This is a genomic window from Delftia sp. WSY_7 (assembly GCF_043104845.1).
GTDB classification, from domain to species: Bacteria; Pseudomonadota; Gammaproteobacteria; order Burkholderiales; family Burkholderiaceae_C; genus Comamonas; species Comamonas tsuruhatensis.
Map to the genome: position 1 here is coordinate 164,477 of NZ_JBICLB010000055.1, position 55,965 is coordinate 220,441.

The 55,965-nt window shown below is 67.6% G+C and carries 52 protein-coding genes (2 of these 52 only partly in view); 28 read left to right on the forward strand and 24 right to left on the reverse strand.

The window, feature by feature from the left end:
• From xseB to ACF8ME_RS27545, 5 genes are all read left to right on the forward strand, one after another.
• Nucleotides 1-214, forward strand: partial view of an exodeoxyribonuclease VII small subunit gene (gene xseB / locus ACF8ME_RS27525; protein WP_016448932.1) — the 3' portion only. 23 nt of this gene lie to the left of the window's left edge; the window shows 214 of its 237 coding nt (coding positions 24-237); the start codon falls outside the window, past its left edge; it ends in the stop codon at nt 212-214.
• An 8-nt stretch (nt 215-222) separates the two neighbouring features.
• Nucleotides 223-1,173: a polyprenyl synthetase family protein gene (locus ACF8ME_RS27530; protein WP_016452491.1), complete on the forward strand. Its 951-nt coding sequence runs from the start codon at nt 223-225 to the stop codon at nt 1,171-1,173.
• A 203-nt stretch (nt 1,174-1,376) separates the two neighbouring features.
• Nucleotides 1,377-3,257 (forward strand): 1-deoxy-D-xylulose-5-phosphate synthase, encoded by a 1,881-nt coding sequence (gene dxs, locus ACF8ME_RS27535; protein WP_160853172.1) that lies wholly within the window; start codon nt 1,377-1,379, stop codon nt 3,255-3,257.
• 264 nt (nt 3,258-3,521) lie between these two features.
• On the forward strand, nt 3,522-4,604 hold the full coding sequence (locus tag ACF8ME_RS27540; RefSeq protein ID WP_016452489.1) for a TRAP transporter substrate-binding protein: 1,083 nt from the start codon (nt 3,522-3,524) through the stop codon (nt 4,602-4,604).
• A gap of 196 nt (nt 4,605-4,800) precedes the next feature.
• Nucleotides 4,801-5,880 (forward strand): TRAP transporter substrate-binding protein, encoded by a 1,080-nt coding sequence (locus ACF8ME_RS27545; protein ID WP_016448928.1) that lies wholly within the window; start codon nt 4,801-4,803, stop codon nt 5,878-5,880.
• A gap of 150 nt (nt 5,881-6,030) precedes the next feature.
• On the opposite strand, the gene ACF8ME_RS27550 is transcribed toward ACF8ME_RS27545, so the two are convergent.
• From ACF8ME_RS27550 to ACF8ME_RS27560, 3 genes are all read right to left on the reverse strand, one after another.
• Nucleotides 6,031-7,863, reverse strand: coding sequence for a TRAP transporter large permease subunit (locus tag ACF8ME_RS27550; protein WP_392419074.1), 1,833 nt, complete (start codon nt 7,861-7,863; stop codon nt 6,031-6,033).
• A 17-nt stretch (nt 7,864-7,880) separates the two neighbouring features.
• Complete coding sequence (locus tag ACF8ME_RS27555) at nt 7,881-8,489, reverse strand: TRAP transporter small permease subunit (RefSeq protein ID WP_016448926.1); 609 nt, start codon at nt 8,487-8,489, stop codon at nt 7,881-7,883.
• Between the two features lie 176 nt (nt 8,490-8,665).
• Complete coding sequence (locus ACF8ME_RS27560; protein ID WP_016448925.1) at nt 8,666-9,856, reverse strand: helix-turn-helix domain-containing protein; 1,191 nt, start codon at nt 9,854-9,856, stop codon at nt 8,666-8,668.
• Nucleotides 9,857-10,123: 267 nt separating this feature from the next.
• Here ACF8ME_RS27560 and ACF8ME_RS27565 point away from each other — a divergent pair, with 267 nt between their 5' ends.
• The 9 genes from ACF8ME_RS27565 (at nt 10,124) to ACF8ME_RS27605 (ending at nt 19,492) form a co-directional block, all read left to right on the forward strand.
• Complete coding sequence (locus tag ACF8ME_RS27565; RefSeq protein WP_013803615.1) at nt 10,124-10,600, forward strand: (2Fe-2S)-binding protein; 477 nt, start codon at nt 10,124-10,126, stop codon at nt 10,598-10,600.
• 29 nt (nt 10,601-10,629) lie between these two features.
• On the forward strand, nt 10,630-13,020 hold the full coding sequence (locus ACF8ME_RS27570) for a xanthine dehydrogenase family protein molybdopterin-binding subunit (RefSeq protein WP_046988109.1): 2,391 nt from the start codon (nt 10,630-10,632) through the stop codon (nt 13,018-13,020).
• Nucleotides 13,021-13,030: 10 nt separating this feature from the next.
• Nucleotides 13,031-13,822, forward strand: coding sequence for a xanthine dehydrogenase family protein subunit M (locus tag ACF8ME_RS27575; RefSeq protein ID WP_046241966.1), 792 nt, complete (start codon nt 13,031-13,033; stop codon nt 13,820-13,822).
• Nucleotides 13,823-13,979: 157 nt separating this feature from the next.
• On the forward strand, nt 13,980-14,921 hold the full coding sequence (locus ACF8ME_RS27580; RefSeq protein WP_277849583.1) for a MoxR family ATPase: 942 nt from the start codon (nt 13,980-13,982) through the stop codon (nt 14,919-14,921).
• Nucleotides 14,918-16,174, forward strand: a complete 1,257-nt coding sequence (locus tag ACF8ME_RS27585) for a VWA domain-containing protein (protein ID WP_238002719.1) — start codon at nt 14,918-14,920, stop codon at nt 16,172-16,174. The genes ACF8ME_RS27580 and ACF8ME_RS27585 overlap by 4 nt, the downstream gene beginning before the upstream one ends.
• A 38-nt stretch (nt 16,175-16,212) precedes the next feature.
• Nucleotides 16,213-16,944, forward strand: a complete 732-nt coding sequence (locus ACF8ME_RS27590; protein WP_392419077.1) for a CoxG family protein — start codon at nt 16,213-16,215, stop codon at nt 16,942-16,944.
• A gap of 270 nt (nt 16,945-17,214) precedes the next feature.
• On the forward strand, nt 17,215-18,285 hold the full coding sequence (locus ACF8ME_RS27595; protein WP_392419078.1) for an XdhC family protein: 1,071 nt from the start codon (nt 17,215-17,217) through the stop codon (nt 18,283-18,285).
• A gap of 170 nt (nt 18,286-18,455) precedes the next feature.
• Nucleotides 18,456-19,148: an AzlC family ABC transporter permease gene (locus ACF8ME_RS27600; protein WP_392419080.1), complete on the forward strand. Its 693-nt coding sequence runs from the start codon at nt 18,456-18,458 to the stop codon at nt 19,146-19,148.
• A gap of 5 nt (nt 19,149-19,153) precedes the next feature.
• A complete protein-coding gene (locus tag ACF8ME_RS27605) occupies nt 19,154-19,492 on the forward strand; it encodes an AzlD domain-containing protein (RefSeq protein ID WP_034365400.1) in 339 nt (112 codons plus the stop codon).
• Nucleotides 19,493-19,494: 2 nt separating this feature from the next.
• Here ACF8ME_RS27605 and ACF8ME_RS27610 read toward each other — a convergent pair whose 3' ends face one another.
• On the reverse strand, nt 19,495-19,884 hold the full coding sequence (locus tag ACF8ME_RS27610; RefSeq protein WP_013803605.1) for a nuclear transport factor 2 family protein: 390 nt from the start codon (nt 19,882-19,884) through the stop codon (nt 19,495-19,497).
• A gap of 422 nt (nt 19,885-20,306) precedes the next feature.
• Here ACF8ME_RS27610 and ACF8ME_RS27615 point away from each other — a divergent pair, with 422 nt between their 5' ends.
• From ACF8ME_RS27615 to ACF8ME_RS27630, 4 genes are all read left to right on the forward strand, one after another.
• Nucleotides 20,307-21,914 (forward strand): efflux RND transporter periplasmic adaptor subunit, encoded by a 1,608-nt coding sequence (locus ACF8ME_RS27615; protein ID WP_392419082.1) that lies wholly within the window; start codon nt 20,307-20,309, stop codon nt 21,912-21,914.
• Nucleotides 21,915-21,959: 45 nt separating this feature from the next.
• Nucleotides 21,960-25,091 carry an MdtB/MuxB family multidrug efflux RND transporter permease subunit gene (locus ACF8ME_RS27620; protein WP_392419084.1) on the forward strand — a complete coding sequence of 1,044 codons (3,132 nt, stop codon included), beginning with the start codon at nt 21,960-21,962 and terminating at the stop codon, nt 25,089-25,091.
• Nucleotides 25,092-25,439: 348 nt separating this feature from the next.
• Nucleotides 25,440-28,601: a multidrug efflux RND transporter permease subunit gene (locus ACF8ME_RS27625; RefSeq protein ID WP_392419085.1), complete on the forward strand. Its 3,162-nt coding sequence runs from the start codon at nt 25,440-25,442 to the stop codon at nt 28,599-28,601.
• Between the two features lie 23 nt (nt 28,602-28,624).
• Nucleotides 28,625-30,124 (forward strand): efflux transporter outer membrane subunit, encoded by a 1,500-nt coding sequence (locus ACF8ME_RS27630; protein ID WP_392419087.1) that lies wholly within the window; start codon nt 28,625-28,627, stop codon nt 30,122-30,124.
• A gap of 3 nt (nt 30,125-30,127) precedes the next feature.
• Here ACF8ME_RS27630 and ACF8ME_RS27635 read toward each other — a convergent pair whose 3' ends face one another.
• Nucleotides 30,128-30,493, reverse strand: coding sequence for a hypothetical protein (locus ACF8ME_RS27635; RefSeq protein WP_016454686.1), 366 nt, complete (start codon nt 30,491-30,493; stop codon nt 30,128-30,130).
• A 13-nt stretch (nt 30,494-30,506) separates the two neighbouring features.
• Between ACF8ME_RS27635 and ACF8ME_RS27640 the strand changes: the two genes are divergently transcribed.
• Nucleotides 30,507-31,280 carry an ATP-binding cassette domain-containing protein gene (locus ACF8ME_RS27640; protein ID WP_392419089.1) on the forward strand — a complete coding sequence of 258 codons (774 nt, stop codon included), beginning with the start codon at nt 30,507-30,509 and terminating at the stop codon, nt 31,278-31,280.
• 36 nt (nt 31,281-31,316) lie between these two features.
• Here the strand turns inward: ACF8ME_RS27640 and ACF8ME_RS27645 are convergent, their stop codons facing one another.
• From ACF8ME_RS27645 to ACF8ME_RS27660, 4 genes are all read right to left on the reverse strand, one after another.
• Nucleotides 31,317-32,129 (reverse strand): LytR/AlgR family response regulator transcription factor, encoded by an 813-nt coding sequence (locus ACF8ME_RS27645; protein ID WP_392419091.1) that lies wholly within the window; start codon nt 32,127-32,129, stop codon nt 31,317-31,319.
• Nucleotides 32,130-32,288: 159 nt separating this feature from the next.
• On the reverse strand, nt 32,289-33,377 hold the full coding sequence (locus tag ACF8ME_RS27650) for a sensor histidine kinase (RefSeq protein ID WP_392419093.1): 1,089 nt from the start codon (nt 33,375-33,377) through the stop codon (nt 32,289-32,291).
• 29 nt (nt 33,378-33,406) lie between these two features.
• Entirely contained in the window at nt 33,407-33,742 is a 336-nt protein-coding gene (locus ACF8ME_RS27655; protein WP_244386634.1) for a 2TM domain-containing protein, read from the reverse strand.
• A 34-nt stretch (nt 33,743-33,776) separates the two neighbouring features.
• A complete protein-coding gene (locus tag ACF8ME_RS27660) occupies nt 33,777-34,187 on the reverse strand; it encodes a DUF2306 domain-containing protein (RefSeq protein ID WP_016454691.1) in 411 nt (136 codons plus the stop codon).
• 336 nt (nt 34,188-34,523) lie between these two features.
• Here ACF8ME_RS27660 and ACF8ME_RS27665 point away from each other — a divergent pair, with 336 nt between their 5' ends.
• Both ACF8ME_RS27665 and ACF8ME_RS27670 read left to right on the forward strand, forming a co-directional pair.
• Nucleotides 34,524-36,689: a TonB-dependent receptor gene (locus tag ACF8ME_RS27665; protein WP_392419095.1), complete on the forward strand. Its 2,166-nt coding sequence runs from the start codon at nt 34,524-34,526 to the stop codon at nt 36,687-36,689.
• An 18-nt stretch (nt 36,690-36,707) separates the two neighbouring features.
• Nucleotides 36,708-37,937, forward strand: coding sequence for a PepSY-associated TM helix domain-containing protein (locus ACF8ME_RS27670; protein WP_392419097.1), 1,230 nt, complete (start codon nt 36,708-36,710; stop codon nt 37,935-37,937).
• A gap of 350 nt (nt 37,938-38,287) precedes the next feature.
• Here the strand turns inward: ACF8ME_RS27670 and ACF8ME_RS27675 are convergent, their stop codons facing one another.
• Entirely contained in the window at nt 38,288-38,566 is a 279-nt protein-coding gene (locus tag ACF8ME_RS27675) for a PsiF family protein (protein WP_047473388.1), read from the reverse strand.
• Nucleotides 38,567-38,759: 193 nt separating this feature from the next.
• On the opposite strand from ACF8ME_RS27675, the gene ACF8ME_RS27680 reads away from it, so the two are divergent.
• Nucleotides 38,760-39,587, forward strand: coding sequence for an undecaprenyl-diphosphate phosphatase (locus ACF8ME_RS27680; protein WP_034391335.1), 828 nt, complete (start codon nt 38,760-38,762; stop codon nt 39,585-39,587).
• 149 nt (nt 39,588-39,736) lie between these two features.
• On the opposite strand, the gene ACF8ME_RS27685 is transcribed toward ACF8ME_RS27680, so the two are convergent.
• From ACF8ME_RS27685 to mutS, 3 genes are read right to left on the reverse strand one after another with little or no spacing between them, the layout of a single operon-like run.
• Entirely contained in the window at nt 39,737-40,633 is an 897-nt protein-coding gene (locus tag ACF8ME_RS27685) for an alpha/beta hydrolase (protein WP_392419099.1), read from the reverse strand.
• A complete protein-coding gene (locus ACF8ME_RS27690) occupies nt 40,630-41,706 on the reverse strand; it encodes a proteasome-type protease (RefSeq protein WP_392419101.1) in 1,077 nt (358 codons plus the stop codon). Before ACF8ME_RS27690 ends, ACF8ME_RS27685 begins: the two co-directional genes overlap by 4 nt.
• A gap of 55 nt (nt 41,707-41,761) precedes the next feature.
• Nucleotides 41,762-44,350 (reverse strand): DNA mismatch repair protein MutS, encoded by a 2,589-nt coding sequence (gene mutS, locus ACF8ME_RS27695; protein ID WP_392419103.1) that lies wholly within the window; start codon nt 44,348-44,350, stop codon nt 41,762-41,764.
• A 240-nt stretch (nt 44,351-44,590) separates the two neighbouring features.
• Here mutS and ACF8ME_RS27700 point away from each other — a divergent pair, with 240 nt between their 5' ends.
• On the forward strand, nt 44,591-45,880 hold the full coding sequence (locus tag ACF8ME_RS27700; RefSeq protein ID WP_392419104.1) for a tyrosine-type recombinase/integrase: 1,290 nt from the start codon (nt 44,591-44,593) through the stop codon (nt 45,878-45,880).
• Here ACF8ME_RS27700 and ACF8ME_RS27705 read toward each other — a convergent pair.
• From ACF8ME_RS27705 to ACF8ME_RS27750, 10 genes are all read right to left on the reverse strand, one after another.
• Nucleotides 45,837-46,154, reverse strand: coding sequence for an AlpA family transcriptional regulator (locus ACF8ME_RS27705; protein ID WP_013803587.1), 318 nt, complete (start codon nt 46,152-46,154; stop codon nt 45,837-45,839). The two genes, ACF8ME_RS27700 and ACF8ME_RS27705, sit on opposite strands and share 44 nt — an antisense overlap.
• Nucleotides 46,151-46,387, reverse strand: a complete 237-nt coding sequence (locus ACF8ME_RS27710) for a hypothetical protein (protein ID WP_392419106.1) — start codon at nt 46,385-46,387, stop codon at nt 46,151-46,153. Before ACF8ME_RS27710 ends, ACF8ME_RS27705 begins: the two co-directional genes overlap by 4 nt.
• Before the next feature lie 3 nt (nt 46,388-46,390).
• On the reverse strand, nt 46,391-46,597 hold the full coding sequence (locus tag ACF8ME_RS27715; RefSeq protein ID WP_013803585.1) for a hypothetical protein: 207 nt from the start codon (nt 46,595-46,597) through the stop codon (nt 46,391-46,393).
• Nucleotides 46,598-46,627: 30 nt separating this feature from the next.
• Nucleotides 46,628-46,858 (reverse strand): hypothetical protein, encoded by a 231-nt coding sequence (locus tag ACF8ME_RS27720; protein WP_392419108.1) that lies wholly within the window; start codon nt 46,856-46,858, stop codon nt 46,628-46,630.
• 15 nt (nt 46,859-46,873) lie between these two features.
• The gene (locus ACF8ME_RS27725) at nt 46,874-48,916 is read right to left on the reverse strand and encodes a replication endonuclease (RefSeq protein WP_392419110.1); all 2,043 of its coding nucleotides are present in this window, start codon (nt 48,914-48,916) and stop codon (nt 46,874-46,876) included.
• Between the two features lie 6 nt (nt 48,917-48,922).
• Nucleotides 48,923-49,432, reverse strand: a complete 510-nt coding sequence (locus tag ACF8ME_RS27730; protein ID WP_392419112.1) for a hypothetical protein — start codon at nt 49,430-49,432, stop codon at nt 48,923-48,925.
• Between the two features lie 7 nt (nt 49,433-49,439).
• Entirely contained in the window at nt 49,440-49,583 is a 144-nt protein-coding gene (locus tag ACF8ME_RS27735) for a hypothetical protein (protein WP_013803581.1), read from the reverse strand.
• A gap of 102 nt (nt 49,584-49,685) precedes the next feature.
• Entirely contained in the window at nt 49,686-50,096 is a 411-nt protein-coding gene (locus ACF8ME_RS27740) for an ogr/Delta-like zinc finger family protein (RefSeq protein ID WP_013803580.1), read from the reverse strand.
• 14 nt (nt 50,097-50,110) lie between these two features.
• Nucleotides 50,111-50,413 (reverse strand): hypothetical protein, encoded by a 303-nt coding sequence (locus tag ACF8ME_RS27745; protein ID WP_013803579.1) that lies wholly within the window; start codon nt 50,411-50,413, stop codon nt 50,111-50,113.
• A gap of 110 nt (nt 50,414-50,523) precedes the next feature.
• Complete coding sequence (locus ACF8ME_RS27750; protein WP_013803578.1) at nt 50,524-50,730, reverse strand: hypothetical protein; 207 nt, start codon at nt 50,728-50,730, stop codon at nt 50,524-50,526.
• A 36-nt stretch (nt 50,731-50,766) separates the two neighbouring features.
• On the opposite strand from ACF8ME_RS27750, the gene ACF8ME_RS27755 reads away from it, so the two are divergent.
• The 5 genes from ACF8ME_RS27755 (at nt 50,767) to ACF8ME_RS27775 (ending at nt 54,823) form a co-directional block, all read left to right on the forward strand.
• Entirely contained in the window at nt 50,767-50,979 is a 213-nt protein-coding gene (locus tag ACF8ME_RS27755) for a hypothetical protein (protein WP_392419115.1), read from the forward strand.
• Between the two features lie 73 nt (nt 50,980-51,052).
• Nucleotides 51,053-51,259, forward strand: coding sequence for a hypothetical protein (locus tag ACF8ME_RS27760; RefSeq protein WP_392419117.1), 207 nt, complete (start codon nt 51,053-51,055; stop codon nt 51,257-51,259).
• Nucleotides 51,260-51,343: 84 nt separating this feature from the next.
• Nucleotides 51,344-52,069, forward strand: a complete 726-nt coding sequence (locus ACF8ME_RS27765; protein ID WP_392419119.1) for an XRE family transcriptional regulator — start codon at nt 51,344-51,346, stop codon at nt 52,067-52,069.
• A 102-nt stretch (nt 52,070-52,171) separates the two neighbouring features.
• Nucleotides 52,172-53,920: an SIR2 family protein gene (locus tag ACF8ME_RS27770; RefSeq protein WP_392419120.1), complete on the forward strand. Its 1,749-nt coding sequence runs from the start codon at nt 52,172-52,174 to the stop codon at nt 53,918-53,920.
• 684 nt (nt 53,921-54,604) lie between these two features.
• The gene (locus ACF8ME_RS27775) at nt 54,605-54,823 is read left to right on the forward strand and encodes a hypothetical protein (RefSeq protein WP_392419121.1); all 219 of its coding nucleotides are present in this window, start codon (nt 54,605-54,607) and stop codon (nt 54,821-54,823) included.
• A 464-nt stretch (nt 54,824-55,287) separates the two neighbouring features.
• Here ACF8ME_RS27775 and ACF8ME_RS27780 read toward each other — a convergent pair whose 3' ends face one another.
• A protein-coding gene (locus ACF8ME_RS27780; protein ID WP_133073187.1) for a contractile injection system protein, VgrG/Pvc8 family crosses the window boundary here: on the reverse strand, nt 55,288-55,965 show its 3' portion. Its footprint extends 375 nt past the window's final position; only the last 678 of its 1,053 coding nucleotides appear in the window; its start codon lies beyond the right edge, outside the window; its stop codon occupies nt 55,288-55,290.

The window sequence follows — 55,965 nt, forward strand, 5'->3', positions numbered from 1 at the left end:
TCCCGCCGAGCCCACCAGTTACGAATCCGCGCTGCAGGAGCTGGAGCAGCTCATCGCGCAGATCGAGTCGGGCCAGCTGCCTCTGGAGCAGATGCTGGCCGGCTACCAGCGCGCGGCGCAGCTGCTCGGCTACTGCCGTGGCCAGCTCGACGCGGTGCAGGAGCAGGTCAAGGTGCTTGACGAGGGGACCCTGGCCCCTTGGAGCCAGGATTGAAGATTGCCATGAGTGCCCTGATGACTTCCGCTTCCGATGTTTCCCAGGCGCCGGGCCTTGGCGCGCTGGATTTTCCCTGCTGGATGAACGACCGCCTGGCGCGCACCGAAAGCGCGCTGTCCCAATGGGTGGGCGTGGATGCGCCGGCCGGCCTGGGCGAAGCCATGCGATACGCCGTGCTCGATGGCGGCAAGCGCCTGCGCCCGCTGCTGGTCTGGGCTGCGGCCGAGGCCGTGGCCGGCCTGCCGTCGGCCGCCGTGCGTGCCGGCTGCGCCGTGGAACTGATCCATGCCTATTCGCTGGTGCACGACGACATGCCCTGCATGGACAACGACGTGCTGCGCCGTGGCAAGCCCACGGTCCATGTGCAGTTCGGCGAGGCCTCGGCCCTGCTGGCCGGCGATGCGCTGCAGGCACTGGCCTTCGAGCTGCTCGTGCCCGCGCCCGACGAGGCTGACGGCATGCCCGATGCGCTGCAGGCACGGCTGTGCCGGCTGCTGGGCCGTGCCGCAGGCGCGCAGGGCATGGCCGGTGGCCAGGCCATTGACCTGGCCAGCGTGGGCCTGCAGCTGAGCGAGGCCCAACTGCGCGAGATGCACCGCCTCAAGACCGGCGCCCTGCTGCATGCCAGCGTGCTCATGGGCGCAGCCTGCAAGGAGGGCGTGGATGCCCAGGCCTGGCAGGCGCTGTCCGACTACGGGCAGGCGCTGGGCGTGGCCTTCCAGGTGGTGGATGACATCCTCGACGTGGTGGCCGACTCGGCCACCCTGGGCAAGACGGCCGGCAAGGACGCGGCCAACGACAAGCCGACCTATGTCTCGCTGCTGGGCCTGGACCAGGCCCGCGCCCATGCCGACGAGCTGTGCGCCCTGGCGCACGCGGCGCTGGCGCGCAGCGGCCTGCCGGACACGCGGGCCCTGGCGGCACTGGCCGACATGGTCGTGAGCCGCACTCACTGACAATGAAGCACCCCCTGAGTCGCTTCGCGCCTTCCCCCTCTCTACCCGCTTCGCGGGGGAGGGGGACGACACCCTCGCTGCGGGGCGGCCCTTGCTCGGTGTCCCTTGGTGGGGGCGCGCTACTTGCAAGGGTGGCGTTCGATGCCACAGGCAACTGATACGAAAATATGGGCGATGGTCTTGCGGCCATCAAGATATCTAGCATGACCACGAACACCTACTCCCTGCTGCAGACCATCGACGATCCCGCGGATCTGAGGCGTCTGTCGCGTGCCGAACTCAAGACCCTGGCCCAGCAGCTGCGTGCCTATGTGCTCGACAGCGTCTCCAAGACCGGCGGGCATCTGAGTTCCAACCTGGGCACGGTGGAGCTGACGGTGGCGCTGCATGCGGTGTTCGACACGCCCTACGACCGCGTGGTCTGGGACGTGGGCCACCAGACCTATCCGCACAAGATCCTCACGGGCCGGCGCGAGCGCATGGCATCGCTGCGCCAGTTCGGCGGCCTGTCGGGCTTTCCGCAGCGCGCCGAGAGCGAGTACGACACCTTCGGCACGGCCCACTCCTCCACCAGCATCTCGGCCGCCCTGGGCATGGCCCTGGCCGCAAAGCAAAAGGGCGAGGACCGCCGCGCCATCGCCGTCATCGGCGACGGCGCCATGACGGCCGGCATGGCCTTCGAGGCGCTGAACAACGCCGGCGTGACCGATGCCAACCTGCTGGTCATCCTCAACGACAACGACATGAGCATCAGCCCGCCCGTGGGCGCGCTCAACCGCTACCTGGCCCAGCTCATGAGCGGGCAGTTCTATGCCAAGGCGCGCGACATGGGCAAGAGCGTGCTCAAGCAGGTGCCTCCGCTGCTGGAGCTGGCCAAGCGGCTGGAGCAGCAGGCCAAGGGCATGGTCGTGCCGGCCACGCTGTTCGAGAACTTCGGCTTCAACTACATCGGCCCCATCGACGGGCATGACCTCGATTCGCTGATCCCCACGCTGGAGAACATCAAGAGCCTCAAGGGCCCGCAGTTCCTGCATGTGGTCACGAAGAAGGGCCAGGGCTACAAGCTGGCCGAGGCCGATCCCGTGGCCTACCACGGCCCCGGCAAGTTCGATCCCAGCGTGGGCCTGGTCAAGCCGGCCACGCCCCCGAAGCAGACCTTCACCCAGGTCTTCGGCCAGTGGCTGTGCGACATGGCGGACAAGGACCAGCGCCTGGTGGGCATCACCCCCGCCATGCGCGAGGGCTCGGGCATGGTGGAGTTCCACAAGCGCTTTCCGGGCCGCTACTACGACGTGGGCATCGCCGAGCAGCATGCGGTCACCTTTGCCGCAGGCATGGCCTGCGAAGGCCTCAAGCCCGTGGTTGCCATCTACTCCACCTTCCTGCAGCGCGGCTACGACCAGTTGATCCATGACGTGGCGCTGCAAAAGCTGCCCGTGGTCTTTGCGCTGGACCGCGCGGGCCTGGTCGGCGCCGATGGCGCCACGCACGCAGGTGCGTATGACATCGCCTTCGTGCGCTGCATTCCGCACATGAGCATGGCCTGCCCGGCCGACGAGCGCGAATGCCGCCAGCTGCTCACCACCGCCTACGAGCAGGACCATCCCGTGGCCGTGCGCTACCCGCGTGGCGCGGGCGTGGGTGTGGCGCCGCTGGAGAGCCTGGAGGGCCTACCCTTCGGCAAGGGAGAGGTGCGCCGCGAATCGGCGGCGAAGAAGGTCGCCATCCTGGCCTTCGGCACCCTGCTGTATCCCGCGCTGACCGCAGCCGAGGCGCTGGACGCCACCGTGGTCAACATGCGCTGGGCCAAGCCGCTGGACGAGGAACTGCTGCGCCAGGTGGCCTCCACGCACGAGCTCATCGTCACCGTGGAAGAGGGCTGCATCATGGGTGGCGCAGGCAGCGCTGTGGCCGAGTCGCTGCAGGCTGCCGGCATTACGCGACAGCTGCTGCAGCTGGGCCTGCCCGACGAGTTCATCGAGCACGGCGATCCCGCCAGGCTGCTGGCCCTGCAGGGGCTGGACGCGGCCGGCATCGAGGCGTCGGTGCGCGCCCACCTGGCGCCCGAGCGCGCCGTGGCCTGAAGATGGGACGGGCCTGTGCCCCGCGATGGGGCGCATCGCGCATGCCGAGCAGGACTACGCGGGGGAAAACCCCGTCCGTGCTTGCTTTGCGGCGTTTTTAGAATCGATACCACCTGATACAGTGTGAATGCACGTGCGAACGTGCGTTTTTTTTGCCGCCGGGCCCCCAAGGCAGAAGCGGCCCCTCGGAGGGGCAGCGGACCTTGCGCAGCAAGGGGTGGTGGTGGCTTTTTCTGACTGACAACACATCGCGGAGAGACATTCATGGACCGTCGTTCGATCATCAAACATGCGGGAATCGCCGGCGTGCTGGCTGTGGGAGCCGCACCCGCAGTCCACGCCCAGGAGGCGGTCCGCTGGCGTCTGGCCGCGAGCTTTCCCAAGTCGCTGGACACCATCTTCGGCTCGGCCGAAATGTTCTCCAAGACGCTCAAGGCGATGTCGGGCGGCAAGTTCGAAGTCTCGGTGCATGCGGCCGGTGAGCTGATGCCCGCCTTCGGCGTGGTCGACGGCATCCAGAACGGCACCATCGAGATGGCGCTGACGGCGCCCTACTACTTCACCGGCAAGGACTACATCTTCGCCTTCGGCTGCGCCGTGCCCTTCGGCCTGACGGCGCGCCAGATGGATGCATGGATGGAGCACGGCGGCGGCCGCAAGCTCATGGACGAGTTCTATGCCCAGTACAACATCAAGAGCCAGAGCGCAGGCAACACGGGCACCCAGATGGGCGGCTGGTTCCGCAAGGAGATCAAGTCGGTGGCCGATCTCAAGGGCCTGAAGATGCGCCTGGGCGGCGGCCTGTTCGGCGACGCCATGCTCAAGCTCGGCGTGGTCGCGCAGAACATGCCCGTGGGCGAGGTCTACCAGGCGCTTGAAAAGGGCACGCTGGATGCCGTGGAATTCGTGGGTCCGTACGACGACCAGAAGCTGGGCTTCAACAAGGTCGCTCCCTACTACTACTACCCCGGCTGGTGGGAAGGCGGCGCCGAGCTGGAGTTCTTCATCAACACCAAGGCGTATGCGGCCCTGTCGCCCGAGTACAAGGCCATGGTCGATGCGGCCTGCAACGTGGCAGCGCGCGACATGACGGCCAAGTACGACGCCAACAACCCCGTGGCGCTCAAGAAGCTGGTGGCCGACAAGACCCAGCTCAAGGCCTTCCCCAAGGACTTCATGGATGCCGGCTACAAGGCCGTCATGGAGATCATGGCCGAGCATGACGCCAAGTCGCCCATGTTCAAGAAGATCAACCAGAGCCTGCGCACCTTCCAGCGCGACCAGCTGCTGTGGGAGCGCTTCTCGGAGTTCCGCTACAACAGCTACATGACCACGGCCAAGCTGTAAGCAGGTCTGCAGCCAGCAGCACGCACAAGGACGGTCCATGCCTTCCACGCCTGCAGGCCAAGCCCGCGTCCCCTCTGCGAAATGCAGCGGGGACGGCGGGCTTTTTTGTTCCGATGATGTATGTGGGCCGAGCTGCCAAGAGCAGTCCGGCCTTTTTTGAATGCTCTCAAGCAGAGCGAACCAGGAGGAGACAGAGATGGACAGAAGAAAAGCACTCAAGCACGCCGGTCTGGCCGGCGTATTGACTGCCGCAGCGGCGCCAGCCGTTCATGCGCAGGCGGCGGTGCGCTGGCGCCTGGCGTCCAGCTTTCCGCGTTCGCTGGACACCATCTACGGCTCTGCCGAGGTGTTTTCCAAGGCGATCAAGGAAATGTCGGGCGGCAAGTTCGAGGTGTCGGTGCATGCGGCCGGCGAGCTGATGCCCGCCTTCGGCGTGGTCGATGGCGTGCAAAACGGCACGGTGGAGATCGCGCACACGGCGCCCTACTACTTCTTCGGCAAGAACGAGGCCTTTGCCATCGGCGGCGCCATTCCGTTCGGCATGAACTCGCGCCAGCTCACGGCCTGGAACGTGGACGGCAACGGCGGCAAGCTGATGCGCGAGTTCTATGCCGAATACGGCATCGTCAACTTCCTGGGCGGCAACACCGGCGCCCAGATGGGGGGCTGGTTCCGCAAGGAGGTCAAGACGACCGAGGACATCAAGGGCCTGAAGTTCCGCATCGGCGGCTTCGCGGGCCGGATCATCGAGCGCATGGGCGGCGTGCCCCAGAACATCCCGGGTGGCGAAATCTACCAGGCGCTGGAAAAGGGCACCATCGATGCGGCCGAATGGATCGGCCCCTATGACGACCTCAAGCTGGGCTTCAACAAGGTCGCGCCGTTCTACTACTACCCCGGCTGGTGGGAAGGCAGCCTGAACCTCGAGTTCTACGTGAACCAGAAGGCGCTGGCCGCGCTGACGCCCGAGCAGCGCGCCATGGTGCAGGCCGCCTCGCACGAGGCCCATGTGGTCACCCAGGCCCGCTACGACGCGCGCAATCCCGGCGCGCTCAAGCAACTGGTGGCCAGCAAGGCCAAGGTGCTGGCCTTCCCGCAGACCGTGCTCGATGCCTCCTACAAGACCACCATGGCGGTCTATGCGGAGCTGGCCGAGAAAAACCCTGCCTGGAAGAAGATCTACAGCGACTACCGCAACTTCCAGCGCGACGAGGTGCTGTGGTTCCGCTTCGCCGAGGCGCGCTACGACGCCTTCATGTCGGCGCAGAAGCTGTGAAGTCGCGGCGCCCTCGGGCGTCATGCGCGAAAGAAAGCCGGGCACTGCCCGGCTTTTTTCATGCGCGCAGGGGACCGGCGCACGCCGGGGTCCGAACGAAAAAAGGCCCCGCGGTTGCGGGGCCTTTGCTGTCCTTGAGGGAGCCTGCGATCAGCTGCCGGACTTGCTCTCGCCCGGCGTGGCCGGCTGCTCGCGCTGCAGCTGGTCCTGCAGCGCCTTGAGCGCATCGTCCTCACCGCCCGCCGGGGCCGAGGGCTCGCCAGGGGTGCCCTCGGGTGCGGGGGGCTGGTTCGCGCCGTCGCCGTTGAACATGGGGTCGTTGAAGTCGATGGCCTCGGGCATGGATGCCTCCATCTCCTGGCGCACCTTGTCCAGGTCGTACTCCACCTTCTTGTCCAGCCCGCTGGAGACGATGCCGGGGAAGATGATGATCAGGGCCACCATGACCAGCTGGATCAGCAGGAAGGGGATGGCGCCCGCATAGATCTGCATGGTGGTCACGGGCTCGGTCATCTTCTTGGTGACCTTGTCCACGTAGGCCTTGGCCGGGGCCACGCTGCGCAGGAAGAACAGCGCGAAGCCGAAGGGCGGGTGCATGAACGAGGTCTGCATGTTCACGGCCAGCAGCACGCCGAACCAGACCAGGTCGATGCCCAGCTTGTCGGCCACGGGGGCCAGCAGCGGCACGACGATGAAGGACAGCTCGAAGAAGTCCAGGAAGAAGGCCAGCACGAAGATCATGATGTTGACCACGATCAGGAAGCCGATCTCGCCGCCGGGCAGGGACACCAGCAGCTCCTCCACCCACTTGGGGCCGTCCACGCCCTGGAAGGTCAGGCCGAACATGGTCGCGCCGATCAGGATGAACATCACGAAGCACGACAGCTTGGTGGTGGACATCAGCGCCTGCTTGAGCAGGTCCATGCTCAGGCGGCCGCGCACGAAGGCCATGACGGCCGCGCCCAGCGCGCCCATGGCGCCGCCTTCGGTGGGAGTTGCCACGCCCAGGAAGATGGTGCCCAGCACCAGGAAGATCAGCAGCAGCGGCGGGATCAGCACGAAGGTCACGCGCTCGGCCATGCGGCTGAGCAGGTGCAGGCCCGTGAGCTTGTTGAACATGGCGGCGATGAAGGCCAGCGCCACGCCGAAGCACATGGACACCACGATGGTCTCGTCCAGAGCGACCTTCTCCACCACATCGCCGGACCACCAGGTGTGCAGCTGGGGCATGTACTGAGCGACCACCATCGAGGCCGCCACGCACAGCACGGTCAGCACCAGGGTGGAGGGCAGGCCGGAGTTGCCATTGGGCTCGCGCAGCGTGCGCGCCTCGGGCGGCAGGGCGGGCACCATGGCGGGCTTGAATATGGCCAGCACGACGATGAACAGCGCATAGAAGCCCATCAGCATCAGGCCAGGCAGGAAGGCGCCCTTGTACATGTCGCCCACGCTGCGGCCCAGCTGGTCGGCCAGCACGATCAGCACCAGGGACGGCGGAATGATCTGCGCCAGCGTGCCCGAGGCCGCGATCACGCCCGAGGCCACCCGGCGGTCATAGCCGTAGCGCATCATGATGGGCAGGGAGATCAGGCCCATGGAGATCACCGATGCCGCGACCACGCCCGTGGTCGCCGCCAGCAGCGCGCCCACGAAGATCACCGCAAAGGCCACGCCGCCGCGCACGGGGCCGAAGAGCTGGCCCACGGTCTCCAGCAGGTCCTCGGCCATGCCGCTTCGCTCCAGTATCAGCCCCATGAGGGTGAAGAACGGTATGGCCAGCATCGTCTCGTTCTGCATGATGCCGAAGATGCGCAGCGGAAGGGCCTGCAGCAGGGCTTCGGGCAGCACGCCCAGTTCGATGCCGACAAAGGCGAAGAACAGTCCGCAGGCGCCCAGGCTGAATGCCACGGGAAATCCCACGAGCAGGAAAAGTATCAGCCCCGCGAACATGATCGGGGCCAGGTTGTGGATCACGAATTCCATGATGTCTGTTTCCCCGATCAGGCGCCTTGCCCGCTTTTGTCCTTGGCTCCTGCCAGCCCGCGCAGGGCTTCGGCCAGGTCTTGCTCTGCGGTCTTCTCGCCCTTCTTGGCCGTGGGATCGTCGATCAGGCCCTTCAGGAAGGCGATGCGCTTGATCAGCTCCGACATGCCCTGCAGCAGCAGCAGCCCGAAGCCCAGGGGAATCATCAGGTAGACGGGCCAGCGCACCAGGCCGCCTGCATTGCCCGACATCTCGCCGGTCTGGATGGCCTGGATCACGAACGGCGTGCCGAACCACAGGATGGCCAGCGCCATGGGGGTCAGGAAAAAGACGAAGCCGAAGATGTCGATCCAGATCTGCGTGCGCTTGGACAGGCGGCTGGCGATCACATCCACCTTCACGTGCTCGCCCTGCAGCAGCGTGTAGCCGGCGGCCAGCAGGAAGGAGGCGGCGAACAGGTACCACTGCACTTCGAGGTAGGCGTTCGAGCTGGTGTGCAACACCTTGCGCACGATGGCATTGATGCCGCTGATGACCGTCGAGGCCAGGATCAGCCAGATAAGGCATCGCCCGACCAGGCTGTTGAGCCAGTCGACCCCTCTTGAGAATTTGAGCAAAGCCTGCATGGTGTCTCCAAAAAGTAGGCTGTATTGGGTCCGTCGCCGTACGCCGGCCTGTAGGCCGGCGCGCAGCGCTCTTGTCGGCGCATGGACCAAAGCCGTCGATTCTACGGAGACCCGAACGCCGCAGGCGGCCTGCTCCCCCTAAAAGAAATCCGTGTGAACCCGAGGAAACGTCCCGTTCAGGTTGTCGCGCGGGGCCTGCGGGCGCCCAGTTTTCGGTACATCGTGGCCCGGCTGATGCCCAGCGCGCGGGCGGCCCGGGTCACATTGCCCTGGGCATCCTGCAGGGCCTGCTCGATCAGCACGCCCTCGCTGGCGCGCAGCGGGCTGGCCTGGGCGGCGGCAGCGAGTGCCGCCGTGCCCAGCGCAGGCAGCAGCTGGCGCAGCTGGGGCCCGGGCTGCACCAGTGCCTGCAGCCGCAGGCCCGACCACAGCGGCAGGCGCAGCGGTTCGTTGGGGCGCTGGCGCGCATGCTCCACCAGCGCCGTCCAGGGCATGGCCAGCAGTTCGCTGCAGTGCAGCGGCTGGCCCGGCTGCGCCAGCGGCTGGGGCACCAGCTGGCGCGCCAGGGTATTGCTGCCCGCCACATGCCCTTCGGCGTCCACGGCCAGCAGGCCTTCGCCCTCCTGACCCAGAGGCCCGCCGGGCCAGTTCAGGTGCAGCAGCAGCGCGTGGGGCAGGGCGCGCAGCAGCCGGTCCTCGATGGCGCGGGCGCAGCGCAGCGCCAGGTGCATCAGCTCGGGCCGCTCGGGCACGTCCACGCCCGTGATGTCCAGCATGCCCAGGCAGCGGCCGTCCGGGGCGTACAGCGGTGCGCCCGCGCAGCTGTAGTGGCGGTTGGCCTCGAAGAAATGCTCGGCCCGGTGCAGCCAGACGGGGCCGTGCTCGGCCAGGGCCGCACCGATGGCGGTGGTGCCCACGCCCTGCTCGGACAGGTCCACGCCCACACGGGCGATGGCCTGCACGCGGATGTCGCTGCGGTCCAGCGGCCCCTGCACGTCCAGCACGGTGCCGTGCGCATCGGTCAGCAGGCTGAAGTAGCGCATGGCGCCCACGGCGCCCACCAGCTGGGTCATCACGGGGTGCGCCGCCTGCAGCAGCGCCTCGTGGCCGTCACGTGCCTGGCGCAGCGCATGCGGCCCCAGTGCTTCGTAGACCACGCGCTCGCCCGGGCGGCGGCCTGCCGCCAGGCAGCGCTGCCAGGAGCGCCACAGCCAGGGCGCGATGCCGGCAGGGGGGGCGGGCAGAGTGGCAGGCGGCATGCCGGCCAGCGCCTGCTCGCCGAAGGCCAGGCTGCGGGCCCGGGCGATCTGCGCGTGGCGCGGATCGGCGGGGCAGGGCTGCGCGGCGTCGGGGCTCAGGGCGAACATGGGGCGGGGACTCCTGTGGCTGGCTGGCAAGGGATTGCGAACGGGCTGGCAGGCGGGCACGGTCGAAGCCGGGGGCGCAGGCGCAAGCGGTGCGGGCTGCGGCTGCGGTGACGACTGTGTCATTTTGAGAATATCCGCGCCGCCCGGCCCGGGCTTGCGGGTCAACCCTAGAACGGGCGCCTGCGGGCAGGGCGACCATGGCAGGCGAGGTTTCCGGCGTTCCCCCACGTTCCAGATCACCGCCGAACACAGGCAGGAGACAGCACGATGAATGTCCAGCTCACCGTCAACGGGCGCGCGCAGCGCATCGACGTTCCACCCAACACCTTGCTCGTGCATGCGCTGCGCGAGCACCTGCGCCTGACCGGCACGCATGTGGGCTGCGACACCAGCCAGTGCGGGGCCTGCACCGTCATCGTCGACGGCCACGCCGTCAAGTCCTGCGCCATGCTGGCCGTGCAGGCCGAGGGCTGCGAGGTGCGCACCATCGAAGGGCTGGCGGATATCGACGGCGGCCTGCACCCCATGCAGGCGGCCTTCAAGGAGTGCCACGGCCTGCAATGCGGCTTTTGCACGCCGGGCATGGTCATGAGCGCCGTGGACCTTTGCCAGCGCCAGCCGTGCGCGGGCGATCGCGAGATCCGCGAGGCGCTGGAGGGCAACCTGTGCCGCTGCACGGGCTACCAGAACATCGTGGCCGCCGTGAAAAAGGGCAGCCAGGCCATGGCAGGGCCTGCGGCCTGAGCGCCGCAGGTCACCACAAGGAGACAGCCATGGGTGCATCCGACTTTTCCAAGCTCCCCCACATCGGCGAGCCCGTCAAGCGCAAGGAGGACTACCGCTTCCTCACGGGCGCGGGCCAGTACACCGACGACATCGCGCTGGCCGCCCAGGCCCATGCGGTGTTCGTGCGCTCGCCGCACGCGCATGCGCGTGTGCGCTCCGTGTCCACCGACGCGGCCAGGGCCGCGCCCGGCGTCATCGGCGTGCTCACGGGCGCCGACGTGGCGGCCGACAAGATCAACGGCCTGCCCTGCGGCTGGCTGATCACCAGCACCAACGGCGAGCCCATGAAGGAGCCGCCGCATCCCATCCTGGCGCTGGACACCGTGCGCTACGTGGGCGACCAGGTCGCCATGGTCGTGGCCGAGACGCTGGAGCAGGCGCGCGACGCGGCCGAGCTGGTGGAGGTGGACTACGACCCGCTGCCCGCCGTGGTGCTGGTGGCCGACGCGGCGGCCGGCAGCGTGCCCGGCGCGGTGGTGCACGACATCGCCCCCGACAACCACTGCTACAAATGGGCCATCGGCGACAAGGCCGCCGTGGATGCCGTGTTCGCCGGTGCCGCCCACATCGCCCAGCTGGACCTGGTCAACAACCGCCTGGTTCCCAACGCCATGGAGCCGCGCGCGGCCATCGGCAGCTACAGCCGCGCCAATGACGAGTACACGCTGTACGTGGCCAACCAGAACCCGCACGTCGAGCGGCTGCTGATGACGGCCTTCGTCATGGGCCTGCCCGAGCACAAGGTGCGCGTGATCGCGCCCGACGTGGGCGGCGGCTTCGGCTCCAAGATCTTCCTGTATGCCGAGGATGTCTGCCTGACCTGGGGTGCGCGAAAGCTCAACCGCAACATCAAGTGGACGGCCGACCGCAGCGAATCCTTCCTTACCGACGCCCATGGCCGCGACCACGTCAGCCATGCCGAGATGGCCATGGACGCCAGCGGCAAGTTCCTGGCCATGCGCGTGCACACGGATGCCAACCTGGGCGCCTACCTGAGCACCTTCGCCAGCGCCGTGCCCACCATCCTCTATGCCACCTTGCTGGCCGGTCAGTACGCCACGCCCCAGGTCTATGTGGAGGTCGATGCCTGGTTCACCCACACCGCGCCCGTCGATGCCTACCGGGGCGCGGGCCGGCCCGAGGCCACCTACCTGCTGGAGCGCCTGGTCAGCCGCTGCGCCTGGCAGCTGAACCTGTCCCAGGCCGAGATACGGCGGCGCAACTTCGTCACCAGCTTCCCCTACCAGACGCCCGTGGCCCTGCAGTACGACGTGGGCGACTACGGCGCCTGCATGGACAAGGCCGAGGCCCTGGCCGACGTGGCCGGCTTTGCCGCGCGCCGTGCCGACAGCGAGGCGCGGGGCCTCAGGCGCGGCCTGGGCTACAGCAGCTACATCGAGGCCTGTGGCCTGGCGCCCAGCAACATCGCGGGCGCCCTGGGCGCGCGGGCCGGCCTGTTCGAATGCGGCGAGGTGCGCGTGCACCCCACGGGCAGCGTCACCGTGTTCACGGGCTCGCACAGCCACGGCCAGGGGCACGAGACCACCTTCGCCCAGGTGGTGGCCGCGCGCCTGGGGATACCCGTGGAGAACGTGGACATCGTCCACGGCGACACGGGCCGTGTGCCGTTCGGCATGGGCACCTATGGCTCGCGCTCCATCAGCGTGGGCGGCGCGGCCATCATGAAGGCGCTGGACAAGATCGAGGCCAAGGCCAAGAAGATCGCGGCCCACCTGATGGAGGCCAGCGACGCCGACATCGACTTCGCGGGCGGCGAGTTCACGGTGCGCGGCACCGACAAGAAAATCCCCTTCGCCCAGATCGCGCTCACCGCCTATGTGCCGCACAACTACCCGCTGGACAAGCTGGAGCCCGGCCTCAACGAAACCGCCTTCTACGACCCCACCAACTTCACCTTTCCCGCAGGCACGTACATCTGCGAGGTCGAGGTGGACCCGGCCACGGGCGTGGTGCGCGTGGACCGCTTCAGCGCCGTGGACGACTTCGGCACCATCATCAATCCCATGATCGTCGAGGGCCAGGTGCACGGCGGCGTGGCCCAGGGCATAGGCCAGGCGCTGCTGGAAAACTGCGTCTACGACCGCGAGACCGGCCAGCTGCTCACCGGCAGCTTCATGGACTACGCCATGCCGCGCGCCGACGATTTCCCCGAATTCAAGCTCGGCACCGTCTGCACGCCCTGCACGCACAACCCGCTGGGCACCAAGGGCTGCGGCGAGGCGGGGGCCATAGGCTCGCCGCCCGCCGTCATCAATGCCGTGCTTGACGCACTGCATCCCCTGGGTGTCAGGGACCTGGACATGCCGGCCAGCCCGCACCGTGTCTGGTCGGCCATCGACGCCGCAGCCACCTCCTGAGGAGAGCGCCATGTACGCATTCACCTATGAAGCCCCTGGCAACACGGCCGACGCCGCTGCTCTGGCCGCCCAGGGCGGCCAGTACCTGGCCGGCGGGCAAAGCCTGCTGCCATCGATGCGCCTGCGCCTGGCGCGGCCCGAACAGATCGTGGACCTGAACCGCGTCCAGGGCCTGGCCGGCATCGCCGTCAACGGCCAGACCGTGGAAATCCGCGCCATGACACGCCACGCCGACGTGGCCGCCAACCCGCAGGTCCAGGCCGCCATCCCGGCCCTGGCCGAGCTGGCCGGCGGCATCGGCGACCGCCAGGTGCGTGCGCGCGGCACCATCGGCGGTTCGCTGGCCAACAACGACCCCGCTGCCTGCTACCCCAGCGCCGTGCTGGGCCTGGGCGCCACTGTCGTCACCGACCGGCGCGAGATCGCGGCCGACGACTTCTTCCAGGGCATGTACACCACGGCGCTGGGCAGCGGCGAGCTGATCACGGCCGTGCGCTTTCCCGTGCCGAGGAAGGCCGCCTACCTCAAGTTCAAGCAGCCCGCCTCGCGCTTCGCCCTGGTGGGCGTCTTCGTCGCCCAGACCGACAGCGGCGTGCGCGTGGCCATCACGGGCGCCGGGCTCAGCGTGTTCCGCCATGCGGGGCTGGAGGCCGCGCTCAACCAGAGCTTCACGCCCGACGCGGCCGCCCAGGTGCTGATCGACCATGCCGACCTCAACAGCGACCTGCATGCCAGCGCGCGCTACCGGGCGCAGTTGATCAGCGTGCAGACGCAGCGTGCGGTATCGCAGATGCTGGGGTGACTATGGTGACCCCCTGAGTCGCTTCGCGCCTTCCCCCTTGAAGGGGGACGACACCCTCGGTGCGGGGCGGCCCTTCCTCGGTGTCCCTGAGTTGGATTGCGCCAGTTTTGCGCAGCGCAGACGAAGCGCAGTTCCATGACGATTGGATAAGGACTGAATGAAGGTTCCCGAGCAAGCCATCGCCTCCATAGACGCCCTGGTCGCCGCGCTGCAGGCCGAAGGCTATTTCGCCGACCGGCGCCTGGCCACGGCCGTCTTCCTGGCCCTGCGGCTGCAGCGGCCGCTGCTGCTGGAGGGCGAGCCCGGCGTGGGCAAGACCGCGCTGGCCCAGGCGCTGGCGCGCGTGCTGGAGCGCCGCCTGATCCGGCTGCAGTGCTATGACGGCATGGAGCAGCGCGAGGCGCTGTATGAATGGAACTACGCGGCCCAGCTGCTGCACCTGCGCGCGGCCGAGCTGGCCTCGGCGCAGCCCGCGGCCGCACCGCAGCACGACCGCATGCAGCGCGCCGAGCAGGAGGTCTACCAGGAGCGCTACCTGGTAAGCCGCCCGCTGCTGCAGGCCCTGCAGCAGCCCGAGCCCGGCGCCGTGCTGCTGATCGACGAGATCGACCGTGCCGACGAGCCCTTCGAGGCCTTCCTGCTCGAATACCTGGGCGAGTACCAGGTCAGCATTCCCGAGCTGGGCACGGTGGCGGCACGCGTGCCGCCCGTGACCGTGCTCACCAGCAACCGCACGCGCGACCTGCACGACGCCGTCAAGCGCCGCTGCCTCTACCACTGGCTGGACTATCCCGGGCGCGAGCGCGAGCTGGCCATCGTGCGCGCCCTGGTGCCCGGGGCCGGGCAGGCCCTGACCGCCCAGGTGGCGAGCTTCGTGGGACGGCTGCGCAGCCAGCCCTTTGCCGACGCCTTCCAGCGCGTGCCCGGCATTGCCGAAAGCGTGGAATGGGCCAAGGCCCTGGTGGCGCTGGACACCCTGGTGGTCGATCCCGAAGTCGTGCACGACACGGCCGGCATCCTCTTCAAGCAGCGCGAGGACGTGGCCGCGCTCACACCCGAGCGGCTGCAGCAACTGCTGGCGCCGGAGCCCGCGCCGTGACGGCTGGGGCAGCCGGTGCGGCCGGTGCCGCCGATGGGGGCGAGCGCACCAGCTGGCTGGGCGATGCGCGCAGCGGCAAGCTCGCCGGCAACCTGGTCGGCTTTGCGCGTGCGCTGCGCCGCGCGGGCGTGCCCGTGGATGGCGGGCGCATGGCGCTGGCCCAGCAGGCCCTGTCCCTTGTCGGCCTGGCGCGCGAGGACATGGCCGCAGCGCTGGAGGCCGTATTTGTGAGCAACGCCCAGGACCGCGCCGTGTTCCGCGAACTGTTCGACGCCTACTTCCGCAATCCCGATGTGGCCCGGCAACTGCTGGCCCAGTTGCTGCCGCAGGCGCCCCGGCCGTCCGCGCCGCGCCACCGCCCGCGCGTGCAGGAAGCCCTGTCGCCCCGCCAGGCAGGCGAGGGCAGGGCCGCCGTCGATGAAGAGCTGAAGCTGGACGCCGCCATGACGGCCAGCGAGCGCCACCGCCTGCGCCATGCCGACTTCAACCAGCTCAGCGCCAGCGAGTACCTGCTGGTGCAGCGCCTGGCCCGGGACATCGCCCTTCCCTTGCCCCGCTACCGCAGCCGCCGCACGCGCACCGGCCAGCGCGGCGCGGTGCCCGACTGGGCTGCCAGCCTGCGTGCGGCATCGCGCCACGGCGGCGAAATGCTGCAGCTGCTGCGGCGCGAACGGCGGCGCCTGCCGCTGCCCTGGCTGGCCCTGGTCGATGTCTCGGGCTCCATGGAGCGCTATGCGCGGCTGCTGCTGGCCTTCCTGCACGCGGCCACCGGCACGCAGCGCCATGCGGGCCTGCGCCGCCAGGTCTTCAGCTTCGGCACCGAGCTGCGCGACCTGGGCCCGGCCTTTGCCCAGGCCGATACAGACGCCATGCTCGAGCGCGCCAACGCCGCCATTGCCGACTTTGGCGGCGGCACGCGCCTGGGCAGCAGCCTGGGCGAACTGCGCCGCCTGCATGCGCGCCACCGGGTTTCAGGCCTGGTGGGCCGGCGCACCCTGGTGCTCATCATCAGTGACGGCCTGGACACCGGCGATGCCGCCGAGCTGGACCGCGAACTGGCCTGGCTGCGCCGCCACAGCGCGCGGCTGCTGTGGCTCAACCCGCTGCTGCGCTTTGACGGGTATGCCCCACTGGCCCAGGGGGCGGCCGTGCTGCATCGTCATGCCCATGCCATGCTTGCGGTACACAACCTGGAATCGCTGCAGCAACTGGCCGGTCACCTGGCGCGGCTGCTGGCGGCGCCAGGCCGCTGAGCCGCTTGCGGCCACCCCCATCGCAGAAAGGAATTGCCATGGAAATGCAAGCCAGCCGTTCCCTCGCCGTCAGCCAGCAGCAGGCCTGGGAGGCGCTCAACGATCCCGAAACGCTCAAGGCCTGCCTGGCCGGCTGCGACCGCTTCGAACCCCAGGGCGATGACCAGTACGCCGTGGGCATGGCGGTCAAGGTGGGGCCGGTATCGGCCAAGTTCAGCGGCAAGGTCACGCTGTCCGACATCACGCCGCCCGAGCGCTACCGCATCGCCTTTGAAGGCCAGGGCGGCGTGGCCGGCTTCGGCAAGGGCGAGGCCGACGTCACCCTCACCCCCGAGCCCGCTGACGCCGCAGGCCAGCCGCGCTGCCTGCTCAGCTACAGCGTGCAGGCCCAGGTCGGCGGCAAGATCGCCCAGCTGGGCCAGCGGCTGATCGACGGCGCCGCGCGCAACATGGCCGACGACTTCTTCGCGCGCTTCGACACGCTGATGCAGCAGCGCCACCCGCGCGCGCCGGCAGCGCCTGCCGATGCAGGCGACACCGCCGACCTGTCCCACCTGCCTGCCGGCCTGGCCGATGAAACCGGCCACATCGAGCCCACCGTGGACGCCCAGGCCTGGGAGCACGACGCCGCAGCCGGCGTGGCCACGCCGCTGGATGCCGCACCGGCCACCGAGGCCGAGGAACGCTCGCGCCGCGCCATCCCGCTGTGGTGCTGGGGGCTGGCCATCGCCGTCGTCCTGGGTGCCGGCTGGCTGCTTTCGCGGTACTAGGGCGCTCCCCCTGAGCGGCTGCGCCGCTTCCCCCTCTCTCTCGCTTTGCGGGAGGGGGACGACGCCCTCGGCTGGGCGCCCCCGCCGCGAGGCGGCTCTTGCTCGGCGTCTCTGGCCTCAGATTTGTTGTGGCTTCTATGCTTCGCCCTGCGCTACCAAGCCCTTTTTACATGCTGCTGCACCCTTCTTGATGCAGAGAGACAATAGCCGCCGAAAAACGCCAGGCGCCCAGCTGCACAGGCAAGCCAGGTGCCGGCGTGGAGATTTGCAATGGAAAACCTGGATGTTCATGTTCTGCGCCACCTCGCGCAATGGCGCGCTCAGGGCGAGCGCGCGCTGCTGGCCACGGTGGTGCGCACCTGGGGCTCGTCGCCCCGGCCCATCGGCTCCATCATGGCGCTGGGGGCCTCGGGCGCCGTGGTCGGCTCCGTGTCCGGCGGCTGCATCGAGGACGACCTGATCGCCCGCTACAGCCACGCCTCGGACGCCGACGCCCTGCGCGACGGCGCGCCCCGGCTGCTGCGCTACGGCGTCAGCGCCGACGAGGCCCACCGCTTCGGCCTGCCCTGCGGCGGCACGCTGGAGCTGCTGCTCGAATTCAATCCCGACGCTGCTGCGCTGCAGCAACTCGTCCAATGGCTGGACGAAGGCCGCATGGTGCGGCGCACCGTGGACAAGGCCACCGGCCAGGTCGTCCAGCAGGTCAGCGACGCGCCCGAGCCGCTGGTGCATGCCGGGCAGCAGGTCGCCAACAGCTTCGGTCCCGAGTACCGCATGCTGCTCATCGGCGCAGGCCAGCTGTCCGAATACCTGGCCACCATGGCGCTGTTCAACGGCTTTGCGGTCACCGTCTGCGACCCGCGCGAGGAATACAGCCGCCACTGGAGCGTGGCCGGCGTGCAGCTGTCGCGCGAGATGCCCGACGACCTTGTGCGCACCATGCGCGCCGATGCGCGCACCTGCATCATCGGCCTCACGCACGACCCCAAGCTCGACGACCTGGCCCTCATGGAAGCCCTGGAATCCCCGGCCTTCTACGTGGGCGCCATCGGCTCGCGCCGCAACACCGCGCTGCGCCTGCAGCGCCTGAGCGAGCACTTCGGCCTGGGCGACGCGCAGCTCGCGCGCCTGCGCGGCCCCATCGGCCTGTACATAGGCAGCAAGACGCCCCCCGAAATCGCCGTCAGCATCATGGCCGAGGTCCTGGCCGCCAAGAACGGCGTGACCCTGCCGCGCGGCATGACCGTGGAAGAAGGCAAGCTCGCCGCAGCCCAGCCCCCGCAGCCGCTGGAGGATGACGGGCCCGAGGGCATCACGCCCCTGGTGTGCGGGGTGGGTTAGACGGGGCGCCGCAGGCGGGTGGCATGGGGCTGCAGTGACGGGAGTTGAGGCGCTATATTGATCGATCTTCTTTCATAGAGGGAGGCGATCATGTGTTTGGCTGGGAATGAGGCCGGCTTGCCCGGCACGATTGTCGGCAATCCTGTGGCGAAAGGGTTCGGAGGCGCGGCGTGAGCGGCGCTCGTCCGCTGGCTGCCGGCCTGACCGCCAGCCTCTCCGTGGCAACAGGCTATCTGCCGATTGCTTTTTCCTTTGACGTGGCGGCCGTTCAGGCGGGCCTTGCTCCATCCACTGCCGTGCTGGCTTCCGTGCTGGTCTATGCCGGAGCCAGCCAGTTCCTGCTGATTTCGTTGCTGGCTTCGGGAGCCGGGCTGTGGACCGCTTTGCCCACGGTGCTGTTGATGAATGCGCGGCATGTGCTGTATGGCCCGGCCCTGCAGGTGGTGCTGGGGCCGCGGCAGCGCCTGGCCACGCCCTGGTTGGCCTTTGGCCTGACCGACGAGGTGTTTGCCACCGCCATGAGCAAGATGCAGGGCGTGCCAGAGGCCGAGCGCGAGCACTGGCTTCTGGGCCTGCAACTTGGCGCCTACGCGGCCTGGGTGGGCGGCACGGTGATGGGGGTGACGCTGGTGGGCGAGGTGGATCGGTGGCCGGCAGCCGTCCGCGAGGGGCTGGCCTTCGTTCTGCCGGCATTGTTCTTTGCGCTGCTGCTGGAGGCGGGGGTGCTGCGCTGGTGGCGTGCGGTGCTCACGGCCGCCGTGGTCGCTGCGGTGCTGGTTTGCTTCATTCCGGGCTACCACGCCCTGGCGCTGGCGATCCTGTGCGGTGCGCTGGCGCATGCGGCCACGGCCGATAGGGGCTGATCACCATGTCGTACACATTCTGGATCTTGCTGTTGTGCGGTGCCGGCACCTTTGGCCTGCGCTGGTTGCCGTTGTGGCAGGCACGCCGAAGAGGGCACTCTGCACGGGCGTCCCGGAAGGTGCAGCGGTGGCTGGCGGGTGTCGGGCCCGCCGCCATCGCTGCCCTGTTCGTGGTGTCAACCTGGGGGCTGTTGGTCAGCGATGTCCGCTGGGGGCGGGTGGCCGTGATCTCCGTGGCTTTGCTGGCCATCTGCCTCGCACGCCTGGTGCGGGGAGGCATTGCCATGCCGACCTTGGCTGGTGCGCTGACCTACGGCCTGCTGGCCCATTTCAAGCCCTGGTGATGTCAGTGCGGCTGGGCATGGAAGGCCTTGTTGGCAATCTTCCAGCCCGCTTCCGTCTTGAGCAGCACGAAGTAGTCGATGAAGGTGATGGCGCCGTGCACCAGGGTGATCTTGGCGCTGGCCGCCGTGCCGCCGATGTCGATGGCGTCGATGCTGCGGCGGCGCGTGGCCTCGTCGGCGGCGGGCTGGCCCTTGAAGCGGGCGCAGTAGGTGTCGATGTCCCAGGAGGTCAGCGGGCCTTCGCGCACGCTTTCGATGCGGGCGGTGGGCATGAAGGCGGCGCGCATGTGGGCGCTGTTGTCCTCGGCATGGCCGCGCATGTACAGCTCCAGCGGCACGCGCACGGCGGCTTCTTCGGGGTGGTCGGTCAGGCGTGGGTTGGCAGTCGTCATGGTGTTCTCCTGGGACGGATGGATGCCGGCCTGCGCCTGCAGGCCGGCGGCCGCGCATCGTAGCCACAAGCGCGGGGGGCAGTCCAACGGGGTGCCAGGCGCGACCTGCGCCGGGTTGGAGTGCAATGCCTTGTTTTCAATGGACTTTCGGGCTGATGCGCCCTGCATTGGCCGTGCCTGGGTCAACAGTGTTGTGAGCGCCGTGCCCTGTCTGAGGCCCTGCCGACGGGTGGCCGACCTGTTTCCGAAAACGCTCTGGCCAGGGCGGGTAAAGCCGGGGTAAAGCGGGGGTAATGCCTGCGTAAAACGGCGATCTACCTCGTTTTGGAGAGCATGGGACTGGCTACCATAGCCGCATCCGCCGCCGTGCCCCGTTCCGGGGCCGGGCCCACGGCTTCCTCCCACGATTTCCCGCAGTGACCATGAAACGCCTGTCCAGCAGCCCCCTTGTTGCAGATGCCCACGGCGTACGCCAACGTGGCCGGATACGGCCTGCCCTGATGTGGGGCGTGGTGGCATTGGCCCTGGTGGCGGGGGGCGGGCTGTGGTGGTGGAACAAGCGTGCGCCGGCGCAGGGTGAGCAGGCCTCGGCCGGTGCGCCCGGCCCGGGGGGCGGGCGTGCGGGAGGCGGCCGGCGCGGCCCCGGCGGCCCGGGTGGGCCTGGCGGCCCCGGCGCCATGGGTGCCCAGGCGCAGCCGGTGTCCGTGGGCGTGGTGGAGCGGCGCGACATGCGCGTGCTGATCAGCGCCATCGGCACCATGAACCCGCGCGCCACGGCCGTGGTGCGCGCCAAGGTGTCGGGCGAGTTGCTGCGCCTGCATTTCAAGGAAGGCGACGAGGTCAAGGCCGGCCAGCTGCTGGCCGAGATCGATCCGCGCAGCTTCCAGGCCAGCTTCAACCAGATCCAGGGCACGCTGCAGCGCGACCAGGCGCTGCTCAAGAACGCCCAGCTGGACCTGCAGCGCTACAAGGAGCTGCAGGCCCAGGATTCCATTGCCGGCCAGCAGGTCGATACCCAGGCTGCGCTGGTGCGCCAGTACCAGGGCACGGTGGCAGCCGACCAGGCCCAGGCCGATGCGGCCAAGCTGCAACTGAGCTACACGCGCATCACGGCGCCCATTGCGGGCCGGCTGGGCCTGCGCCAGGCCGACCGGGGCAATGTGGTCAACCCTTCGGATGCCAACGGCATCGTCACCATCACGCAGGTCAAGCCCATCGATGCGGTGTTCTCCGTGCCCGAGGCGCATGTGGGCACGCTGGCGCGGCGCCTGGCCGAGGGCCGCGAGCTGCCCGTGGAGCTGTGGGACCGGGACCTGAAGCAGCAATTGGGGCGCGGCCGCCTGAATGCGGTGGACAACAGCATCGACATCGCCACCGGCACCATCAAGGCCAAGGCCGCCTTCGACAATGCCGAGGGCCGGCTGTTCGCCAACCAGTTCGTCAACGTCAGGCTGGAAGTGGACCGGCTGGAGCAGGCGCTGACCGTGCCGACCACGGCCGTGCAGAACAACTACGTCTATCTGGTCCAGGAGGATGGCACGGTGACGCAGCGGCGCATCGCCGTGGGCGTGACCGATGGCGACCGCGTCAGCGTCAAGGGCGAACTCAAGCCTGGCGAGCAGGTGGTGGTCGATGGCATTGACCGCCTGCGCGAAGGCGCCAAGGTCACGGTGATCGAGCCCGACAAGGTGCAGAAGGTGGACCAGGCCGTGCAGGACGCCTCCAGCCAGCCGCGCGGCATGCGCAATCTGCCGCCCGATGTGCGCGCCAAGCTGGCGACCATGAACCCCGACGAGCGCAAGGCCTACCTGCAGAAGCTGCGCGCCGAGCGCGGTGGGCAGCGCAATGGCGGCAATGGCGGTGGCAACAGTGGCGGCAGCAATGGCGCCGGCAGCGGCGCACCGGCCGCCGAAGGTTCCGCGCCGGCATCCCAGGCACCTGCGCCGTCACCGGGCTCGCCCCAGCCATCGCCCGGCCCGGCGTCTGCCGCTCCGGCGGCTCCAGCGGCTCCCGCTCCTGCCGGGCGCTGAGCAGCGCCCGGCACCTGAAGACCGCAAGCCCTTCCAGGCGGCCCCATGAATCTTTCCCGCATCTTCATCCTGCGACCCGTCGCCACCTCGCTGCTGATGGTGGCGGTGCTGATCGCCGGCCTGCTGGCCTACCGGCTGCTGCCGATCTCGGCCCTGCCCGAGGTGGACTACCCCACCATCCAGGTCACCACGCTGTACCCGGGCGCCAGCCCCGACGTGATGACCTCCAACGTCACCGCGCCGCTGGAGCGCCAGCTCGGCCAGATGCCGGGGTTGTCGCAGATGTCGTCCACCAGTTCGGGCGGCGCCTCGGTGATCACGCTGCGCTTTGCGCTGGACTTGGCCATGGACGTGGCCGAGCAGCAGGTGCAGGCCGCCATCAACGCGGGTGCCAACCTGCTGCCCAGCGACCTGCCCATGCCCCCGCTGTACAGCAAGGTCAATCCGGCGGATGCGCCCATCCTCACACTGGCCATCACCTCGCCCTCGCTGCCGGTGATCCGTGTCAACGACCTGGTGGAGAACCGCCTGGCGCCCAAGCTCTCGCAGGTCAACGGCGTGGGACTGGTGGCGATTGCCGGCGGGCGCCGGCCTGCCGTGCGCATCCAGGCCAACCCGACGGCGCTGGCCGGCCTGGGCATGACGCTGGACGATGTGCGCACCGCCATCGCCGCCGCCAACGTCAAGCAGGCCAAGGGCGGCTTCGACGGGCCGGCGCGCGCCTCCACCATCGATGCCAACGACCAGCTGCAGTCGGCGGCCGAGTACCGCAACCTCATCATCGCCTTCAAGAACGGCCTGCCCGTGCGCCTGTCCGACATCGCCCAGACCGTGGACGATGCCGAGAATACGCGCCTGGCCGCCTGGGCCGGCACGCCCGAGGGTGGTTCGCGCGCGGGCGTGATCCTCAACATCCGGCGCCAGCCCGGCGCCAACGTGATCGAGACGGTGGACCGCATCAAGGCGCTGCTGCCCCAGCTCAAGGAGACGCTGCCGGCCTCGCTGGACGTGCAGGTGCTGACCGACCGCACGGTGACCATCCGCGCCTCGGTCAACGACATGCAGCTGGAGCTGATGCTGGCCATCGCCCTGGTGGTGGCGGTGATCTTCGTCTTCCTGCGCAGCGCCTCGGCCACGCTGATCCCGAGCTTTGCCGTGCCGCTGTCGCTGATCGGCACCTTCGGCGTGATGTACCTGGCCGGTTTTTCCATCAACAACCTCACGCTGATGGCGTTGACGATCTCCACCGGCTTCGTGGTGGACGATGCCATCGTGATGATCGAGAACATCGCGCGCTTCGTGGAAAAGGGCGAGCCGCCCATGCAGGCCGCGCTCAAGGGCGCCAGGCAGATCGGCTTCACCATCATCTCGCTGACGATTTCGCTGATCGCCGTGCTGATCCCGCTGCTGTTCATGGGCGACGTGGTGGGGCGGCTGTTCCACGAGTTCGCCATCACCATGGCGGTGGCCATCCTGATCTCGGCCGTGGTCTCGCTGACGCTCACGCCCATGCTGTGCGCGCGGCTGCTGCGCCACCAGCCCGAAGGGGCCGAGGAGGAAAAGCATGGCCGCCTGTACCACGCCACGGGCCGTTTCTTCGACCGCACCATCGCCGGCTACGGCCGCATCCTCACCTGGGTGCTGGACCGCCGGGGCCTGACATGGATCGTCTTCCTGGCCACGCTGGCCGTGACCGTGCTGCTGTACTTTGCCGTGCCCAAGGGCTTCTTCCCGGACCAGGACACGGGCACCATCCAGGCCACGACCGAGGCCGACCAGTCCATCTCCTTTGCCGCCATGGCCGAGCGCCAGCAGGCCCTGGCCGAGCTGCTGCTCAAGGACCCGGCCGTGCAGAGCATCTCGTCCTTCATCGGCGTCGATGGCAGCAACACCACGCTGAACACGGGCCGGCTGCTGATCGACCTCAAGCCCCATGGCCAGCGCGATGGCGTGCCCGCCGTGCTGCGCCGCCTGTCCGACGATGCGCTGCAGATCCCGGGCATACGCCTGTACGCCCAGCCCGTGCAGGACCTGACCATCGAGGACCGCGTGGCGCGCACCCAGTACCAGCTGCTGATGTCCTCGCCCGACATGGCGCAGCTGGCCAAGAGCACCCAGGCCCTGGTCGAGCGCATGCACGACCTGCCCGAGCTGGTGGACGTGGGCAGCGACCTGCAGGACCAGGGCCTGCAGGCCTTCGTGCAGATCGACCGGGCCCAGGCCAGCCGGCTGGGCGTGACGGTCTCGGCCATCGACACGGCGCTGTACAACGCCTTCGGCCAGCGGCTGATCTCCACCATCTTCACGCAGTCCAACCAGTACCGCGTGGTGCTGGAAGTGGCGCCGCAGTTCAAGATCGGGCCCGAGGCGCTGCAGTCCATCTACGTGGCCTCCAGCGCGGGCGCGCCCGTGCCGCTGTCCTCGGTGGCCACGGTCAGCGAGCGGCCCATGGCCCTGGCCGTGAACCATGTGGGCCAGCTGCCCGCCGGCACCATCTCGTTCAACACCGCGCCCGGCGTGTCGCTGGGCCATGCCGTCAAGGCCGTGCAGGACCTGATGGCCCAGCTGCGCACCGAGGGCCATATGCCGCTGTCGGTGGACGCCGCCTTCCAGGGCGCGGCCCTGGCCTTCCAGGCCTCGCTGTCCAACACGCTGCTGCTGGTGCTGGCGGCGGTGATCACCATGTACATCGTGCTGGGCGTGCTCTATGAGAGCACCATCCACCCGGTGACCATCCTGTCCACGCTGCCCTCGGCCGGCGTGGGCGCGCTGCTGGCCCTGCTGCTGGCGGGGCTGGACCTGGACATCATCGCCATCATCGGCATCGTGCTGCTGATCGGCATCGTCAAGAAGAACGCGATCATGATGATCGACTTCGCGCTGGAGGCGCAGCGCGAGGAGGGACATACGCCGCGCGAGGCCATCTACCAGGCCTGCCTGCTGCGGTTCCGGCCTATCCTGATGACGACCTTGGCGGCTTTGCTGGGGGCCTTGCCGTTGATGCTGGGGACGGGGGTGGGCAGTGAGTTGCGGCATCCGTTGGGGGTGACGTTGGTGGGGGGCTTGCTGGTGAGTCAGTTGTTGACTCTGTTCACTACGCCTGTGATCTATCTGACTTTTGAAGGGTGGGCGCAGAGGTGGCGGGATCGTTCTTCTCGGGAGAGCGTTCATGCCTGAGCTTGCGCTCTTGTCTTGGCTGGCGCCGCTGGCCGGGGTTCGGCCCGGCGGCCGACCTACTTTCTTGCCTCGCAGCAAGAAAGTAGGCAAAGAAATGCGCCCCCACTGCCCACGACCCTTCGCTTCGCTGCGGGCAACCTGCGTTGGGCACGATGCGGGGTGTGCCGCAGAACTCGCTTTGCGCTTCGCGCGCCGCTCAGACAACTGCGGCAAGTCAGATAACGAAGCAAGCCTGTCCTTCGGCAGGCTTGCCACCCCGCATCGCCCCCAACGCAGGCGTGGGCAGAGGGGGGAAGGCCGGGGGACGGGCCATCGCTTCGCTCGGCCTGGGGTTTTTGGGGCTGGGTCATGAGCCAGCTTTCCAATCTCTCGGCGCCGTTCATCTTCCGGCCCATTGCCACCATGCTGATGACCATCGGCCTGGCGCTGGCGGGGGCAGTGTCGTATTTCCTGCTGCCGGTGGCGCCGCTGCCGCAGGTGGACTATCCGACGATTTCGGTGTCGGCCAGCCTGCCCGGTGCAAGCCCCGACACGATGGCGGCGACGGTGGCGACGCCGCTGGAGCGGGCGCTGGGGGCGATTGCGGGGGTCAATGAGATCACGTCCAGCTCCAGCCTGGGCAGTACGCGCATCACGCTGCAGTTCGATCTGTCGCGCACGGTGGACAGCGCGGCGCGCGATGTGCAGGCTGCCATCAATGCGGCGCGCACGCTGCTGCCTTCGGGCATGCCGGGCAATCCTACGTATCGCAAGGTGAATCCGGCTGATGCGCCGATCATGATCCTGGCGCTGACGTCCAGCGCGCTGACGCGCGGGCAGATGTATGACGCGGCGTCCACCGTGCTGGCGCAGAAGCTCTCGCAGGTGGAGGGCGTGGGCCAGGCGTCCATCAGCGGCGGGGCGCTGCCGGCCGTGCGCGTGGAGCTGGACCCGGTGAAGCTGGCGGCCAATGGCGTGTCGCTGGACCAGGTGCGTACCGCCATTTCGGCCACGAATGCCAACCGCCCGCTGGGCGCGGTGGAGCGCGAGGACCACTACTGGCAGGTGACCGCCAATGACCAGGCCCGCGTGGCGGCCGACTATGCGCCGCTTGTGCTGCGCTGGAGCAATGGCAATGCGATCCGGCTGCAGGACGTGGCCGATGTCACGGATTCGGTGCAGGACGTGCGCAACTACGGCGTGGCCAATGGCAAGCCCGCCATCCTGCTGCAGATCTTCAAGCAGCCCGATGCCAACATCCTGGAGGCCGTGGCGCGCGTGCGCTCTTTGCTGCCGCAGCTCAAGGCGTCCATCCCCGAGGCGATCGATCTGACCATCGTGTCCGACCGCACGCCCACGCTGCGCGCCTCGGTGGTGGAGGTGGAACGGGCGCTGTTGATCGCCGTGGCGCTGGTGATCCTGGTGGTGTTCCTGTTCCTGCGCAATGGCCGGGCCACGCTGATTCCGGCCGTGGCCGTGCCGGTGTCGCTGGCGGGCACGTTCGGCGTGATGTACCTGGCCGGCTATACGCTGGACAACCTGTCGCTGATGGCGCTGACCGTGGCCACGGGCTTTGTGGTGGACGATGCCATCGTGGTGCTGGAGAACGTGATGCGCCACATGGAGCGCGGCAAGACCGCGCTGCGCGCGGCGCTGGACGGGGCGCGCGAGATCGGGTTCACCGTGGTGTCCATGAGCCTGTCGCTGATCGCGGTGTTCGTGCCCATCCTGTTCATGGGCGGCATCGTGGGGCGGTTCTTCCGCGAGTTCGCGGTGGTGATGTCGGCGGCGATTCTGATCTCGATGGTGGTGTCGCTGACCACCACGCCCATGATGTGCGCGGCGCTGCTGCGGCCGCAGCGGCCTGCTGCACAGGCGCGTCCGCGCGGGCCAATGGGCCGCGCCTGGGACCGCTTCGGCGCCTGGGTGGGCCGTGCCGAGCGGCGTGCCATGTCCGGCTACCGCGCAAGCCTGGCCTGGTGCCTGCGCCACCAGCCGCTGGTGCTGCTGGTGCTGGCCGGCGTGGTGGCGCTGAACGTGCACCTGTACATGGCCATCGACAAGGGCTTCATGCCCAGCCAGGACACGGGCCGCGTGATGGGCTTCATCCGGGCCGACCAGTCCACCTCCTACCAGGCCATGGAGCAGCGGCTCAAGCGCTTCCTGTCCATCGTGCAGGAAGACCCGGCCGTGGAGTACGTGACGGGCTTCACGGGCGGCGGCCAGCGCAATGCGGCCAACATGTTCATGTCGCTCAAGCCGCTGGCCGAGCGCAAGGTGTCTTCCGACGAGGTGATCAACCGCCTGCGCGACAAGCTCAAGAACGAGCCCGGCGCGAGGCTGTTCATGGTCACGCAAAGCGATATCCGCATCGGCGGGCGGCAGAGCTCGGGCTCGTACGACTACACGCTGCAGGCTGACGACATCCAGGACCTGCGCACCTGGGAGCCGCGCATCCGCCAGGTGCTGTCGCAGCTGCCCCAGCTCACGGACGTGAACAGCGATGTCTCCGACTTCGGCCTGCAGACCTCGCTGGTGATCGACCGCGACGCGGCCACGCGCCTGGGGCTGACGGTGTCTCAGATCGACGGCACGCTCAACAACGCCTTCGGCCAGCGCCAGGTGGGCGTGATCTACAACCCGCTCAACCAGTACCGCGTGGTGATGGAGGCCGCGCCCCGCTACCTGCAAAGCCCCGAGACACTGCGCGGCTTCTTCTTCGTGAACAACCAGGGCGTGCAGGTGCCGCTGACCTCGTTTGCGCGCATCACCACCACCAACACGCCGCTGTCCGTGAACCACGACCGGGGCACGCCGGCCAGCACCATCAGCTTCAGCCTGGCCGAAGGCGTGGCGCTGTCGGATGCCAGCGACGCCATCCGCGCGGCCGTGGCCGAGCTGGGCGTGCCCGTGTCGGTGCGCGGCAGCTTCAGCGGCACGGCAGGGGCCTTCCAGCAGGCGCTGTCGGGGCAGCCGCTGCTGATCCTGGCGGCCATCATCACCATCTACCTGGTGCTGGGCGTGCTCTACGAGAGCCTGGTGCACCCGCTGACCATCCTGTCCACGCTGCCTTCGGCCGGCGTGGGTGCGCTGATGGCGCTGATGCTGTTCAAGACGGAGTTCTCGCTGATCGCGCTGATCGGGGTGATATTGCTGATCGGCATCGTCAAGAAGAACGCCATCATGATGATCGACTTCGCGCTGGAGCGGCAGCGCGGCGGCCATGCCACGGCCGCCCAGGCCATCTACCGCGCCTGCGAGCTGCGGCTGCGTCCCATCCTCATGACCAGCCTGGCGGCCATCTGCGGCGCGCTGCCGCTGGCCCTGGGCCGGGGCGACGGCGCCGAGCTGCGCCAGCCGCTGGGCATTGCCATCGTGGGCGGCCTGATGCTGAGCCAGCTGCTCACGCTCTACACCACGCCCGTGGTCTATGTGCTGCTGGACAGGCTGCGCCAGCGTGCCTTGGGCCTGCGTGGCCGCGTGCAGGGCAAGGACCGCGGCACCCCTGTGCCCGCCGCATCACCCCAGTGAACCGAATCCGAAAGCCCAAGGCCATGCAGCTGAAGACACTCCAAACCCCGGCGATCTGGCTGGCCGCCGCGCTGCTGGCCGGCTGCTCCACGCAGAGCGCCTACCAGCGCCCCGCACTCGAGGTGCCGGCCCAGTTCAAGGAAGCCACGCCCGAGGCGGCCGAGGCCGGCATCTGGCGGCCCGCGGACCCGTCGCGTGCGCAAGTGCCCGACAACTGGTGGGAGCTGTTCGGCGACGAGCAGCTCAACCGCCTGCAGCAGCAGGCCGCCACCGGCAACCAGAGCATTGCCCAGGCCGCCGCGCGCCTGCGTGCCGCGCAGGCGGCCGTGGCCAGCAGCCAGGCCGGGCTGTTGCCCACGCTGGGCAGCACGGCCGGCGCCACGCGCTCGCGCAGCGGCGGGGCATCGGGTGCATCGGGTGCATCAGGCACGGGCGGCAACACCGGCAGTAGCGGCAACATCTCGACCAACTACTCGCTGGGCCTGAACGCCAGCTGGGAGCTGGACCTGTGGGGCCGCGTGTCGGGCACGGTCAGCGCCAGCCAGGCCAGCGCCCAGGCCAGCAGCGACGACCTGGCGGCCGCGCGGCTGTCGGCCCAGGCATCGATCACGCAGACCTATTTCTCGCTGCGCGCGGCCGATGCCAGCGTGCGGCTGCTGCAGGAAACGCTGCAGGGCTACGAGCAGAGCCTGAAGCTCACCAACAACCGCTACCGCGCGGGCGTGGCCTCGTCGGCCGACGTGGCCCAGGCCGAGGCGCAGTACAAAAGCACCCAGGCCCAGCTCATCGAGGCGCAGACCAGCCGCGCCCAGCTGGAGCACGCCCTGGCCGCGCTGCTGGGCCTGCCTCCGGCCGCCTTCAGCCTGGAGGCCGGCGCCGAGCTGCCGCTGCCGCCCGAGGTGCCGGCCATGCTCTCGTCCCAACTGCTGGAGCAGCGCCCCGACATTGCTGCGGCCGAGCGCCGCGTGGCCGCCGCCAATGCCCAGGTGGGCGTGGCGCGCGCGGCCTTCTTCCCGGCGCTCACGCTGTCGGCCACGGCCGGCTACCGGGGTGCATCGCTGTCCAACCTGGTGAGTGCGCCCAACCTGTTCTGGTCGCTGGGCCCGTCGCTGGCGCTGGCGCTGTTCGACGGCGGCGCGCGCACGGCGGCCGTGGAGTCGGCGCGTGCCTCGCTGGACCTTGCCGCCGCCACCTACCGCCAGACCGTGCTGACGGCGCTGCAGGAAGTGGAGGACAACCTGGTCACCGCATCCGCCCTGGCGCGCGAGCAGCAGGTGCAGATCGAGGCCGTGGCCGCGGCGCAGAAGGCGCTGGATGTCGTCAACAACCAGTACCGCGCGGGCACGGTGGCCTATCTGAATGTGCTCAGCGCCCAGACCACGGTGCTGTCGGCGCGGCGCAGCCTGATCGATGTGCGCAACCGGCGCCTTGCCGCCGTCAACACCTTGCTCAAGAACGTGGCCGGGCGCTGGGAGCCGCTGGGGCCGGTGTCCGCGCAGGGGCCGCAGGCTGTCGCGCGCTGATGTTCAGTCCTGCAGCTCGAAGGCCTGGCGCAATGCTTCGCCGAAGGCCGCGCTGCCGCTGATCGACAGGTTCACCGTGGTGCGGCCATCCCCGGCCGCCACGGATTGCAGGCGCGCCGTGGCTGCGTCAAAGCGCCAGTCCAGCGGCTGGCCGCCGTCGTCCTGGGCCTGCAGCTCGTAGTCCCAGTCGCCGCCTTCCTCGATGGGGCCGCGCCGGCCCTTGAAGCGGCGGTGCGCCCAGGCCAGCAATTGCTCCACCTCGGCCGCCAGGGCCGGCACGCGCGTGGCGGGCACGCTGGCCATGGCGTCCCAGCAGCCCGTGCCTTCGTCGTCTTCGCTGTAGTCGAAATCCAGGTAGTCGAGGGTCATGGTGGCGGTCCGCATGCGTAGTGCGTGGTTGGAAAAGGGAAAGCCCGGCATTGTGCCGCGTGCACAATCGCCCGCATCGCAGAACCGGAAAGACATTCAGATGGACACCGCACAGCAATCGATGGCGCCGCCGATGGTGAGCGCGCAGTCCCTGCGCTTCGGGCAGCCGGGCCTGCTGCTGTGGGATGGCGCCTCGCACGACTGGCCCGTGGGCCTGTGCCTGGTGCGCGGCGGCGAGGGCTGCGGCAAGACCAGCCTGCTGCAAACGCTGGCCGGCCAGTTGCCCTTGCAGGGCGGGCGCCTGGCGTATCCGCAGCAGCCGGACCCGTCGCAGCGCCCCGCGCTGTTCTGGCGCGACCCGCGCGCCGAACTGTCGAATGCCGAGCGCGCCCGGCCCGCGCAGGAATGGGTGCAGGCACAGCGGCAGTTGCATCCGGCGTGGAGCGAGGCGGCATGGCAGGCCCATGCCGACGGCCTGGGCCTGGAGCCCCATCTGCACAAGCCCCTGCTGGCCCTGTCCACGGGCAGCCTGCGCAAGCTGTGGATGGCGGCGGGCTGGGCCAGCGGCGTGCCGCTGCTGCTGATCGACGAGCCGCTGGCCGCGCTGGACCGGGGATCGATGGACCATGTGCAGCGCACGCTGGCGGGGCTGAACCGGGCCGGCCAGCAATCTGCGCCCGTGGCCGGGCACGGGCCGCGCTGCGTGATCGTCGCGCACTGGGACGAGATGCAGGGCGTGGCCTGGGACGACGTGCTGGACCTGCCCGATCAGCCGCCGCTGCGCTGACGGAGCCGGCGTCTACATCGCCACCTACATCGCCGCCTACATCGCCTTGAACCGCTGCGCGTAGAGGCGGCTGACGGCCAGTTTCTCCGCTCGCTCGCGCAGCTGCAGCCACAGCCGGCCGGCCTCGTCGCGCTGGGCGCTGGCAATGGCGGCTGCGCGCACCACGGTGCCACGGTGCACCTGCCAGAAATCCTCGGCGTCCAGCCGGGGCAGCAGTTCCTTGAGCGGCGTGCGCACCAGGTACTCATGCGAGGCCGTGAGCACGCGCACGTACTTGTCGGCGGCCTCGAAGTAGACGACGTCCTGCACGGGCACCATCTGGATCTGCGTGCCCACGCCGGCCTGGATCATCTGCAGCGGCGGCTCGGTAGCGGTGGCGGCGGGGGCCGTGGCACCGGCCAGGTGCCGCAATTGCTCCAGCGCCTGCGCCAGCGCAGCGCCGGCCGGGGCCGCCGTGCGCTGGGCCAGCAGCTCGCGCAGGCGCTGCACGCTGCGCGCCAGCCGCTCGGGCTGCACGGGCTTGAGCAGGTAGTCCACGGCCTGGGCCTCGAAGGCGTCCATGGCGTACTGGTCATAGGCGGTCACGAAGACCAGGATGGGAAACGGCTGCGCCTCTGGCCAGGCGTCGGCCAGTTCGGCAGCGGCCTCCAGGCCGCTCTGGCCCGGCATGCGGATGTCGAAGAACAGCACATCGGGCTGCAGCGCCAGCGCCTGCCGGGCGGCACTCAGGCCGTCGCCCACCATGGCGGCAATCTGCAACTCGGGCCAGGCGCGGGCCAGTGCCTGGCGCAGGTCCTCGGCCAGCAGGGGTTCGTCTTCGGCGATCAGGGCGCGGGGGGAGTGGGTCATTTCAGTCTTCTATTTCACTTGCGCATTGCCGACAGCGTATGAAACTGGCGCGGCCCAACTCAGGGGCACCGAGGAAGGGCCGCCCCGCACCGAGGGTGTCGTTCCCCTCCCGCGAAGCGAGAGAGGGCGCCGTGCACACGGGGGAAGGCGCGAAGCGACTCAGGGGGTGCATTTGAGGGTGATTCTGGCCAGAGTGCCGCCTTCGGACAGGGCGGCCAGTTCGAAGTGCGCGGCGTCGCCATAGCGGCTGGCCAGGCGCTCGCGCAGCTGGGCCGTGCCGAAGCGGCTGCCGGGCAGGGCGGGCGCACCGGTGTCCAGGCCCATGCCGTTGTCGGCCACGGTCAGCTCCAACGGGCCGCCGTCCATGCGGCGCGCGCGCACGGCGATATGCCCGCCTTCCAGCTTGGGCTCCAGTCCGTGGCGTATGCAGTTTTCCACCAGGGGCTGCAGCAGCAACGGCGGCACGGGCACCTGGGCCAGGTCCTCGGGCAGGTCCAGCGTGTACTGCAGGCGCGGGCCCATGCGGATGGACATCAGCGCCAGGTAGTCGCGCAGGCGCGCGAATTCCTCGGCCAGCGCATGCTCGGTGCTGCGCGAGCCGCCCAGCGTGGCGCGCAGGTAGGCGATCAGATGGTCCAGCATGGCCTGGGCGCGCTGCGGGTCGCTGGCCACCAGCACGCGCAGGTTGGCCAGGGTGTTGAACAGCATGTGCGGCTCCAGCTGGGCCTGCAGCAGGGTGAGTTTGGCCTCGGCCGCCTGGCGTCGGGCCTGCTCGGCCTGCATCTGCAGGTGGCGCGAGTAGCCCAGCAGGAAGAAGGCCAGCGACATCACCGTGCTGGCGACGATGGTGACGGCCAGCGGTATCCACAGCCGGTGCATCAGGGCCGTGCTGGCGTCGGGATCAGCCCACTGCCTGTAGGCCGTGCCGATCAGCGACCCGATCACGAACCCCGTCACGATGCCAGCCACCACCAGCGCGGCGCCGCGCCAGCCGCCGGGCCAGGGAATGTCCTGGCCCCGCGTCAGGCGCCAGCGGCCCAGTTCGATGGTGAGCCAGCTGGTCAGGCCGATCGACAGCGAGTAGATGAGGTTCACGTCCCAGCGGCCGTGGTTGCTCAGGCTGAATGCGGCGGCAATCAGGGCGCAGGCCGAGGTCGTCGCGATGCCGTGGCGCAGCAGCGTGGTCCGTTCCACGATGTGGCCAGGGGCGGCCGGCTGGCGTGTGGCGTTGGATGCGGGGTCGGGCATGGAGGGCAATGGTAGTCCCATGGCGTCGCTCAGCGGGCGCGGCCCTGGCGTGACTGCAGCGCCTGCCGCTCACGCTCCACCATGCGCCCGTGCCAGCCGTTGCCCGGCAGTGCCAGCCAGACCACGGCGCCGTGGATGGCCAGTCCCAGGCCCCAGCCCAGGGCCGGGAAGATGGCCCAGTGCCTGCCCTGGGACAGCGACAGCGCCGCCAGCCCGAGGTTGACCAGCACATAGACGCTGGCGTGGATCATCCAGCCCAGCTTGGCGCCTGCGCGGCGGCGCGCCATGCGCTCCAGGGCATCGTCGTCGTGGCGGGCAGAGGGATCGAGGGGATCAAGGGGATCAAGGGGATCAAGGGTGCGCATGGGGAGTTCTCCGTCAGGGGGAAGGAAAGCGGCGTCAGGCCAGGCCCAACTGCTGCCACAGCAGGTCGCCCAGATAGCGGCCGGGCAGCAGGGTGAACAGGCCCGCCACGACGCAGGCGCCGATGTAGACGCTGCGCATGATCTTGCGGTGGCCGGCGATGTTGCCGTGGTACAGGTGCCAGAACGAGCGGCCCAGGCCGGCAAAGGTCAGCGGCACCAGCAGGTGGACGGGCGTGTAGCCGCCCCAGTTGGGCAGGCGGTAGTCGCGGATGAAGCAGGCGGACACCGCCGCGCAGACCATGAGCGTGACAAAGGCATGGCCGGCCGCGCGGTGCAGGCGGGGATGGGCTGCGGCCTGGCGGCGTGCCAGCAAGGCGATGGCTCCCGTGGCCGTGGCCCCGAGGGCGGCGCTCATGTGGATGGCGATCAGCGGTGTCATTTGCATGGCGGTGTCCTGGCGTGCGGCCCGGGTTGGCGGGCCTGTATGGGACAGGACTGTCGCTGCCGGGCGCCGCCGGGGCCAGCGCCATGCGACGGACGGACGAGGGCAGGGTGCCAGCTGCATCCTGGCGCCGCGAACGGCAGGCACGTCCACGGCATCTGGAGGATGCAGTCCGCAGGGTGGAGGCCAGGGTGAGTGCGCACGGACTATCGATCAGGGCCTTTGAAACCAATCACCCCCAGGATTGCTTCGATGCAACAGATTGAGAAAACTCATAGTTGCGTGCCCAGGTGGTTGGTAAGCTAACGGGTTGTGCAAATCATTCTCAATCCCATCCTCATGCCTTCCATTCGCCCCATATCCCTGGCCGTTCTTTGCCTGTGCAGCCATCAGGCGCTGATTGCCCAGACCCGGGGCGGTGATACCGTGCTGGAGGCCGTGACGGTAGAGGCCAGCGCCGACGCATCGGCCCAGGGCCTGTCCAAGCCCTTCGCAGGCGGCCAGGTGGCCACGGGGGCGCGCAACGGCGTGCTGGGCACGCTGGACTGGAAGAACTCCTCGTTCTCCACCACCAGCTACACCCAGCAACTGATCGAGGACACCCAGTCCAAGAGCGTGGGCGATGTGCTGCTCAACGACCCGGGCGTGCGCCAGGCGCGCGGCTTCGGCAACTTCCAGGAGCTGTATGTGCTGCGCGGCTTCCCGGTGTACTCGGACGACATCGCCTACAACGGCCTGTACGGCCTGCTGCCGCGCCAGTACATCGCCTCGGAGTTCTTCGAGCGTGTGGAGGTGCTGCGCGGCGCCAATGCCTTCCTCAATGGCGCAGCACCCGGCGGCAGCGGCATTGGCGGCACCATCAGCCTGCTGCCCAAGCGCGCCGGCAACGATGCACTGACGCGCGTGGGCGCCGGCATACAGACGGGCGGCCAGGCCTTTGTCTCCACCGACATCTCGCGCCGCTTCGGCCCTGACCGGAGCACCGGCATCCGCCTGAACGCCGTGCGCCGCGACGGCGGCACGGGCGTGGATGGCGAAGACCGCTCGCTCACCGCCCTGGGCCTGGGCCTGGACTGGCGCAGCCGCAACGTGCGCCTGTCGGGCGACGTGGGCTACCAGCGCAACAGCTACAACGGCGGCCGCCCCAGCGTGACGCCCGGCAACTTCATCCCGGCCGTGCCCGACAACAAGACCAACTACGGCCAGAACTGGTCGTACTCCACCGAGCGCGACCTGTTCGCCACGCTGCGCGCCGAATGGGACATCAACGACACCACCACGGCCTGGGCTGCGGGCGGCCTGCGCCGCGGCAAGGAAGACAACTCCCTGAGCGGCGTGACCGTGAGCAATGCGGCCGGCGACACCACGGGCACGCGCTTCGACAACAAGCGCAAGGACAGCGTGGGCACGGGCGAGGTCGGCATCCGCACGCGCCTGGCCACGGGCAGCGTGGGCCATGAGCTGGTGGCCACGGCCAGCACCTACTCGGCCACCGAGCGCAATGCCTGGGGCATGGGCTTTGGCGTGGTCAACAACATCTACAACCCCTGGAGCAGCGCGCGCCCGGCGATGACGCTGTTCGGCGGCAACCTGGCCGATCCCACGCGCGTGGGTGAAACCCGGCTCAACAGCTTTGCCATCGGCGACACGCTGACGATGCTGGACGAGCGCCTGCGCCTGACCGTGGGCGTGCGCCGCCAGAGCATCGAGCAAAGCAGCTACGACTACAACACGGGCGCGCAGACCGACAACTACAAGAAGTCGGCCACCACGCCCATGCTGGGCCTGGTGTTCAAGACCAGCGAGAACACCTCGGTCTACGCCAACTACATCGAAGGCCTGACCAAGGGCGCCGTGGCGCCGCAGACGGCCAACGACCTGCCGGTGTCCAACGGTGGCCAGGTGTTCGCGCCCTACAAGTCGCGCCAGAAGGAAATCGGCTTCAAGTGGCAGGGCCAGCAGCTGGGCGCCACGGTGGCGCTGTACACCACGGACATGCCTTCGGCCTATGTGGCCAACCAGGTCTTCGGCCAGTACGGCAAGCAGCGCAACAGCGGCCTGGAGGCCACGGTCTTTGGCGAACCCGTCAAGGGCCTGCGCGTGCTGGGCGGCGTGACCTTCAGCGAGGCCAAGATCCGCGAGGCCGCCGATGCCGCCACCATCGGCAACTACGCCATCGGCGTGCCCAAGCGCCTGCTCAACCTGGGCGTGGACTGGGATGTGCCCGGCGTCTCGGGCCTGGCCCTCAATGCGCGCGTGATGCACACCTCCAGCCAGTACGCCAACGGCGCCAACACGCTGAAAGTGGCCTCGTGGACGCGCACCGACATCGGCGCGCGTTATCTCATGGACATCGGCAACAACCGCCTGCTGACCCTGCGCGCGCGCATCGACAACCTGTTCGACAAGGGCTACTGGTCGTCCGTGGGCGGCTACCCGGGCGCCAACTACCTGGTGCAGTCCATGCCGCGCACCTTCTCGCTGAGCGCATCGGTGGACTTCTGAGCCGGAGCGATCTGAAGCATGCGCGCGTTGTGGACGGTGGTGCACCGCTGGATCGGCCTGCTGCTGGCCGGCTTCCTCACCATGGCCGGCCTCACGGGGGCCGTGCTGTCCTGGGACCATGAAATCGACGAATGGCTCAACGCCGACATGCTGGAGACCCCGGCACGCGGCCCGCTGAAGACCCCGCTGGAGCTGGCCGCCGCCGTGCAGGCCAGCGAGCCGCGCGCCGAGATCAGCTACATGACCCTGGGCCTGGTCGAGGGCGAAGCCGCCATGTTCATGGTGCGCCCCCGGCCCGACCCGGCCACGGGCCAGGCGCCTGCGCTGGGATATGACACGGTCTTCGTCGACCCGGTCAGCGGCCACATCACGGGCCAGCGCAACGGGCGCAGCTTTGCGCTCAGCCAGCGCAACCTCATGCCCTGGCTGCGCCACCTGCACGAAAGCCTGCTGGCCCCGCGCTTTTGGGGCACGGACCGCTGGGGCTACTGGTTCATGGGCAGCCTGGCCCTGCTGTGGGGGGCCGACAGCTTTGTCGCGCTGCTGCTGACCTTTCCCGTCAAGCTCAGGAAAAGCGCCCCGCGCCTGACGGCGGCCATGGGATCGTGGTGGCGGCGCTGGCTGCCCTCATGGCGCGTGCGCTGGGGCGGCGGCGCCTACAAGCTCAATTTCGACCTGCACCGCGCGGGCGGCCTGTGGGTCTGGGCCGTCATCGTCATCGTGGCCTTCACCTCGTTCTCGCTGAACCTGTACCGCGAAGTCTTCTACCCGGTGATGAGCACCGTCTCCACCACCACGCCCGGCCCCTACGAAACCCTCAAGCCTGCGCCTCAGGGCACGCTCCTCGTGCCCAAGGTCTCGTTCGCCCAGGCCATCGCCATCGCCCAGAGCGAGGCCAAGCGCCTGGGCTTCGCCCAGCCCGCAGGCGGCATCTGGTGGGGCGGGGACTTCCCGTTCTACAACATCTCCTTCTTCGACCCGCACGACGAAACCGGCGCCATGGGCATGGGCCTGTCCAACATCTACGTCAGCTCGGACAACGGCGAAGTCCTGGGCACCTACCGCCCCTGGCACGGCACGGCTGCCGACGTCTTCGTCCAGCTGCAGCTGCCCCTGCACAGCGGCCGCATCCTCGGCACCCCCGGCCGCGTGCTCATGTCCTTCGTCGGCGTGCTCGTCGCCGTCCTGTCGATCACCGGCGTCATCATCTGGTGGCGCAAACGCAGAGCCAGGAAGATGACCCCCTGAGCGGCTGCGCCGCTTCCCCCTTCCCGCTTCGCGGAGGGGGACGCAGCCCTCACTGCGGGGCGGCGCGGCCGGCGTAGGCCCTTGCTCGGCTGCCCGCGCTTGAGCCCTGCGAGTTTGAACGGCTGTCGGTAGTGCACGGCCCCATTGATAGCCAAATCAGAAAACTATCCGCCTAAACAGCAAAGCCACCGAAAACGGTGGCTTCAATGAAGGCTTGCTGCAGAAATAGGGCGCAGCCTCCAAATCTGGCGCGGCCCAAAGCGAGGGACACCGAGCAAGGGCCGCCCCGCAGCGAGGGTGTCGTCCCCCCCGCGCAGCGAGAGGGGGAAGGCGCGCAGCGCCTCAGGGGGTCAGTCCTTCTTCAAGCATTCACTCATGAACGCCTTGCGCTCGTCGCCCTTCTTGCCGGTGGCGTCGGCATTGCAGGTCTTCATGCGTTCCTGCTGGCGCTTCTTGCCGTCGGACAGGCAGGACTTCATGAACTCCTTGCGTTCATCGCCTTTCTTGCCGGTGGCTTCGGTGTTGCAGGTGCCCATCAGCTTTTGCTGGGCCGTGGGAGCCTTGTCCCCTGCGGCCATGCCCATGCTGCAGGCCAGGGAGACAACTGCCAGAACAACGATTTTTTTCATGATGGAATGGTTTTGAAGGCGCGCTGAAGTCCAGCGCACCCACATTGCAGCACAGTGCCGGGCGCGCAGCAACGTTGCGGGCCCGGCGTTGTAAAAGTTTGCGATTGCCGCTGACAGGCGGGCAGGCGGACACCGGCAGGCCACGGCCAGCGCAGATAATGGCGCACTTTTGCATTGCGACAGGACGCTTGCCGTGGACATTCTTTTGCTGGTCAAGGCCGCCATCATGGGCATCGTGGAAGGGCTGACGGAGTTCCTTCCCATCTCCTCCACCGGCCACCTCATCCTGGCCGGTTCGCTGCTGGGCTTCGACGATGCCAAGGCCAAGGTCTTCGACATCGCCATCCAGACCGGCGCCATCTTCGCCGTGGTGCTGGTGTACTGGCAAAAGATCCGCTCCACCGTGGTCGACCTGCCCACCAGCCGCCAGGCGCAAAGGCTCACGCTGAACGTCATCATCGGCTTCCTGCCGGCCGTGGTGCTGGCGCTGATCTTCGGCAAGTTCATCAAGGCGCACCTGTTCACGCCCACCGTGGTGGCCACCACCTTCATCCTGGGCGGCTTCGTCATCCTGTGGGCCGAGCGCCGGCCGGCATCGGCCATGCGCGTGCAGACCGTGGACGAGATGACGCCGCTCGATGCCCTCAAGGTCGGCCTGGTGCAGTGCCTGGCCATGATTCCCGGCACCAGCCGCAGCGGTGCCACCATCATCGGCGGCATGCTCATGGGCCTGTCGCGCAAGGCGGCCACCGACTTTTCGTTCTTCCTGGCCATTCCCACGCTGATCGGCGCCGGCGTCTACAGCCTCTACAAGGAGCGCGCCCTGCTGTCGGTGGCCGACATCCCGATGTTCGCCGTGGGCCTGGTGTTTTCCTTCATCAGCGCCTGGCTGTGCGTGCGCTGGCTGCTGCGCTACATCTCCACCAACAGCTTCGTGCCGTTTGCCTGGTACCGCATCGCCTTCGGCATCATCGTGCTGGTGACGGCCTTCACCGGGGTCGTGTCCTGGAGCGAGGCCTGACAGCCTGCGCCGCCCATGCAAAAAGCCACCCCAAGGGTGGCTTTTTTTGTCGCCGGGCCGCCCCAAGACAAAAAGCGGCCCCCCCGGGGGCAGCGGACCTTGCGCAGCAAGGGGAGCGTGGGGGTCTTTTTTGTGCCTGAAGGTCCGGTTCAGGCCTCGGAGCCCAGCAGGTTCAGCAGCGAGGCCTCGATGGCGGCGGCCGTGGCGTGGGGCCGCTCCATGGGGAACAGGTGGCTGCCGTCCAGCATCATCACGCGCCCGCGCGTGATGCGGCGCGTCAGGTCCATGCCCACCTGGCGCATCTCCACCGAGGCACGCCCGCCGATGAAGGCCGCCGGGCAGCGCAGCGGATGGTGGTGCAGCAGCGAGGCCAGGTTGTGCGGCAAGGTGTTGTAGATGGCGGTCTCCACCTCGCGCGTGAAGTGCAGCGTGCGCCGGCCGTCCAGGTCGGCCAGGCCGCCCTGCACATAGTCCTGGAGTACCTGCGGATGCCATTGCGCAAACACCTTCTTGGCGCGGAAATAGGCCAGCGCCTCGTCATCGCTGTCCCAGGCATTGCGGCGGCGCGCGCTGATCTTGCCTGGCGAGACCGAGCCCACCAGCTGCGTGCGCTTGGCCACCCCTACCGCATTGGCACGCCAGCCGCTGAGCAATGGCGAGTCGATCAGCAGCACGCCGCGCGCCAGCTCGGGATGGCGCGCGGCCGTCATCACGCTCAGGAAACCGCCCAGCGAATGCCCGACCAGGAAGACCGGACCGCCCACGCGCTCGACCTCGGCGCGCGTGAACTCGGCCAGTTGCTCGACCAGGTGCGGCCAGTTGTTGGTGACGGGAAAGCGCGGGTCATGGCCGAAGCGCTCCACGCCCTGCGCCGCGATGCCGCGCTCGGCCAGCAGCGAGAGCAGCAGCCGGTAGGTGGGCAGCGGAAAACTGTTGGCATGCGAGAACACCACGGGCAGCGGTGCCGATGCAGTGCCCGCGCCCGTACCCGTGCCGGCAACCGCCGCATCGCTCTCGGCCCGCTGTGCGGACCGGGCCGCGTTCACGGCCGAGGCTCCTGGCCGGCCTGTGCGGCGCCATCGGGCACGCCTTGCTGGTGGCCCGAGGGCTGGCCTGCATCGGGCCGCACGGGCGATGCCGGGCCCGGCTGCTGGGGCGTCATGGGTGTCATGGTCGTCATGGGGGAGGTCGCAAGACCGTCTGCCGTGGAGGTGCCCAGGCCCGCGCCCGTGCCGCTGTGATAGGGCTGGCGCAGCGCCGCAGGCGGCAGCCGGCCCATGCTGCGCGCCGACGAGCGCAGGGCGCCTGCCGGCGCGTTGACCTTGGTCAGCGGCTGGGCCTGGCGGCTGTGCACGCGGATGGGCACCTCGGAGGCGCCGCCGTCCCAGGCCGGGTCCTCGATGCTGTCGAAGACATGGCGCAGGCGCTCGCCCCAGCTGTCGTGCAGCATGCGGAAATACGGATTGCTCTCGTCGATGCTGACGATCTTGTCGGAGGCGAAGCGGTCCTTCTCGTACACGATCAGGTCCAGCGGCAGGCCCACCGACAGGTTGGACTTGAGCGTGCTGTCCATGGACACCAGGGCGCACTTGGCGGCCTCGTCCAGCGGCGTGCGCGGCGTGATCACGCGGTCCAGCACGGGCTTGCCGTACTTGGACTCGCCGATCTGGAAGTAGGGCGTCTCGCTCGTGGCCTCGATGAAGTTGCCGGCCGAATACACCTGGAACAGCCGCATGGTCTCGCCCTGGATCTGGCCGCCCAGCACCAGCGAGATATTGAAATCCACGCCCGACCGGGACAGCGCCACGCCGTCGCGCTCGTATACATGGCGCACGGCCGCGCCCAGCACGCGGGCCGCATCGAACATGCTGCGCACGTTCCAGATGGTCAGCATGTCGCCCGTGGCCTCGTCGCGCAGCTGCTGGCTCTCCAGCAGCTCGCGCACCGATTGGGTGATGGACAGGTTGCCGGCCGACAGCAGCACCATGAAGCGGTCGCCGGGGTTCTCGTAGACCATGAGCTTGCGGAACGAGCTGATCTGGTCCAGGCCGGCATTGGTGCGCGAGTCGGCCAGGAAAACCAGGCCGGCGTTGAGCTTGATGGCAACGCAATAAGTCATGGGAACATCCGAAACTGCGGGATCGACAAGTTTAGTGGGAGGCGATTGACCGCGTTCAGGCGGCGATCTTCTTGAGCTGGTAAAGGGCTTCCAGCGCTTCGCGCGGGCTCAGTGCGTCGGGATTGATGGCGGCCAGGGCCTGGGCCAGCGGGTCGTGGCGGCTTTCGGGCTCGGGCATGTCGGGCGCATCGAACAGGTCCACCTGCAGGCGGCCCTCGTCGGCATGGGCCTCCAGTGCCTCCAGCGCATGGCGCGCGTGGTGCAGCACGCCGGCCGGCATGCCGGCCAGCTTGGCCACCTGGATACCGTAGCTGCGGCTGGCCGGGCCGGGCTGGATCTCGTGCAGGAAGACGATGTCCTGGCCCGACTCCGCCGCACTCACATGCATGTTCACGGCCGCGCGTGCCTTGGCCGGCAGCTCGGTCAGCTCGAAGTAGTGCGTGGCAAACAGCGTGAAGGCGCGCGTCCTGTCGTGCAGCTGGGTGGCGATGCCGCTGGCCAGCGCCAGGCCGTCGAAGGTGCTGGTGCCCCGGCCGATCTCGTCCATCAGCACCAGGCTGTGCGGCGTGGCCGAATGCAGGATCTGCGCGGCCTCGGTCATCTCCATCATGAAGGTGGACTGGGCATTGGCCAGGTCGTCGGCCGCGCCGATGCGCGTGTGGATGGCGTCGATGGGCCCCAGCCGGCAGCTGGACGCCGGCACATGCGAGCCCATGCTGGCCAGCAGCACGATCAGCGCCACCTGGCGCATATAGGTCGACTTGCCGCCCATGTTGGGGCCGGTGATGATCTGCATGCGTGTGTTGGCGTTCATGCGCGTGTGGTTGGCGATGAAGCTGCCGCTGGAGGTCTCGGCCATGCGGGCCTCCACCACGGGGTGGCGGCCGGCCTCGATCTCGATGCAGGGATGGTTCACGAACTCGGGCGCGCACCAGTTCAGCGTCAGCGAGCGCTCGGCCAGCGTGCACAGCACGTCGATGGCCGCAATGGCGCCGGCCACACGCGTGAGCGCGGGCACATGGGGCTGCAACTGGTCCAGCAGCTGCTCGTAGAGGAATTTCTCGCGCTGCAGCGCACGCTCCTGCGCGGACAGGGCCTTGTCCTCGAAGGCCTTGAGCTCGGGCGTGATGTAGCGCTCGGCGTTCTTCAGCGTCTGGCGGCGGCGGTAGCGCTCGGGCACCGCGTCCTTGTAGCTGTTGGTGATCTCTATATAGAAGCCGTGCACCTTGTTGAACTGCACGCGCAGGTTGGGAATGCCGGTCAGCAGCTTTTCCTTGGCCTCCAGCTCCAGCAGGAAGTCATCGCAGTTGTTCTGGATGGCGCGCAGCTCGTCCAGCTCGGCGTCGTAGCCTGTGGCAAACACGCCGCCGTCGCGCACCAGGGCGGCCGGCTCTTCCATGATGGCGCGCACCAGCAGCTCGGCGCAGTCCTCGGGCGGCTGCAGGTCGGCAAACAGCTGGGTCAGGTGGGCCGAGGGCGTCTGCCCGGCCTGGGCCAGCAAGGCCGCCTTTTGCAGCGTACGGCCCAGTCCCACCAGCTCGCGCGGGCGCACCTGGCGCAGCGCGGTGCGCGCCGTGATGCGCTCCACATCGCTCACGCCCTTGAGCTGCTCGCGCAACTGCTGCCAGGGCGCGGCCATGCCGCCTGCGCTGGCGCCCTGCAGCGCCCGCGTGGCCTCCAGACGCGCCATGGCCTGCGTGCGGTCGCGGCGCGGCTCCAGCAGCCAGGCCTTGAGCAGGCGGCTGCCCATGCCCGTCATGCAGGTGTCCAGCAGAGAGAACAATGTGGGCGAATCCTCGCCGCGCAGCGTCTTGACCAGCTCCAGGTTGCGGCGCGTGGCCAGCGGCAGCGCAATCAGCTCATCGTCGCGCTGCACCTGCAGAGCGTGGATGTGCGACAGGCTGCGGCCCTGCGTGTGCTCCGCATACGACAGCAGGGCGGCGCTGGCGCCATGGGCCAGCGGCAGGTCCTCGGCCTCCCAGGCCTTGAGGCTGGCCGCGCCCAGCAGCTCCAGCAGCTTGCGCTCGCCCAGGCCGCCGTCAAACTGCCAGTCGGGCCGCGGCGACAGCGGGCAGGCAATGGAGCTGCCATGGCGCAGCGCGAACAGGCTCTGCTCGAAACGCTCGGTCACGCCTGCGCTGTAGATCAGCTCGCTGGGCGCAATGCGCGAAATCCAGGCGCCCAGTTCGTCGTGGGAGCATTCGGCCAGATGAATGCGCCCCTGCGTCACCGCCATCCAGGCCAGGCCGCAGCGCTGGCGCCCGGCCGTGTGCAGGGACAGCAAGATCGCCTCGCTCTTGTCCGACAGCAGCTCACTGTCGGTCAGCGTGCCCGGCGTCACAACGCGCACCACCTTGCGCTCCACCGGGCCCTTGGCTGCGCCCACTTCGCCCACCTGCTCGCAGATCGCCACCGACTCGCCCAGCTTGATCAGCCGGCCCAGGTAGTTCTCCAGCGCATGGAAGGGCACGCCAGCCATAGGAATCGGCTGCCCCGCCGTCTGCCCGCGCGTGGTCAGCGTGATATCCAGCAGCCGCGCCACCTTCTCCGCATCCCCGAAGAACAGCTCGTAGAAATCCCCCATGCGGTAGAAAACCAGCGTGTCGGGGTAGTTGATCTTGATGCCCAGGTACTGCTGCATCATTGGCGTATGTTGCGCCAAAGGTATTTCGCTAAGTGCCTGATTCACTTCAATATCTTCGCTCATTACTTTTGAAATCAATCACTTAGGTTTGTTGACTGTTTTTATATACAGTCCAACTATGTCCCGCTCAAACCCATCTACACTGCGCACCTTGGCGTAGGTTTTTCGGCGTCCTTTTGAAGAAGTTACGCCGAACAGGTTGGGGCCGATTTGGAAACCTGCGCCGCATACGGAGGCGCCATGAGTTTCAACGCACGCCGGGCCAAGTCGCTGGAGCCGGGGGAGCACATTATTGTCGATCACGCCCCGGGCCTTCGCCTGGTGGCCACTGCCACGCGGCGCACATGGACATATCGGTACAAGAGCCCCGTGGACGGCGGCATGCGCCAGATTGCCATGGGCCAATGGCCCGAGATGAGCTACCCCAGCGCGCTCGCTGTGTGGGAGCAGCTCAAGCGAAGGCGAGATGCAGGTGAGGACTTGGCCAGGGAGAAGCGGCGTGCAGCCGCTGTCGCTCAAGCCCGGTCCGACGTGCTGGGCCGCGACGGCATCTATACCGTGCGGCAGCTTATTGAGGACTACCTGCAGGGGCATGTGGAGCGGCACCGCAAGCCCAAGGGCAGCGCCGAAGCGCGGCGCCTGTTGATCAACTACACCACCAAGATTCACGCTCTGGAGCCGGCAGACGTTGGGCGCAGCATGGCGTTCTCGCTGCTGGAAGGCGTGGCCGTCAAGACGCCCGTGCTGGCCAACAGCCTGCGCTCAGAGCTTGGGGCGGCCTGGGACTATGCGCTTGACGCGGGCAGGGTGCCCGAAGAGACGCCGAACTGGTGGCGCCAGGTGCTGCGCGGCAAACTGCGCAGCCGGGGGAAGATCGTGGACGGCAAGCACCAGGGCGTGAAGCTCAGAACGCTGCAGGGCCGTGAGGTCGCGCAGCTGATCGCCCATCTGCCCAGGTTCTCGGCCATGGTGGCGGACCTGCTGACGCTGTATCTGTGGACGGGCGCCCGTGGCGCCGAAATCATCGCCATGACGGGCGATGAGGTGGGGCAGGAGGCCGATGGGTGGTGGTGGACCGTGCCGCGCGAAAAGCAAAAGATGGCGCGCAATGAGAATTTGACCGACCTGCGCGTGCCGCTGGTGGGCCGAGCTCTGGAAGTTGTCAGGCGTCGGCGCAGTGCCTATGGGGCCGGGTATCTATTTCCGTCCCGGCCTGGCTCCAAGTTGATGCATGTGGAGCAGAAGCTGATCGGCGTGGCGGTCTGGACCAGCCGGCCCGATGTGGTCAAGCGCTACAACTACTCGCCCGAGCGGGTTCTGGATATGGACCCCTGGGCGCCCCACGATTTGCGGCGCACGGTGCGCACGCAACTGGCCGCCCTGGGCTGCCAGGATGGCGTGGCCGAGGCAGTGCTCGGCCACTTGCCCGCCGGCATCGTGGGCACCTACAACCGGCACTCCTACGATGCGGAGCGGCGTACCTGGCTCACAAAGCTTTCGGAACACTGGGAGCAACTTGCTGCGCGATGACCTGGGCCTTGGTCAGGCGGCTGCGCTTGATTCCGCAGTTCTCTGGCGGCAGCTGCGTGGAGATGGGCAGCCCCTGCAGCCAGGCGTCCAGATCCGAGCGCAGCCAAACAACTCGGCGCCGGCCTGGAATCTGGCGTGGCTTCGGCGCGATGCCTTTTTGCACGCAGTCTTCAAAGGTGGTGAGGCCAAGCGACACGTACTCGGCGGCCAGTTCGCGGCTCAGGCCAGCGGGTGGGTAGTTGAGGATCATCTGATTGGATTCGTTTCGGGTCACTTCGGGTTTCCTGTCTTTGGCGTGGCTTTAAATGCGCCTTGGTCGCTGGCCAGGTCTCGCAGCACCATCAGCGCAGTGAGCAATTCCTGTTCGTGGTTGCGCAGTTCGCGGACGGGTTGCGCTCCCCACTCGCGCACTGGCGTGTTCTCCAGTTCGCGGGTCAGGCGCTGGCGCACGGCCTTGATGCGCTCCATCACCTCGCTCAGAGTCAGTTCGGGCAGTGGCTGTGCCATGGTTCAGGTCTCCACGCGCTCGACGCGCAACACGGGCCGGCCGCTGGCGGCGCAGGCGCTGGTGGTGGCGTGGGATGCACTGGCAGCTTTCAGCTGCAGCACGGGCAGCAGCTTGGCGTCGGCCAACTGCTCCAGTTCTTCGGGGCAGGCGTCTTCGGGGATCAGGATTGCGCGGTAGCTGTGCGCGGTGGTGATGTTGTGCAGATGCATGGCGGTCCTCGGTAGTGGCGGTGGTGGTGATCAGGCGACCAGCGACAGCTGGGCGGGGTGGGCGATTGGTGGTGCTGGGCGCGCAGCGCGCCGGCGGCGCGGTTTGGCCAGGGCGGCAAGGCGCTCGCGCTCGGCGGCGAACACGCGTGCCAGGTGCTCGGGCGTCGTGCCTACGGCGTTGACGTAGCCGCCGTGCAGCGGCCGGGCCCAGCAGTGCACGGTGGGGTCCGTTCGGCGGGCGTGGGGGATGGATGCGGACACGGGTAGACCTCCTTTTCAGGAACAACGAGAAGAAGCGGGGGATGCGGTGGCGGTAGCTGGCCTGTAGAGCACTGAATCCGGGCTCGAGGGGCTGTTCCAGTCCTCGGCCTCATGGCGTCCACGGCCAAAAAGGTCACGGACGCTCTGGCTTTGAAGCCGGGCCGTGAAGTTATTGAAACCAGTCCAAGCGGCGCCCAAAGGGCGCCGTGTCTGCGCCTCTTGGCCCACGCTTTGGATGACTCCATCGGCGTCAGCAGCCCCGCCTGCAGCGTGGACTGCTGGCGTTGCATCGGTGCAGTGCGCCCAGGCAATGCGGCGGCTTACAAGCCAGTGGCCGCGCGCGCGGCCACGCTGCACTTGCACGCCGCGCACGGGGCCCGCCGTGATGGGGTCGCCATACATGTTGGTGGCGCCATCCTTGGGCGCGCGGCGGGCGGGGCACAGCAGCCAGTCCTGGCGCTTGCAGCCGTGGCCGCCCATGGATTCCATGAAGGCGCGCCAGTCCGCGCGGAGGTCGCCGTGGCGGTGGCAGGCCTGATAGGCGCGCTGGATGTTGCGCTTGGCCTCACGGTCGAACAGTTCGATCTGCTCGGGCTGGTCTTTGCTGACGCGGCGCAGTTCGCGCCAGACCGTCACGCTGGGCATGCCGAAGGCCTGGAACTGGCGGATGTTCCACGTCGCTGCCCAGGCGTCCACGCGGCGCTGGGCGGCCAGGCCATTGGACTCCATGGCTTCGGGGCTGGCTGGCTGGTTGGGGCTGTCCAGCCCCAGAGCCATCTGGATTTCCTGGCCCTGCACCACATCCAGGTGCTCGGCCAGTGCGTGGTGGCCCACGTTCTTTGCGATGTACTTCGCCACGTAGCCGGCTGCGCCCCCGGCGTTCATGCGCTTGACATCTACGCGGTTTTCTTTGGCGCCGCGTTCGTTGCCATCTTCGCTGAGCCAGTATTTGCGGATGGTGTCCACCAGGGTGCGCGCCTGGGCTTCGCCTTCGACCCAGACCAGCATGTGCCAGTGCGGTGTGCCGTCATGGTGCGGCTCGACCACGCGCAGGCCGTAGCGTTTGACTTGCTGGCGGTCCAGCTTGGCCAGCACGCGCTTCCACTGCGCGAGCATCCATTGCTGGCCTTCGCGCGGCGTCGCGCCGTTGTGCTTGGGGTTGCGCGCGGCCCAGTGGTTCGCGCCGCTGCCCATCAGTCGCATGGCGTGGTATTTGCTGGGCAATGTCAGCGTGAGGAACAGGCCCAGATGCCCGTGCGCATCGGCATATTCCTCCGCGCCGCGAATGCGTGTCATCAGCTCGCCGCCGCGCACGCTGGGGTTGGAGGTGCTCAGCGCGGCCAGCTCGGCCAGGCTGTAGACCTGCCCGGCCTCGTTCTTGTAGAGCGTGCGGCCCAAGGCCTCTGCATTGCGCGCCAGCTGGCCCTTGCGGCGCTTGAGGCCGCTGTGGCTGACGTAGCCGCCGCTGTTCAGGTGGACCAGGCCCATGCTGATGGCCCCGGCTTCGACCACGCGGGCGATGTGGCGGCGCAGGCGCCGGCGCCACCAGCGCGCGCACTTGGCGCGGGCGATGGCCGGTTCGCCATCCAGCGGCTTGCCCTCATCCACGCCAATCAGGTGGACGATGCCGCGCACCAACGCCAGGCGCTCGGGCAGGCCGCCGCCCATGGCGATGCAGCGGTTCTCCAACTCTTCCACATCGTCGGCCAGCTTGGCCGCCCAGGTGCAGATTTCGCCATCGCCCATGTTCAGGCGCAGCGCGTCGCCGTAGCGGTCCTCATAGTCGGCCAGCTCCTGCAGATCCATCCATGCCTGTTCGCTTTCGCTGGGCAGGCCCAGATACCAGCGTGCATAGGCGTCAGAGTCCAAGGCCACGCCGGCCGGCGGTAGGGGGGCCGATTTCAGGAAGCGGGAGCGGATCGCGCCTTGCCACTCGCGCGGCGCGGATTCGACGATGCGCTGCAGGTGGTACTGCACATGCCCCGGCTTCGGGCGGCTGTTGAGCCACGCCGAAAAGCTGGACGTGACACGCTTGCGGGGGATGGGAGATACAGCCATGGCGAATCACCAGAGGCTGGCGAGCGCCACCAGGCGCCCGGCGTGCCGCTTCACAGAGCGGGCCACGGTTTTGATGGCCGCGCGTTCGGGCGGTGGTGTCTCGCGCCAATCCCGGTCGGCCAGCGCACGCAGGTCGCCGCCCACGTTGGCCAGCAGCAGGATGGCCATGCGCAGGTCTTCGGGCATCCCGAACCATTCCTGGTTTTCGGCATCGATGTAGCCCGCGCCCGATTGCCTGCGGTACTGCTCGCGCAACGCGGCCAGCTGCTTGCGCACGTCTGCCGGCATGGGCACGGCATCGTGCTGGTGCAGCGGGGTCCAGGCGTCTGTGGTGATGCGCAGCAGCTGCAGCGCTGCGCTGGGCAGCACATCGGCTTGCACGGGCGCCAGCTTTGCAGCCTGCTCTGGCATGTGCACCAGGCCGCACAGCGGGCACAGGTCCGGCTCATCGGCAGGGGGCATGGGCGTGCGTTGCTGGGGCAGCATCACCAGGCCATTGCGCAAAGGAGCGCTCATCGGGGGCTCAGGCCTTCTTGCAGGACATGAACCAGGCCGAGCCATACAGGCGTTCGGCGCACTCCCAGGCCATGGCGCGATTGGCTGCGCCGATCACCAGGTGGCGGCGCACGCGCTGGGCGTCTACATGGGTGATTGCATAGCTGCTCATGAGGTCCTTGAGTTTTTCAGGCGTGAGAAGGGCCGCAGCGCCCGGAAATCGGGCTCTGTCAGCAGGTGGAGGAAGAGGGGGCGGCGCTATGCGCCTATGGCGTCAATCGGGCTCTGGCGGCGGCCCGGCGAACAGATCGCCCGTGGTAGGCAGGGTGTAGCGCGGCTGGTGCTCGGACTCTGCGGCGTTGTCCAGCACCACGCGCATGCCGTCTCGGCGCACATGGCTGGACAGGGGCAGTTGCACGCTGGGGTCCGGCGTGGCGCTAGGGCTCAGCGTGCGCACTATCTCGGTCATGGCCACAAAGGTGTGACCGCATTCAGGGTTGGTGCATGCGTAGGTGAGCTCGCGCATGAGGCGGGACATGAGCCAACTGGTTCGGATCGTGCACTGCGCGCTGCAGTGGGGGCAGGCCATGCGCGTGCCCTCGCTGCGCACCTTGCGCCCGCTCTTTCGGCCCTCTTGGGCCTGCGCCGCGAGCATGGCGCCCTGGTTGATCGCTGCCGCTTGCATGCTGGGCTCCCTGTTCATTCGCCGCGGATGCGCCCGCATTCACCGCCGCCGGCCCTGGCGCAGTGGCAGTACATGCCGACCTCGCCCAGCGTGCCGATGGCGTCCAGGTACTTGCGGCTGACCAGCACATAGCCGGCTGCGCTGACCACGGCGTCGATCTTGCCGATGGGCACACCTTGCTGCCCCGACAGGAAGCGGCTGACGGCCGGGCTGTCCCAGCCTGCGGCCTCCTGCACTTCGCCGCCGGGCTGGCTCAGGCTGTGGCGCAGCACGCGCTCGATGGTGCCGGTGCCGTGCGATATGCGAGTGGTGTTCATTTTTTTGTGCTTCTGGTCAGGGGTGGAGGGCTGTACCGAACCGCGCAGCGCCGCACAACATGAATTGCGTGTGCTTGTGCGGCGGCGTGGGCAACATGCAAGGCATGGACTCAAGAACTCGCAGCAACCCGCGCCAGGTCGGCCTTGTAGGCCTCCAGCCCGCGCAGGTACATCAGGCGCTGGAAGCTGGCGAAGGAGCGGCATTCCCTCTCAGCGAACCTCTTGCCCTCTTCAACGGATGCCTTGGGCATGCGCGTGTAGCAGATGACATCAGCCTTGTCGGCTTTGGCGGGGGTGGGTTGCGTTGCGGTGTTCATGTACGATCCATAACGTTTGTTAACGAGGGAGGTGATATGGAAATCAATTGGCAGGTTTTTCAGGCGGCTGCTGCTTTGGTGGGATCCAAAACGCGCGCCGAAGGCATCGCAATGGATCAAGTCATCAACTCTGATTTCCTTGATACCTACCTGGCACTTCTTCGGGTTGCTAAACAGATTGAGAAGACGCCGCCGTTTGGCTTTGAGCCGGGTGATCCCCGGTTGAAAAGCCGCATTGAGATGGGCTGACCGCTGCGCCAAGCTTGTCCATCTCGCTGCTCAGTGCGCTCATGAATAAGGCAGCTGTCCAGGTATTTGAGCCGTGACGCTGGTCAAGGTCGTCCCTGGTTTCAATGCGCAGAGTGGCTCCCGGGAATTGCTCTCTCATGGTGCATTGCAGTGCGATGGCGACAAGGGCAGCGCGGCGGGCCAGTTCGCCGTGGCCGAGATCGGCGACATGTACGGCCGTCAGGCCGATGCTGAAGTCGAGGACGGCGCTGATAGTGCACGACGGAGGCCGGGCCGCTGAGTGAAGTTGGTTGTCCATTTGTCGTCTTTTGTTAAGCGATGTTCGTAGTTTGTTATCCATTTGTTCTCCTGTCAACGGTTTGTTATGCAAGATTCGACTTTTTTTGCTCGCCTACGTGATGAGCGCCGACGCCTGGAGCTCAACCAGTCGGAGTTCGGTTCCATCGGAGGTGTGACGAAGGAAACGCAGAGCAACTACGAGACTGGAGCTCGTAAGCCCAACTCGGACTACCTTGAGGCGTTATCGACTCATGGAGTGGATGTCGGCTTCCTGTTCACGGGCGTTCGCTCTGGCGACGGTTCAGCGGTCTCTCTGGATGCTGTCCAGTCAAGAGCCGTGAAACGCCAGCTTTCTGGCCCAGCACCTGCGCCTGCCGATGAAGCGGACGTGGTGCTGGTGCCCCTGATTGCCGCTGCCGGCAGCATGGGCCCGGGCAACGATCTGCAGACCGGGGATGTGATCCTGGGCAATGTGCCTGTGTCGCGGAACTGGGTAGCGCTCAACCTGCCGCGTTCACGGCCAGAGGCGCTGCGGCTGGTGCATGCCTACGGCGATTCGATGGGCGAAACGCTGCATTCCGGCGACTTCGCGCTTGTCGATACGGATTGCACGGCGGCGGATGTGGATGGCGTCTATGTGCTCGTTGCCAATGAGCAGCTTTTCATCAAGCGTGTGACGCGGCGCATTGATGGGCAGTTGGAGGTGACGAGCGACAACCCGAATGTGCGCACTGTGGAGGTGCTCAATGGGTCGCATCAGGTGAGGATCTGTGGGCGGGTTGTTTATGGGTGGAATGGGCGGCGGTTTTAGTAGAAATGATTTTCAATAAAGTTGCGCTTAGGCCTTAATTGCTTCGAAGTTGGAAATTCGGTGGCAGCGTCAAGCGAAATCTTTCAGTACCAGGAAAAATCCATGATCGAGCCTAGTAGCACACTCGCATTTTCTATGCATGCCAACAAAGGGGTATATGCCCTGCTGCTGGGTTCTGGTATATCACGTGCGGCCAGAATTCCGACTGGTTGGGAGATCACGATTGAACTGGTGCGCAAGGTAGCGGCGTTGCAAAAAGCAGATTGCGAGCCAGACCCTGCTATGTGGTTCCAGGGGGAGATGGAAAAACAGCCGGATTACTCTGACCTGCTCGACATGGTGGCTAAGACGCCGGCAGAGCGGCAGCAATTGCTGCGCTCTTACTGGGAGCCTACAGAGACCGAGCGTGAGGAAGGTGCAAAGCTGCCGACGCGTGCCCATCGTGCAATTGCGGATCTGGTGAAGCTTGGCTATGTCCGGGTACTGTTGACGACCAATTTTGACCGCCTGATGGAAATGGCTCTGCACGATGTTGGTATTCAACCGGTGGTGCTCAGCACGACGGACCAGATCGAAGGCGCTATGCCCTTGATTCACACTCCGTGCACGATTATCAAGATCCATGGCGACTATCTCGATACTCGAATCAAAAATACTCCGGAAGAACTGGCCACCTACCCCGAACCCTTCAACCGTCTGTTGGACCGTGTTTTCGATGAATTCGGACTGATTGTTGCAGGGTGGTCTGCCGATTGGGATGTGGCCTTGCGCGATGCAATCACGCGTGCACCCTACCGGCGGTTCTCGACGTTTTGGGCCAGCCGGGGCGAGCCGAGCGAGAAGGCCAGGGAACTCATTGCGCGCCGCGGCGGGTTGCTCGTCAACATCGCCGATGCGGATACTTTCTTTGGGACATTGAGCGAGCAGGTCCAGGCTCTGGAAGAGTTCTCTCGGCCTCATCCATTGTCAACGGGGATGGCGGTTGCCACTTTGAAGAAGTATTTATCTGAGCCGAAATATCGGATTGCGTTGGACGATTTGGTAAAGAGAGAGGTGGATAGTGTCAGCCAGGTGTTGCAGGGTGAAGCCTTCGACGTAAATTCTCGGGATACCAGCGGTGCGGCGGTACTGGCTCATCTGCAGAGGTATGAGGCTGCGTCAACCACGCTGATTCACCTGGCATTCGTGGCAGGGCAATGGAGCGACGGGGGGCAACTGGCACCGTGGCTCAAGGCGATGGTCAAACTGGCGCAAAGCCGGGCCAACTCCGGCCTGTCGTTGTGGATTGATCTTCAGCGATACCCTGCCACATTACTGCTCTACGCCTTTGGTTTAGGCGCTGTGGCGAATGCGCGCTGGGAGGCTCTGAACAAGTTATTTGAAGTGCAAGTACAAAGTGTGCACAGGGAAGACAAGCGTGTGGTTGATTTAGTGCCTATTTGGGCGCTATTCCAGCAAGGGGCCCAAGTGATGCAAGTTCTGCCCGGGCGCGAAGATCAATATACGCCCCTCAACAATCATGTGCAGGCTCTCCTTTGGAGCATGTTCGGGTCCGAGTTTCCGTCTGAAGAAAATTTTAAGCTTGCCTTCGACAAGTTTGAGATGTTGACTGCTATGGCTCACGCAGTTCCGAGCATACAGAAGAGTGAGCACTACTGGACTTTGCCTGGGGCCTATGGATGGCGCAGAAGCAATGCAGTACGTATTTTTGCGGAGCTTCGCAAGGAACTGGAAGGGCTTGGAGATGCTTCGCCACTGGTTTCATCGGGCTTGGTTGGCTTGACGGCGACGTTGGGGCTCAAAAATCTGGCGCAGCTAGAGCAGTTCGTTCCACAACTTCGGTGGTACTAAATGTAGCCTTGAGTGCAGCTGATTGGGCTGCTGCAGTTTTAATGACACCTTTTCAAGGTGAAAAGTAAAGCGGGTAGTAATTAAAATTTTTACGCGCTAATCCTTTTTTTATACACCTCGTTATAAGCGCTGCCGTTCGGTGCTCAATCAGTCGGACGGGAGGAAAGAAATGCAGAGATTGGGCACTTCGGGTCCGAATTATCCGGTTGAAATTGGGAAGGGATTTTGATGATGACACAAGGGATGGCCGGTGATTTTCGAGCAGGAGACAACGGGAAGAAGTGGTGGGCTTCAGTGGGCTCCCTAATTCTCACGGGATGCCTGATATTGACTGGGTGCAGCGACGATGCGAAGACGGTCCCGTCTCCTACGGCAGGCAAGGGCGAATGTCCGCCGCCATCTGGCGTGCTTATCAATGAGCGCGGCCCAATGCCCGAAGCGAGCGACCGGGAGGCGTACCGGTGTGAGTCGATTGACCGGGCGGCGCAAGCCGACAAGGAGCGCCAAGAGCGTGAGGCTCGAGCAGCATCGGAGGGGACACGGGTCGCGGAGCGTACAGGCGAACGCCCCGAGACTGCCGTGGATGCGTTGCCTGTGCATCGAGGTGGCACCCTGCGAAAGCTTCTGCTTTCGCACGGCTTGGAAATCGCCAGCATCAGAGCCCAGGACGCCAAGCCAGCCGTGATGCCTGGCACGATGCCCGGCGACGTGCTGATGACGCTGGAGCTTGTGGGCAAGGCCCAGGGCCTGGCGTGCGGCCTCAACGACTACGTGGGCTCGCCATCAGCCGCCAGCGGCCCATTCATCGCCGAAGTGCTGTATCGGGATGGCGCGCAGGTGCTGGACGAACGCACAGACCCCCTGATGTATTGGGCCGCCACGGGCAAGTGCGCTCCGGGGTGATGCCGCAGCCACGCCGGTGGCAATGGGGAGCCAGGCACGAACGGTCCCTCGGCATGGCGCATGGTGGCTTGCGTTCGACCGATTTAAACGCCCTACAGCAAACGCAATCGATAGCTGCGCCCGCGCCCTTGCCGCGCCTGTGAACGGCCCGTGATGGCCCGCCCTGCGTGCCCCATCGGTAAGGATGCGCCCCCTCAATGGGTGCAATGCACCCCGAATACCCGTCTACCCCCTCGGCGCGCGGTTGAGTCCCCGCCGCACCTGCGCGCTAAACATGTGGCTTTCGTCGGGGGTGTCGGCACGCTGGCGCGCAAGGCGTGGCGGCGCTTTGCGGCCGATTCGCTGGACCGTATCGGTGTCGGGAAACGACGAAAAAAGCGCGGTTTTGTCACATGGCGGAATGTGGGCGCGGCAGACAAGAAAAATCCCGCACAGGGCGGGATCGGCGGCTGTGCTGCTGGCGTTCACCGGCTCCAGCGTTTGCCGGGTTGCCTCGTCTTTTCGCCGCCGGCACGCTCCATCTCCAGGCGTGTGGTCAGGCCGTTGTCATCCAAGGTGTGCTCCACGGTTTTGCACAGCCATTGCTCGCCGTCGATGTCTTCCTTGAAGCCGCTGACGGTGACGGGCGATTGCACCATTACTGATGGGTCGCCGATGGCCAGGGTGATTTCCAGCGTAGCGGCACCACGCTGCAGGCGCCCGCGCTCGGCCCGCGCCGCAGCCATGGCGTCATCTTCGGTGGCATAGCTGTCCTTGAGGGTCTTGAGGTTTTCTTCCTCGCCGTCGATGGCGGCTTGGCGGGATGCGCGGCCGTTGTCGTGCCAGTAGGCCCGCACGCCCGTGTATGCATCACGCGCGGCGGTGTGATAGCGGTGGCGGTCCCCGTCCTGGCGGCGGATCTGCACGGCGGCCAGCTGCTTGCCGCTGGCATTGCGCGTGCTGCCGATGGGCAAAAACACCAGGCGCCCCTTCTTGACCGTGGCCACGGCGTCGTGCTGGCGGCCGAGGCGCGTGAGGAAGTGCATATCGCTTTCGTTGGTCTGGTCGATGTGCTGCACGGGCAGGCCGGCCAGGGCGTCGTCTACGTTGGCCTGCATGCCGTTGCGCTTGGCGATGTCCCGCACCACGTTGCCCAGCGTGGC

Bases quoted from the DNA above. Each gene is read 5' to 3' on its own strand.
- ACF8ME_RS27605 (WP_034365400.1), top strand. From the start codon at position 19,154: ATGTCGTACACATTCTGGATCTTGCTGTTGTGCGGTGCCGGCACCTTT.
- ACF8ME_RS27660 (WP_016454691.1), bottom strand. From the start codon at position 34,187: ATGCAAATGACACCGCTGATCGCCATCCACATGAGCGCCGCCCTCGGG.
- ACF8ME_RS27640 (WP_392419089.1), top strand. From the start codon at position 30,507: ATGCGTAGTGCGTGGTTGGAAAAGGGAAAGCCCGGCATTGTGCCGCGT.
- ACF8ME_RS27745 (WP_013803579.1), bottom strand. From the start codon at position 50,413: ATGAACACCACTCGCATATCGCACGGCACCGGCACCATCGAGCGCGTG.
- ACF8ME_RS27540 (WP_016452489.1), top strand. From the start codon at position 3,522: ATGGACCGTCGTTCGATCATCAAACATGCGGGAATCGCCGGCGTGCTG.
- ACF8ME_RS27565 (WP_013803615.1), top strand. From the start codon at position 10,124: ATGAATGTCCAGCTCACCGTCAACGGGCGCGCGCAGCGCATCGACGTT.
- ACF8ME_RS27655 (WP_244386634.1), bottom strand. From the start codon at position 33,742: ATGCGCACCCTTGATCCCCTTGATCCCCTTGATCCCCTCGATCCCTCT.
- ACF8ME_RS27530 (WP_016452491.1), top strand. From the start codon at position 223: ATGAGTGCCCTGATGACTTCCGCTTCCGATGTTTCCCAGGCGCCGGGC.
- ACF8ME_RS27675 (WP_047473388.1), bottom strand. From the start codon at position 38,566: ATGAAAAAAATCGTTGTTCTGGCAGTTGTCTCCCTGGCCTGCAGCATG.
- ACF8ME_RS27560 (WP_016448925.1), bottom strand. From the start codon at position 9,856: ATGTTCGCCCTGAGCCCCGACGCCGCGCAGCCCTGCCCCGCCGATCCG.
- ACF8ME_RS27775 (WP_392419121.1), top strand. From the start codon at position 54,605: ATGCCTGGCACGATGCCCGGCGACGTGCTGATGACGCTGGAGCTTGTG.
- ACF8ME_RS27635 (WP_016454686.1), bottom strand. From the start codon at position 30,493: ATGACCCTCGACTACCTGGATTTCGACTACAGCGAAGACGACGAAGGC.
- ACF8ME_RS27595 (WP_392419078.1), top strand. From the start codon at position 17,215: ATGGAAAACCTGGATGTTCATGTTCTGCGCCACCTCGCGCAATGGCGC.
- ACF8ME_RS27610 (WP_013803605.1), bottom strand. From the start codon at position 19,884: ATGACGACTGCCAACCCACGCCTGACCGACCACCCCGAAGAAGCCGCC.
- ACF8ME_RS27740 (WP_013803580.1), bottom strand. From the start codon at position 50,096: ATGCAAGCGGCAGCGATCAACCAGGGCGCCATGCTCGCGGCGCAGGCC.
- ACF8ME_RS27770 (WP_392419120.1), top strand. From the start codon at position 52,172: ATGATCGAGCCTAGTAGCACACTCGCATTTTCTATGCATGCCAACAAA.
- ACF8ME_RS27690 (WP_392419101.1), bottom strand. From the start codon at position 41,706: ATGACTTATTGCGTTGCCATCAAGCTCAACGCCGGCCTGGTTTTCCTG.
- mutS (WP_392419103.1), bottom strand. From the start codon at position 44,350: ATGATGCAGCAGTACCTGGGCATCAAGATCAACTACCCCGACACGCTG.
- ACF8ME_RS27700 (WP_392419104.1), top strand. From the start codon at position 44,591: ATGAGTTTCAACGCACGCCGGGCCAAGTCGCTGGAGCCGGGGGAGCAC.
- ACF8ME_RS27580 (WP_277849583.1), top strand. From the start codon at position 13,980: ATGAAGGTTCCCGAGCAAGCCATCGCCTCCATAGACGCCCTGGTCGCC.
- ACF8ME_RS27670 (WP_392419097.1), top strand. From the start codon at position 36,708: ATGCGCGCGTTGTGGACGGTGGTGCACCGCTGGATCGGCCTGCTGCTG.
- ACF8ME_RS27625 (WP_392419085.1), top strand. From the start codon at position 25,440: ATGAGCCAGCTTTCCAATCTCTCGGCGCCGTTCATCTTCCGGCCCATT.
- ACF8ME_RS27665 (WP_392419095.1), top strand. From the start codon at position 34,524: ATGCCTTCCATTCGCCCCATATCCCTGGCCGTTCTTTGCCTGTGCAGC.
- dxs (WP_160853172.1), top strand. From the start codon at position 1,377: ATGACCACGAACACCTACTCCCTGCTGCAGACCATCGACGATCCCGCG.
- ACF8ME_RS27750 (WP_013803578.1), bottom strand. From the start codon at position 50,730: ATGAACACCGCAACGCAACCCACCCCCGCCAAAGCCGACAAGGCTGAT.
- ACF8ME_RS27755 (WP_392419115.1), top strand. From the start codon at position 50,767: ATGGAAATCAATTGGCAGGTTTTTCAGGCGGCTGCTGCTTTGGTGGGA.
- ACF8ME_RS27615 (WP_392419082.1), top strand. From the start codon at position 20,307: ATGAAACGCCTGTCCAGCAGCCCCCTTGTTGCAGATGCCCACGGCGTA.
- ACF8ME_RS27555 (WP_016448926.1), bottom strand. From the start codon at position 8,489: ATGCAGGCTTTGCTCAAATTCTCAAGAGGGGTCGACTGGCTCAACAGC.
- ACF8ME_RS27715 (WP_013803585.1), bottom strand. From the start codon at position 46,597: ATGCATCTGCACAACATCACCACCGCGCACAGCTACCGCGCAATCCTG.
- ACF8ME_RS27630 (WP_392419087.1), top strand. From the start codon at position 28,625: ATGCAGCTGAAGACACTCCAAACCCCGGCGATCTGGCTGGCCGCCGCG.
- ACF8ME_RS27730 (WP_392419112.1), bottom strand. From the start codon at position 49,432: ATGAGCGCTCCTTTGCGCAATGGCCTGGTGATGCTGCCCCAGCAACGC.
- ACF8ME_RS27550 (WP_392419074.1), bottom strand. From the start codon at position 7,863: ATGGAATTCGTGATCCACAACCTGGCCCCGATCATGTTCGCGGGGCTG.
- ACF8ME_RS27545 (WP_016448928.1), top strand. From the start codon at position 4,801: ATGGACAGAAGAAAAGCACTCAAGCACGCCGGTCTGGCCGGCGTATTG.
- ACF8ME_RS27590 (WP_392419077.1), top strand. From the start codon at position 16,213: ATGGAAATGCAAGCCAGCCGTTCCCTCGCCGTCAGCCAGCAGCAGGCC.
- ACF8ME_RS27645 (WP_392419091.1), bottom strand. From the start codon at position 32,129: ATGACCCACTCCCCCCGCGCCCTGATCGCCGAAGACGAACCCCTGCTG.
- ACF8ME_RS27735 (WP_013803581.1), bottom strand. From the start codon at position 49,583: ATGAGCAGCTATGCAATCACCCATGTAGACGCCCAGCGCGTGCGCCGC.
- ACF8ME_RS27575 (WP_046241966.1), top strand. From the start codon at position 13,031: ATGTACGCATTCACCTATGAAGCCCCTGGCAACACGGCCGACGCCGCT.
- ACF8ME_RS27570 (WP_046988109.1), top strand. From the start codon at position 10,630: ATGGGTGCATCCGACTTTTCCAAGCTCCCCCACATCGGCGAGCCCGTC.
- ACF8ME_RS27620 (WP_392419084.1), top strand. From the start codon at position 21,960: ATGAATCTTTCCCGCATCTTCATCCTGCGACCCGTCGCCACCTCGCTG.
- ACF8ME_RS27765 (WP_392419119.1), top strand. From the start codon at position 51,344: ATGCAAGATTCGACTTTTTTTGCTCGCCTACGTGATGAGCGCCGACGC.
- ACF8ME_RS27710 (WP_392419106.1), bottom strand. From the start codon at position 46,387: ATGGCACAGCCACTGCCCGAACTGACTCTGAGCGAGGTGATGGAGCGC.
- ACF8ME_RS27650 (WP_392419093.1), bottom strand. From the start codon at position 33,377: ATGCCCGACCCCGCATCCAACGCCACACGCCAGCCGGCCGCCCCTGGC.
- ACF8ME_RS27725 (WP_392419110.1), bottom strand. From the start codon at position 48,916: ATGGCTGTATCTCCCATCCCCCGCAAGCGTGTCACGTCCAGCTTTTCG.